The 57,671-nt window shown below is 47.2% G+C and carries 51 protein-coding genes and 1 other annotated feature (2 of these 52 running past the window's edge); of the genes, 13 read left to right on the top strand and 38 right to left on the bottom strand.

Annotation, left to right across the window (positions count from 1 at the left end):
- The 7 genes from pyk to dnaE form a co-directional block, all read right to left on the bottom strand.
- A protein-coding gene (gene pyk, locus Q9R36_RS15015; protein WP_009791352.1) for a pyruvate kinase crosses the window boundary here: on the bottom strand, positions 1-360 show its beginning. Its footprint begins 1,401 nt before the window's first position; only the first 360 of its 1,761 coding nucleotides appear in the window; its start codon is at positions 358-360; the stop codon falls past the left edge of the window.
- A 172-nt stretch (positions 361-532) separates the two neighbouring features.
- A complete protein-coding gene (gene pfkA, locus Q9R36_RS15010; RefSeq protein WP_009791350.1) occupies positions 533-1,492 on the bottom strand; it encodes a 6-phosphofructokinase in 960 nt (319 codons plus the stop codon).
- Positions 1,493-1,762: 270 nt separating this feature from the next.
- On the bottom strand, positions 1,763-2,740 hold the full coding sequence (accA, locus tag Q9R36_RS15005) for an acetyl-CoA carboxylase carboxyl transferase subunit alpha (protein ID WP_009791349.1): 978 nt from the start codon (positions 2,738-2,740) through the stop codon (positions 1,763-1,765).
- The gene (accD, locus tag Q9R36_RS15000; protein WP_009791348.1) at positions 2,734-3,600 is read right to left on the bottom strand and encodes an acetyl-CoA carboxylase, carboxyltransferase subunit beta; all 867 of its coding nucleotides are present in this window, start codon (positions 3,598-3,600) and stop codon (positions 2,734-2,736) included. The genes accA and accD overlap by 7 nt, the downstream gene beginning before the upstream one ends.
- Before the next feature lie 198 nt (positions 3,601-3,798).
- The gene (locus tag Q9R36_RS14995) at positions 3,799-4,365 is read right to left on the bottom strand and encodes a FadR/GntR family transcriptional regulator (protein ID WP_311225529.1); all 567 of its coding nucleotides are present in this window, start codon (positions 4,363-4,365) and stop codon (positions 3,799-3,801) included.
- A gap of 66 nt (positions 4,366-4,431) precedes the next feature.
- Complete coding sequence (gene ystJ, locus Q9R36_RS14990) at positions 4,432-5,670, bottom strand: NADP-dependent malic enzyme (protein WP_022544269.1); 1,239 nt, start codon at positions 5,668-5,670, stop codon at positions 4,432-4,434.
- A gap of 243 nt (positions 5,671-5,913) precedes the next feature.
- On the bottom strand, positions 5,914-9,273 hold the full coding sequence (gene dnaE / locus Q9R36_RS14985) for a DNA polymerase III subunit alpha (protein WP_311225454.1): 3,360 nt from the start codon (positions 9,271-9,273) through the stop codon (positions 5,914-5,916).
- 411 nt (positions 9,274-9,684) lie between these two features.
- On the opposite strand from dnaE, the gene ytrH reads away from it, so the two are divergent.
- Both ytrH and ytrI read left to right on the top strand, forming a co-directional pair.
- Positions 9,685-10,020, top strand: coding sequence for a sporulation membrane protein YtrH (ytrH, locus tag Q9R36_RS14980; RefSeq protein ID WP_009791343.1), 336 nt, complete (start codon positions 9,685-9,687; stop codon positions 10,018-10,020).
- Positions 10,017-10,520: a sporulation membrane protein YtrI gene (gene ytrI / locus Q9R36_RS14975; RefSeq protein ID WP_009791342.1), complete on the top strand. Its 504-nt coding sequence runs from the start codon at positions 10,017-10,019 to the stop codon at positions 10,518-10,520. Before ytrH ends, ytrI begins: the two co-directional genes overlap by 4 nt.
- A gap of 38 nt (positions 10,521-10,558) precedes the next feature.
- Here the strand turns inward: ytrI and Q9R36_RS14970 are convergent, their stop codons facing one another.
- On the bottom strand, positions 10,559-11,491 hold the full coding sequence (locus Q9R36_RS14970; protein WP_311225453.1) for a DHH family phosphoesterase: 933 nt from the start codon (positions 11,489-11,491) through the stop codon (positions 10,559-10,561).
- A 180-nt stretch (positions 11,492-11,671) separates the two neighbouring features.
- Between Q9R36_RS14970 and Q9R36_RS14965 the strand changes: the two genes are divergently transcribed.
- Positions 11,672-11,983: a YtpI family protein gene (locus tag Q9R36_RS14965; RefSeq protein WP_022544270.1), complete on the top strand. Its 312-nt coding sequence runs from the start codon at positions 11,672-11,674 to the stop codon at positions 11,981-11,983.
- Positions 11,984-12,298: 315 nt separating this feature from the next.
- Here the strand turns inward: Q9R36_RS14965 and Q9R36_RS14960 are convergent, their stop codons facing one another.
- From Q9R36_RS14960 to Q9R36_RS14950, 3 genes are all read right to left on the bottom strand, one after another.
- Entirely contained in the window at positions 12,299-13,618 is a 1,320-nt protein-coding gene (locus Q9R36_RS14960; RefSeq protein WP_094766908.1) for a CBS domain-containing protein, read from the bottom strand.
- Between the two features lie 131 nt (positions 13,619-13,749).
- A complete protein-coding gene (locus Q9R36_RS14955; RefSeq protein WP_094766907.1) occupies positions 13,750-14,001 on the bottom strand; it encodes a hypothetical protein in 252 nt (83 codons plus the stop codon).
- A gap of 108 nt (positions 14,002-14,109) precedes the next feature.
- Positions 14,110-14,790 carry a metal-dependent hydrolase gene (locus Q9R36_RS14950; RefSeq protein WP_094766906.1) on the bottom strand — a complete coding sequence of 227 codons (681 nt, stop codon included), beginning with the start codon at positions 14,788-14,790 and terminating at the stop codon, positions 14,110-14,112.
- Between the two features lie 158 nt (positions 14,791-14,948).
- Here Q9R36_RS14950 and Q9R36_RS14945 point away from each other — a divergent pair, with 158 nt between their 5' ends.
- Positions 14,949-16,043, top strand: coding sequence for a M24 family metallopeptidase (locus tag Q9R36_RS14945; RefSeq protein WP_094766905.1), 1,095 nt, complete (start codon positions 14,949-14,951; stop codon positions 16,041-16,043).
- Between the two features lie 44 nt (positions 16,044-16,087).
- On the opposite strand, the gene ald is transcribed toward Q9R36_RS14945, so the two are convergent.
- The gene (ald, locus tag Q9R36_RS14940; protein WP_094766904.1) at positions 16,088-17,209 is read right to left on the bottom strand and encodes an alanine dehydrogenase; all 1,122 of its coding nucleotides are present in this window, start codon (positions 17,207-17,209) and stop codon (positions 16,088-16,090) included.
- Between the two features lie 248 nt (positions 17,210-17,457).
- Here ald and Q9R36_RS14935 point away from each other — a divergent pair, with 248 nt between their 5' ends.
- Positions 17,458-18,783 carry a purine-cytosine permease family protein gene (locus tag Q9R36_RS14935; RefSeq protein WP_248137465.1) on the top strand — a complete coding sequence of 442 codons (1,326 nt, stop codon included), beginning with the start codon at positions 17,458-17,460 and terminating at the stop codon, positions 18,781-18,783.
- Between the two features lie 41 nt (positions 18,784-18,824).
- Here Q9R36_RS14935 and Q9R36_RS14930 read toward each other — a convergent pair whose 3' ends face one another.
- Positions 18,825-18,980 (bottom strand): hypothetical protein, encoded by a 156-nt coding sequence (locus Q9R36_RS14930; RefSeq protein WP_022544273.1) that lies wholly within the window; start codon positions 18,978-18,980, stop codon positions 18,825-18,827.
- Between the two features lie 108 nt (positions 18,981-19,088).
- Between Q9R36_RS14930 and Q9R36_RS14925 the strand changes: the two genes are divergently transcribed.
- The gene (locus Q9R36_RS14925; RefSeq protein WP_009791719.1) at positions 19,089-19,541 is read left to right on the top strand and encodes a universal stress protein; all 453 of its coding nucleotides are present in this window, start codon (positions 19,089-19,091) and stop codon (positions 19,539-19,541) included.
- 40 nt (positions 19,542-19,581) lie between these two features.
- Here the strand turns inward: Q9R36_RS14925 and argH are convergent, their stop codons facing one another.
- Positions 19,582-20,970: an argininosuccinate lyase gene (gene argH / locus Q9R36_RS14920; RefSeq protein WP_311225452.1), complete on the bottom strand. Its 1,389-nt coding sequence runs from the start codon at positions 20,968-20,970 to the stop codon at positions 19,582-19,584.
- The gene (locus Q9R36_RS14915; RefSeq protein ID WP_129613947.1) at positions 20,967-22,172 is read right to left on the bottom strand and encodes an argininosuccinate synthase; all 1,206 of its coding nucleotides are present in this window, start codon (positions 22,170-22,172) and stop codon (positions 20,967-20,969) included. Before Q9R36_RS14915 ends, argH begins: the two co-directional genes overlap by 4 nt.
- A 225-nt stretch (positions 22,173-22,397) precedes the next feature.
- Here Q9R36_RS14915 and Q9R36_RS14910 point away from each other — a divergent pair, with 225 nt between their 5' ends.
- Positions 22,398-22,712: a hypothetical protein gene (locus Q9R36_RS14910; RefSeq protein WP_094766899.1), complete on the top strand. Its 315-nt coding sequence runs from the start codon at positions 22,398-22,400 to the stop codon at positions 22,710-22,712.
- 72 nt (positions 22,713-22,784) lie between these two features.
- Here Q9R36_RS14910 and Q9R36_RS14905 read toward each other — a convergent pair whose 3' ends face one another.
- From Q9R36_RS14905 to sppA, 9 genes are all read right to left on the bottom strand, one after another.
- Positions 22,785-23,300: a MogA/MoaB family molybdenum cofactor biosynthesis protein gene (locus Q9R36_RS14905; protein WP_094766898.1), complete on the bottom strand. Its 516-nt coding sequence runs from the start codon at positions 23,298-23,300 to the stop codon at positions 22,785-22,787.
- Positions 23,300-24,139 (bottom strand): EcsC family protein, encoded by an 840-nt coding sequence (locus Q9R36_RS14900; protein WP_094766897.1) that lies wholly within the window; start codon positions 24,137-24,139, stop codon positions 23,300-23,302. The genes Q9R36_RS14905 and Q9R36_RS14900 overlap by 1 nt, the downstream gene beginning before the upstream one ends.
- Positions 24,140-24,277: 138 nt before the next feature.
- Positions 24,278-25,465: an acetate kinase gene (locus Q9R36_RS14895; protein WP_009795330.1), complete on the bottom strand. Its 1,188-nt coding sequence runs from the start codon at positions 25,463-25,465 to the stop codon at positions 24,278-24,280.
- A gap of 495 nt (positions 25,466-25,960) precedes the next feature.
- Positions 25,961-26,947, bottom strand: a complete 987-nt coding sequence (locus Q9R36_RS14890; RefSeq protein WP_022544275.1) for a class I SAM-dependent methyltransferase — start codon at positions 26,945-26,947, stop codon at positions 25,961-25,963.
- Between the two features lie 154 nt (positions 26,948-27,101).
- Positions 27,102-27,602: a thiol peroxidase gene (tpx, locus tag Q9R36_RS14885; protein ID WP_009795332.1), complete on the bottom strand. Its 501-nt coding sequence runs from the start codon at positions 27,600-27,602 to the stop codon at positions 27,102-27,104.
- A gap of 141 nt (positions 27,603-27,743) precedes the next feature.
- The gene (ytfJ, locus tag Q9R36_RS14880) at positions 27,744-28,232 is read right to left on the bottom strand and encodes a GerW family sporulation protein (protein WP_022544276.1); all 489 of its coding nucleotides are present in this window, start codon (positions 28,230-28,232) and stop codon (positions 27,744-27,746) included.
- 18 nt (positions 28,233-28,250) lie between these two features.
- Complete coding sequence (locus Q9R36_RS14875; RefSeq protein WP_009795334.1) at positions 28,251-28,952, bottom strand: DUF2953 domain-containing protein; 702 nt, start codon at positions 28,950-28,952, stop codon at positions 28,251-28,253.
- A gap of 146 nt (positions 28,953-29,098) precedes the next feature.
- The gene (locus Q9R36_RS14870; protein WP_311225451.1) at positions 29,099-29,602 is read right to left on the bottom strand and encodes an RDD family protein; all 504 of its coding nucleotides are present in this window, start codon (positions 29,600-29,602) and stop codon (positions 29,099-29,101) included.
- 13 nt (positions 29,603-29,615) lie between these two features.
- Positions 29,616-30,623, bottom strand: a complete 1,008-nt coding sequence (gene sppA / locus Q9R36_RS14865) for a signal peptide peptidase SppA (protein WP_022544277.1) — start codon at positions 30,621-30,623, stop codon at positions 29,616-29,618.
- Between the two features lie 143 nt (positions 30,624-30,766).
- On the opposite strand from sppA, the gene Q9R36_RS14860 reads away from it, so the two are divergent.
- Positions 30,767-31,570 (top strand): NAD kinase, encoded by an 804-nt coding sequence (locus Q9R36_RS14860; RefSeq protein WP_035403221.1) that lies wholly within the window; start codon positions 30,767-30,769, stop codon positions 31,568-31,570.
- A 283-nt stretch (positions 31,571-31,853) separates the two neighbouring features.
- Here Q9R36_RS14860 and rarD read toward each other — a convergent pair whose 3' ends face one another.
- The 6 genes from rarD to Q9R36_RS14830 all read right to left on the bottom strand — a co-directional run bounded on the left by rarD (position 31,854) and on the right by Q9R36_RS14830 (position 39,008).
- Entirely contained in the window at positions 31,854-32,780 is a 927-nt protein-coding gene (rarD, locus tag Q9R36_RS14855) for an EamA family transporter RarD (protein WP_009795338.1), read from the bottom strand.
- Positions 32,781-32,874: 94 nt separating this feature from the next.
- Positions 32,875-34,479 carry an amidohydrolase gene (locus tag Q9R36_RS14850; RefSeq protein ID WP_311225450.1) on the bottom strand — a complete coding sequence of 535 codons (1,605 nt, stop codon included), beginning with the start codon at positions 34,477-34,479 and terminating at the stop codon, positions 32,875-32,877.
- 147 nt (positions 34,480-34,626) lie between these two features.
- A complete protein-coding gene (mbcS, locus tag Q9R36_RS14845; protein WP_311225449.1) occupies positions 34,627-36,213 on the bottom strand; it encodes an acyl-CoA synthetase MbcS in 1,587 nt (528 codons plus the stop codon).
- Between the two features lie 139 nt (positions 36,214-36,352).
- Complete coding sequence (locus Q9R36_RS14840; RefSeq protein WP_009795341.1) at positions 36,353-36,556, bottom strand: alpha/beta-type small acid-soluble spore protein; 204 nt, start codon at positions 36,554-36,556, stop codon at positions 36,353-36,355.
- Between the two features lie 103 nt (positions 36,557-36,659).
- On the bottom strand, positions 36,660-37,865 hold the full coding sequence (thiI, locus tag Q9R36_RS14835; protein WP_311225448.1) for a tRNA uracil 4-sulfurtransferase ThiI: 1,206 nt from the start codon (positions 37,863-37,865) through the stop codon (positions 36,660-36,662).
- Positions 37,866-39,008: a cysteine desulfurase family protein gene (locus tag Q9R36_RS14830; RefSeq protein WP_094766892.1), complete on the bottom strand. Its 1,143-nt coding sequence runs from the start codon at positions 39,006-39,008 to the stop codon at positions 37,866-37,868. It abuts the gene before it with no gap.
- Positions 39,009-39,239: 231 nt separating this feature from the next.
- On the opposite strand from Q9R36_RS14830, the gene brnQ reads away from it, so the two are divergent.
- Positions 39,240-40,565, top strand: a complete 1,326-nt coding sequence (brnQ, locus tag Q9R36_RS14825) for a branched-chain amino acid transport system II carrier protein (RefSeq protein WP_009795344.1) — start codon at positions 39,240-39,242, stop codon at positions 40,563-40,565.
- 58 nt (positions 40,566-40,623) lie between these two features.
- On the opposite strand, the gene ezrA is transcribed toward brnQ, so the two are convergent.
- Positions 40,624-42,321, bottom strand: coding sequence for a septation ring formation regulator EzrA (ezrA, locus tag Q9R36_RS14820; protein WP_009795345.1), 1,698 nt, complete (start codon positions 42,319-42,321; stop codon positions 40,624-40,626).
- Between the two features lie 350 nt (positions 42,322-42,671).
- On the opposite strand from ezrA, the gene hisJ reads away from it, so the two are divergent.
- Positions 42,672-43,469 (top strand): histidinol-phosphatase HisJ, encoded by a 798-nt coding sequence (gene hisJ / locus Q9R36_RS14815; protein ID WP_094766890.1) that lies wholly within the window; start codon positions 42,672-42,674, stop codon positions 43,467-43,469.
- On the opposite strand, the gene refZ is transcribed toward hisJ, so the two are convergent.
- Positions 43,466-44,095, bottom strand: a complete 630-nt coding sequence (gene refZ / locus Q9R36_RS14810) for a forespore capture DNA-binding protein RefZ (RefSeq protein ID WP_035403253.1) — start codon at positions 44,093-44,095, stop codon at positions 43,466-43,468. The two genes, hisJ and refZ, sit on opposite strands and share 4 nt — an antisense overlap.
- A 231-nt stretch (positions 44,096-44,326) precedes the next feature.
- Here refZ and Q9R36_RS14805 point away from each other — a divergent pair, with 231 nt between their 5' ends.
- Positions 44,327-44,806, top strand: coding sequence for a GAF domain-containing protein (locus Q9R36_RS14805; RefSeq protein ID WP_009795348.1), 480 nt, complete (start codon positions 44,327-44,329; stop codon positions 44,804-44,806).
- Between the two features lie 56 nt (positions 44,807-44,862).
- On the opposite strand, the gene Q9R36_RS14800 is transcribed toward Q9R36_RS14805, so the two are convergent.
- The 4 genes from Q9R36_RS14800 to Q9R36_RS14785 all read right to left on the bottom strand — a co-directional run bounded on the left by Q9R36_RS14800 (position 44,863) and on the right by Q9R36_RS14785 (position 49,155).
- A complete protein-coding gene (locus Q9R36_RS14800) occupies positions 44,863-45,288 on the bottom strand; it encodes an OsmC family protein (RefSeq protein WP_101550529.1) in 426 nt (141 codons plus the stop codon).
- 102 nt (positions 45,289-45,390) lie between these two features.
- The gene (gene megL / locus Q9R36_RS14795) at positions 45,391-46,578 is read right to left on the bottom strand and encodes a methionine gamma-lyase (protein ID WP_311225447.1); all 1,188 of its coding nucleotides are present in this window, start codon (positions 46,576-46,578) and stop codon (positions 45,391-45,393) included.
- A gap of 130 nt (positions 46,579-46,708) precedes the next feature.
- Positions 46,709-48,511, bottom strand: coding sequence for a sensor domain-containing diguanylate cyclase (locus Q9R36_RS14790; RefSeq protein WP_311225446.1), 1,803 nt, complete (start codon positions 48,509-48,511; stop codon positions 46,709-46,711).
- A 53-nt stretch (positions 48,512-48,564) separates the two neighbouring features.
- Entirely contained in the window at positions 48,565-49,155 is a 591-nt protein-coding gene (locus tag Q9R36_RS14785; RefSeq protein WP_311225445.1) for a hypothetical protein, read from the bottom strand.
- Positions 49,156-49,626: 471 nt separating this feature from the next.
- On the opposite strand from Q9R36_RS14785, the gene rpsD reads away from it, so the two are divergent.
- Complete coding sequence (gene rpsD / locus Q9R36_RS14780; protein WP_009795353.1) at positions 49,627-50,229, top strand: 30S ribosomal protein S4; 603 nt, start codon at positions 49,627-49,629, stop codon at positions 50,227-50,229.
- A 102-nt stretch (positions 50,230-50,331) separates the two neighbouring features.
- On the opposite strand, the gene tyrS is transcribed toward rpsD, so the two are convergent.
- Positions 50,332-51,588, bottom strand: coding sequence for a tyrosine--tRNA ligase (gene tyrS / locus Q9R36_RS14775; protein ID WP_009795354.1), 1,257 nt, complete (start codon positions 51,586-51,588; stop codon positions 50,332-50,334).
- A 75-nt stretch (positions 51,589-51,663) separates the two neighbouring features.
- Positions 51,664-51,886: a binding site (T-box leader), on the bottom strand.
- A 1,250-nt stretch (positions 51,887-53,136) separates the two neighbouring features.
- Here tyrS and Q9R36_RS14770 point away from each other — a divergent pair.
- Entirely contained in the window at positions 53,137-56,016 is a 2,880-nt protein-coding gene (locus Q9R36_RS14770; protein WP_101550539.1) for a transglycosylase domain-containing protein, read from the top strand.
- Positions 56,017-56,056: 40 nt separating this feature from the next.
- On the opposite strand, the gene acsA is transcribed toward Q9R36_RS14770, so the two are convergent.
- A protein-coding gene (acsA, locus tag Q9R36_RS14765) for an acetate--CoA ligase (protein WP_009795357.1) crosses the window boundary here: on the bottom strand, positions 56,057-57,671 show its 3' portion. Its footprint extends 104 nt past the window's final position; the window shows 1,615 of its 1,719 coding nt (coding positions 105-1,719); the start codon falls outside the window, past its right edge — the gene reads right to left on this strand; it ends in the stop codon at positions 56,057-56,059.

Raw genomic sequence — 57,671 nt, 5'->3', positions numbered from 1 at the left:
TTTTGAACCAGTATGGACATCGTCAATCAGTCCGGCGTATGTAACTGAAAATTTATCGGCATTCCCCAAAACTTCATTCATTGAAACAATGATATTGTTTCCGGCTTCCAGCTCGACTGCCCCGTTTTCCATATTGTTTGTACGGATTTCAGGTCCTTTTGTATCAAGCAGGATTGCGACCGTCTTGCCAGTGCTTTTTGAAGCCTCGCGGATGTTTTTGATCCTTGCTCCATGTTCTTCAAAATCTCCATGGGAAAAATTCAGACGGGAAACGTTCATTCCAGCTTCAATCAGCTGTGTCAATTTCTCAATACTTTCACTGGCAGGGCCAATCGTACAAACGATTTTCGTTTTGCGCATATTTCACAAACCTCCTGATATATTTGCACAGTCAGATTCCTCCTACTGTACCTGTGCTTGCTTCTGCAAGCCATTGCGTTCATAATCCAGGGCGTTCCGGCTCCTTAATCCGATCATGAGCCGGCCCTGATGAAAAGGCGGGAGGCTTCCTCGCAAGCCTCCGCCATTTTCTTTAAATGGAAAGCTCCTGTGACAGTTTGTACAAGTCAAGGTCAACAGTGTGCTTTCTGCCCAATGCTTCAATAATATCATAATCAACCAATTTATTCTGCTCCATGCCTACTGCACGGCCGCCTTTGCCATCCAGCAGCAATTCCACAGCACGGGCGCCGAGCCTGCTTGCCAGCACACGGTCAAAAGCAGTCGGAGATCCGCCGCGCTGGATATGGCCCAGTGTTGAAATCCGGTTATCAGTGCCGGTGGCTTCTTTCAGCTGCTTTCCGAACTCATGGCCGCTGCATACACCTTCAGCAACCACGATGATACTGTGCTTCTTGCCGCGTTCATTCCCTTTTTGCAGACGATCTGCGATATCATTCATATCGTAATTTTCTTCTGGGATCAGAATGGTTTCTGCTCCGCCTGCAAGGCCAGCCCAAAGGGCGATATCTCCTGCATTCCGGCCCATAACCTCAATGATGAAGGTTCTTTCATGAGATGTAGCTGTATCGCGGATTTTGTCGATCGCATCAATAACTGTATTCAAAGCCGTGTCAAAGCCGATTGTAAATTCTGTACCAGGGATATCATTGTCGATTGTGCCCGGCACCCCTACACAAGGATATCCTTGCTCAGTCAGGGCTTTGGCGCCCATGTAGGAGCCATCCCCGCCGATTACGACAAGGCCGTCAATGCCATGCTTTTTGAGCTGATCGATCCCCTTTTGCTGTCCTTCTTTTGTCTTGAACTCTTCGCATCTTGCTGAATAAAGCATTGTGCCGCCGCGGTGAATAATATCGCCGACTGAACCAAGCTCCAGTTTCTTGATATTTCCGCTGATCAAGCCTGCATATCCGCCGAAAACGCCATATACTTCAATTTCATGGAAGATCGCCTTTCGGACTACGGCACGCACAGCTGCATTCATTCCGGGAGCGTCCCCTCCGCTTGTTAATACGCCAATTCGTTTCAACATAATCACCTCATTAATTGTCAATAGCAATAAACTATGTAAATGGATAAAATAGGAAAGATCTATATTTGAGAGGATAGTTCATACCCTCTTATTATAAACATAATAGCAGGGAATATTTCTAAAATACCATGAAGAATGGTCTATCTCAACTTAATCCTGCACGAAACAGCAAAAGACGGAATTATCGCTAAAATGAAAGCGTTTAACCTTTAGCTGGACGACTTTTCCCATGTGGAGTAAAAGAAAAACGTGCTGGAAGCACGTTTTTTAATTTACCCCAATATAGTCATTCAAAAACGAGTATTCACCGATCGACTTATATTTTTCATATCTTTGGCTGACAAGCTGCTCCACCGGCAAGCCTTTCAACTCCTTCAGTGCAGAGTACAAGATGCTTTCGATTTCGAAGGCCTGTCCTCTCGCATCTTTATGAGCTCCCCCTTTGATTTCCGGGATCACTTCGTCTACAACTCCAAGCTCTTTCAGATCCGGAGCGGTGATTTTCATTGACTCTGCCGCCCTTTTCGCCTGGGCTGCATCTTTCCAGAGAATTGCTGCTGCCCCTTCTGGTGAGATGACGGAGTAGGTGGAGTTTTCAAGCATCATAATGCGGTCCCCGACTCCCAATGCCAGGGCGCCTCCGCTGCCGCCTTCACCGATGACGACACAAAGGACGGGCACCGTGAGGCCAGCCATTTCAAATAGATTTCGGGCAATGGCTTCGCTCTGTCCCCGCTCTTCTGCTGCCTTCCCGGGATAAGCGCCTTTCGTGTCAATGAAGCAAATGATCGGACGGCCAAACTTCTCCGCCTGCTTCATCAAACGGAGTGCCTTGCGGTATCCTTCAGGATGAGGCATCCCGAAATTCCTGCGTATATTTTCCTTGGTATCCTTGCCGCGCTGCTGGCCGATTACCGTGACAGGAAGTCCCCTGAACTTTGCAATACCTCCAACAATGGCTTCATCATCCCCAAAGGCCCTGTCTCCATGGCACTCAAAAAAGTCAGTAAAGATGTGGGATATATAATCAAGCGTCGTTGGCCGGGAAGGATGGCGTGCAATCTGCACCCTGTCCCAAGGCTTCAGATTCTCATAAATATCCTTCTCCAGCTTCTCAAGGCGGTTCTCAAGCTTGGTTATTTCGGCAGAAAGGTCGACTTCTGCATCTTTTGTAAAATCCTTCAGCTCGGCAATTTTCTTTTTCAGTTCGACGACCGGCTTTTCAAATTCAAGTTCTCCTACCATTCGAAGTCACCTCCTTGATGAATGCTGAGTATGTTGGCTACTTTCTCCTTCAGCTCCGTCCTTGAAACCACTGCATCAAGCTGGCCATGCTTAAGCAGGAATTCAGACGTCTGAAAATCTTCAGGCAGTTCTTCCCTTATCGTCTGTTCAATGATCCTCCTGCCCGCAAAGCCGATCAGTGCTCCAGGCTCTGCCAAATTGTAATCCCCCAGTGAGGCGAAGCTTGCTGAAACTCCTCCTGTAGTAGGATGGGTCATGATCGAGATAATCAGGCCGCCATTATCGCTGAAGCGTTTCAGCGCAACGCTGGTCTTGGCCATCTGCATAAGGCTGAGTACCCCTTCCTGCATCCTTGCCCCGCCGGAAGCAGTGAAAATGATGAACGGAACAGCCAGTTCATCCGCTTTTTCAATTGCCCGGGTGATCTTCTCCCCGACTACAGATCCCATGCTTCCCATCCGGAAAGTCGAATCCATTACAGCCACAGAAACTTTCATGCCTTCTACTTCACCAGTCCCCGTTACGACAGCCTCATTGATGCCTGTCTTTTTGCGGTCTTTCTCCAGCTTCTCTACATAATCCGGAAAGCCAAGCGGATTTTCAGAAATCATATTAGCATTAAGCTCTTCAAAAGTATGCGGATCGAGGAAGCTGTTAAGCCGCTCACGGGAATTCATGGAATGATGGTGCTGGCAATGGAAGCACACTTTTAAATTTTTGGACAGCTCTTTCGTATACATGATCTTTTTGCAATTAGGACATTTCGTCATAATTCCCTCTGGAACATCATGCTTTGCGGTTTCCGAAGGTATGGTTGCATATTTCTTCTTTTTTGGTTTACTGAATATATCTTTAAGCAAGGTGAACCTCCCCCATTCGTTACATAAGCAATTAATATCAGGCAAATGCCTCAGGAACTATCAGCCCCAATATACTTAAATACTGCTTAAGATCCAGTGGTCAGACCACCGATCTAAAAAACGAAGCCTTTTCAGGCGCTTCGTATGTTTGTCCCTATCAATATAGAACAATCGCTTTGCAGAATCTGCAAAAAACTGTCATCGCTGAATCGACAATTTCCTCAAATCCCGGTACACTCTTCTGACTTCTGATTCTTTCCGGGTTGAAAGAGCGTCGATAAGATTTGTATACTCTTCGAGTGTGGCATCGGCTCCTTGCAGATGCAGTGAATTGTAATAATCCTTCAGGATCAGCCACATTCTGATGAACAGATGGTTATCCGCCAGGCTGACAATTTTGTAAAAAAAATCATCATCTGCAAAAGCAAATGAATCCACCCACTTCCGCAGCTCCAGAAGCTGGGCATCTTCTGCCTTGCGCATGACCAGCCACAGGCAGTCCATCTCAATCAGGTACTTGGTTTCCCTGACATCATGCTTTGATCTTTCATCCTGCAGGATGAATGTACTCAATAATTGTACAAGCTGGTGCCCCCTGAAGTCACGGATGAATGTCCCTTCCCCGCGCCTTGTCTCAATAAGGCCAAGCAGTTCAAGCGCCCGCAGCGCTTCCCGGACGGAAGAGCGCCCGACATTCAGGCGCTCTGTCAGTTCCCGTTCAGAAGGCAATTTGTCCCCAGGCTTCAAGCCATCCTCCTGGATCATCGATCTTAATTCTTTCACGATTTCAACATATACTTTGGAGCCTTCCGACAAATTCACGCTCTCTGATCACTCACTTTTTCCAATGACTGCAAGTCTGCTTGTTTTTGCCTTTACTTCTTCAGGATCCACTTTGATCCTGGCTACGCCCGTCTCCATGGCTGCCCTCGCTACCGCTGCAGCCACCGCCGGCGCAACCCTCGGATCAAACGGTCCCGGAATGACGTAGTCTGCAGTCAGCTCTTCTGTGCTGACCAGGCTTGCAATTGCTTCGACCGCAGCCACTTTCATTTTCTCATTTATATGTGTTGCCCTCACATCCAGGGCTCCGCGGAAGATTCCGGGAAAAGCAAGGACATTATTCACCTGGTTAGGGAAATCCGACCTTCCGGTGCCCACAACCATTGCGCCTGCCTCTTTTGCTTCTTCAGGCATGATCTCCGGATTAGGATTGGCCATCGCAAAAATAATAGGATCCTGCTTCATCGACCTGACCATGTCTGCTGTCAGAGCTCCTTCTGCAGAAACTCCAATAAATACGTCTGCATCGACAATGACATCTGCCAGGCTTCCTTGCTTATTGTCGCGGTTCGTATATTTCGCCACTTCATTTTTAATATCATTCATGCCCTGCGGACGGCCTTCAAAAATGGCGCCTTTTGTATCGCACATGATAATGTCCCTGACGCCATAGCTGTACAGCAGCTTAATGATGGCAATTCCGGCAGCGCCTGCACCATTAGCTACAACTTTGACCTCATTCATCTTCTTACCTGCAAGCTTAAGGGCATTGACCATCCCTGCAACTGTCACAATAGCTGTGCCATGCTGATCATCGTGGAAGATTGGTATATTGGTTTCTTTTTTCAGCCTTTCTTCAATCACGAAGCAATTAGGAGCCGCAATATCCTCCAAATTGACGCCCCCGAAGGTTGGCTCAAGAAGCTTAACAGTTTCAACGATTTTATCAATATCGGTTGTATTCAGGCAGATGGGAAAAGCATCAACGCCTGCAAAGCTTTTAAAAAGGACCGCTTTCCCTTCCATTACAGGAAGCGCAGCCTCCGGGCCGATGTTGCCGAGTCCAAGCACGGCTGTACCGTCTGATACTACAGCAACCATATTGCCCTTCATTGTATACTCGTATACTGTTTCCGGTTTATCATATATCGCCTTGCACGGCTCAGCCACTCCCGGCGAATAAGCAAGGCTCAGATCCTTGGCATTACGTACCTGGACCTTGGATTTCGACTCCAGCTTTCCCTGGTTTTCGCGGTGCATATGCAAAGCTTCTTCTCTTAGTGTCAAAACGGCTCACTCCTTCGTTTATGCAGAAAGGTTTCATTTGCTATATTATTAAATGACTTATTTTAGTGGTCAGACCAGTCAATCTATTTACCAATATAACATATCCTGATTTGATGTAAAGACAAAACAACCGGTCCAAATGACGTATTTTCGTCCGTTTCTGCCTAATTTCAGGACGACTTGCTGCTGTAACCTTTCTGCCGGAAGAAGCAAAATTCCTGCCTGAAACAGGCAAGAATCCCACTATTTTATAATTACATTTTCAGTGCCGAGCACGCTGCCCAGATCTTTGAGCAGCTTTTCTGTGGCATCTGCTCCGTTTCCTTCTGCCAGGCGGATCGTCTTTTGAGATCCTGCATAATGAAGGACGACCGGAACTGATCCAGGATTCCTCCCCAGGATAGCTTTGAGCTCTTTCAGGCCTTCAGGTGTTTCTATATCTTCAGGGACCTTCAAATATAAGGTCCTCTCATGCTTGCCTGCTTCTGCTGCTGCCTGTCCCATATCTGCGGCACGGTTCACAATAAACTGCCTCTTTCCATCCCGCTCCTCGGCTTTGCCTTCCAAGAGAAGGATAGCTCCCTGCTTCAGAAGTGCAGAATCCCTTTTATATACCGCAGGGAATACAACTGCCTCCATTTCTCCGCTCTGGTCATTCAGGGACAGGAAAGCCATGGCCTCTCCCTTCTTCGTCCTGATTTTTTTTACTTCTGAAAGATAAGCGGCAGTTCTTATATTCCGGCTGCCAGGTTCCATATCTGCCAGCTGTGTGACACCGAGGGAGGCAAAACTGGCAGCATAAACGGAAACAGGATGGTCTGACAGATAAAGTCCGAGATACTCTTTTTCATACTGAAGCTTATCTTCAATGCGGATGGGGTCATTTTCCGCGTACTTCGGCTTGATGGAAAATTCATCTTCAGAGAAGAAATCCTCCTGGCCGGACTCATCCGGCTTAACCAGTTCTGCATGCTCAATCGCTATATCCAGAGTGGCAAGCAAAACAGCGCGGTCCTCCCCGAATTCGTCGAAGCTGCCGGAATGCACAAATGCCTCCAGAATTTTTCGTGTGGCTGATTTTGCAGGTACCCTGATGCAAAAATCAAACAAATCCTCAAAACGCTTCTGCCTTCGGGCGTGAAAGACATCCTTCAGGACAGAGGCGCCTATCCCTTTCACTGCTGCAAGGCTGTAGCGGATGCCGCCGCTTTCTGCCTGGAAGGAATAGCCGCTCGAATTGATTGATGGCGGAAGAAGCGTGAGCCCCAGATGCTTCAGCTCACGGATATACTGGGCAAGCTTATCTTCATTGCCTGAAGCCTGTGAAAGGAGTGCAGCCATAAAGTTCAAAGGATAATTAGCTTTTAAATAGGCAAGCTGGTAAGCGATAAAGCTGTAGGCGACAGCGTGGCTTCTGTTAAAGCCGTAATTTGCAAAGCGCACAATCAGGTCGTAAACTTCCTGAGCTGTTTTCTCGTCATAGCCGCTGCTCACAGCACCTGATGCAAAATGGGCCCTCTCCCGGTCCAGCACATCCTTCTGCTTTTTGCTCACAGCCCTTCTCAGCAAATCTGCTTCTCCCAAAGAGAAGCCGGCCATCTTGGAAGCAATCTGCATGATTTGCTCCTGGTAGACAATGACTCCGTAAGTTTTTTCTAAATACGGCTTCAAATCCGGATGCGGGTAAGAAATCGGCTCTTTCCCATGCTTCCTGTTAATGAAGGATGGGATATTCTCCATCGGTCCCGGCCTGTATAGTGCATTGACCGCCACAATATCTTCAAAGCGGGTCGGCTTCAGCTTCTTGAGTACATTCCGCATCCCATCAGATTCAAGCTGGAAGACACCTGTCGTCTCCCCGGAGCTAAGAAGCCGGTATGTCTTTTCATCATCCAGGGGGATCTTTTTTATATCAGGTTTCTTTCCTGTTTTCCGCTGAATGGAGGATAAAATCGTTTCAATAAGGGAAAGATTGCGCAGCCCCAGGAAGTCCATTTTTAAAAGGCCGGCAGCCTCCAGATGCTCCATTGAGTATTGCGTCAAATAGACTCCTTCATGGCCCTGCTGGATTGGAACCACATTAACAAGGGGAAATTCGCTGATAACCACACCTGCAGCGTGTGTGGATGTATGCCTTGGAAGCCCTTCGATTTTCAGCGCTGTTTCAAATAACCTCTTATTCAGGCTGGATTCAGCCGTAAACGCCCGCAGCTGTTCTGATTCTTTGTAGGCTGTTTTCAGGTTTGTGCCTGGTCGGGACGGGATCAGGCGAGAAACCTGCTCAAGCTCTTTTGCATTCAGGCCGAATACCCTTCCGGTATCCCGCATTGCCGCTTTGGCTGCCAGCGTGCCGAAAGTGATAATCTGGGCCACATGGAGCTCTCCGTATTTTTTTGCGACGTATCTGATGACCTCATCCCTTCTATGGTCCGGAAAGTCTATATCAATATCTGGCATGGATATCCGCTCCGGATTAAGAAAGCGCTCAAACAGGAGCTCATGCTCAATTGGGTCAGCATCGGTTATATAAAGGACGTAAGACACCATGGATCCGGCCGCAGATCCCCGGCCGGGGCCAGTTAGGATGCCGTTTTCTCTGGAGAATTTGATGAAATCCCAGACAATCAGAAAATAATCGCTGAACTTCATTTTTTTAATGATGCCTAACTCATATAGAAGGCGTTGGCGATGGACTTCCGAAGCCTCGGGATAGCGCTCCGCAAATCCCTTCCAGCACAGCTCTTTCAGCAGTGTATCCGCATCCCCCTCCGGGACAGGGTATTTTGGCAGATGCTTCTTATCAAGCTCCAGCATGACATTGCACTGCTCCATAATTTTAATGGTGTTCTCCAGTGCTTCAGTGCTTTCTGTAAAAACCTCTGACATTTCTTCTGCTGTCTTAAGATAATATTCATCGCTTTGAAGACGGAAGCGGTTTTCGTCCTGGAGTTTATCGCCATTTTTAATGGCCAGAAGGCATTCCTGGGCAAAAGCATCTTCTTTTTCGGCATAAAACACCTGGTTTGCCGCAGCGGTCTGAAAGCCATGGTTTACAGACAATTCCTTCAGCTTTCTGTTTATCTTCTTTTCTTCCGGAAGGCCATGATCCTGATAGGCCAGATAAAACCGGTCTTTTCCGAAAATCTCTGTATAGAGGCGAATGGCTTCAAGCGCCTTCTCTTCTTCACCGCCGGCAATATACTGTTCGATTTCTCCTTCCAGGCCCGGTGTAAGGGCAATAAGCCCTGAGGAATAATGCTTCAGCCATTTTACCGGGATCCCCCCGTCCGCTTTCGTTTGAAGAGTGCTCGATATTTTCAGGAGGTTCTGGAAGCCGTCCTGGTTTTGGGCCAGGAGCACTAAAGGGCTCGGCCCCTTTTCCCCTCCCGCGGATTCAATATCTGCACAAAGGCCGATGATCGGTTTAATAGAATGCTTGAGACATTCCTTGTAAAACTGAACCGTACCATACATTACATTCCGGTCTGTCAAGGCAATGGCGCTGAAGCCTTTCTGCTTTGCCCGCGCAACAAGCTGTTCAACCGAAACCGTACTTGTCAGCAGGCTGTATGCACTATATACATGAAGGTGAATAAATGACATTAACTCACACCCTTAATCCGTCGTTCCGGGCACAAAGCCTGGCAGGGGTCTTCAACCTCTCCCGCCGGCCCCGCACTAGAAAGAAACTTTTATAATATCAATTATAGAACGTCCGTTTCCAAAAAGAAAATAAGAAATGCGGAAGCGGCTTGCCCAGAGACGACAAGCATAAGACGAGCAGGACGGAAGGTTGTTCTTTAACCTTCTGGCCTGATTGGCTTATGACTCGAGTCTCTAGCCGCTGGAGCTGGACAATACGAAATGCGGAAAAGCCTTGCTCATCTGCCTTAAAAATCCCTCCAAACTTTCCTGATCCTGAACATAATAGCTGAAGTTTGTCCATAAGATGGAATAGGGGAAATTTATGAATCTTTTAAACGAGCGACTATCTCGATAAGGAAGGATTACACTATGAAACACCAGCCATTTTTTGCTTCAATGATGGAAAGCTATTTTATTGCACTGGGTGTTTTGATTGGCGGATCGATTATCGGGGGGCTTGCAGCTTTCCTGACCGGCAAGCCGCCTCTGACTGAGGTGTTCCGCCTCTCCAATATGATCAGGATCTGGGCGATCGTCGCCGCGATCGGGGGCACTTTCGATGCTGTATACAGCTTTGAAAGAGGGCTGTTCCAGGGAGAGACAAAAGATATTTTCAAACAGTTCATGCTCATTCTTTCCGCGCTGGGCGGAGCACAAACGGGGGCACTGATCATCAGCTGGCTCACACAGGAGCATATATCATGAGGATCCCTCCTTATTACAGGAAGCCGGCATGGCAGCAGCTGTTTGCCGGCATGGCCATTGGCGGCGCCGTCAGCTGGTTCATCTTTTTGTTCATTTTTGGCGTATGGCAGGAGGACTACAGTTTTAAGATAGAAAAACAGGAAGAAACAATTGCAGGGCTAAGAAATGATATCAAGCTCTGGCAGGAGAGCTTCAAGGAACAGAATAAGAAAAGCCTTAAACAGATGACTGTACAGGACATAAAAGTAAAAATAACCAACGCCGATAAATATAAGCTTGATACATTGAGTGTGCTTCAGGTCGAGGACAGCGTCAAGGAGGATATAAGAATTCTGGTGGCAAAGGATATGGAAAGCGTATCGAAAAGCACAGGACTGATCAGGAAGGTCATTGAAAACCGGACATTCCGCATCAATGATAAAAGATACCGCCTGGAAGTAAGTGAAATGGTCATTTTTACAACATTGACGATTTCCTTGAAGATATCTTTTGAAGACTAAGGAAAGGGCGCCCATTATACCGGCGCCCTTTCAGCCTGTTACAGGCAGATTTCCTCCAAATCTTTGATAACATCCTTCTTTTCTTCCCATGAATGGATGGAAGCTCCTGCTGCCAGGGGATGTCCCCCGCCTTTATACTTCTTGGCCAGGCCATTGATGACCGGCCCCTTTGAACGGAGGCGGACCCTGATCTGATCTTCTTCCTCGATAAAGAATACCCATGCTTTGATTCCCTGGACATTGCCAAGTACCCCTACAAGAAGGGATGCATCTGAAGCCTTAAGTCCATATTGCTCCTGAAGCTCCCTGCTGATTGTCACAGATGCTGCGCCGTTGGCAAGAACCTCGAAATTCTGCAGAACATATCCGTTCAGTTTGACGACATTCGGCTTCAGCTCATACATTTTGTCGTAAAGATCTGTCCGTGAAAAATTATAGCGGATCAATTCACCAGCAATTTCAAAGGTTTTTTCCGTTGTGCTCGGAAACAGGAATCGTCCCGTATCCCCGACAATTCCCCCGTATATCAGCCTGGCTGCCTCATCAGACATCTTTAATCCTGCATCCTTCCCCTCCAGGTAGAACTCATAGATCATTTCACTGACAGAGCTGGCATCGGTTTCAACCCACATAATGTCGCCATAAGGATCTTCGTTCGGGTGATGGTCGATTTTAATGAGCTTATCGCCCATCGTATATCGCTGGTCACAGACCCGCTCCTGATTGGCTGTGTCGCACACAATGACCAAAGCCCCTTTATAGGCTTCATCCGAGATGCTGTCAAGCCGCCTCATAAAGTTCAGCGACTCTTCCTCCTTCCCGACCGTATATACCGTTTTTTCCGGGAAAGATGTTTTAATGATTTCCGCCAGCCCGCCCTGGGAGCCGTATGCATCAGGATCAGGCCTTACATGGCGGTGGATGATGATGGTATCATATTTTTTTATTTCATCAAGAATTTTTGATTTCATTGTGGTCTCCTTTTAGAAAGAATATCTAATTATTAGCATAAAAGAATCAAAAGAAAAAGAAACGGCCTGCTCTTTTTATGGCTTTTCCTCCTGATTATCGTTAAAATAATATAGGTGCCGGCTCATAATCAGGCTGACACTTATATTAATCCCAAGAGAATGATGCCCGGAGGAATTCAAATGCCTGTTTTAGTCATACTGATTGTTATTTCCATTGCATTCTATGTATTCTATAAAATAAAGACTGTGAGAAGCCGGAGGCCTGCGGAAAAAAAGTGGCTGTCTGCCAAGTCAAGCATCGCGCTGGGACTGTTTGTCGCCTTATTCGGCATCAACCAGCTTTTCCTTTACAGCACAACTGTCACCTATATTGTCGCTGCCGTCTTTATTATTCTCGGCGGAATCAATGTCTGGGCAGGTTTTAAAGCCTACCAGCATTATCTTCCTTATGCCGCTAAGGAAGCAGAAGATCTCCGCAAACAGCAAAATTAAAGCCTTTTTCAAAAAGCCGTTCCTTATGGAAGCGGCTTTTATTTATGGCTTGGTTCAAGATGCGGAAGCTGCCTAATGGGCAAGCCGCCTCCGCTTTTATCATTTATAGTTATTCCTCTTCGGTCTTGGAAAACAGTCCAGTTCCGGGCGCTAGCCCCTCGAGTCATAAGCTGATCAGGCCAGAAGGTTAAAGAACAACCTTCCACCCTTCTTGTCTTATGCTGGGCCCACAGGATGTGGGTCATGCAGGCGTTGCCACAGGACGTGGCGTTCTTAGCCTGCGTTCTTTAATATAGCACAGCTTTTCTGCATTTCTTAATGCCGGTCAATGAGCTGGCACATCATCATGGCTTTTCCTACGAGAATGCCTTCACTGAAGACTTCGACGTCTACTTTGCCGAATTTGCGACCGGCTTCAAGTATTTTTGGAACGATTTCGAGTACGCTGTCGATCTGGACAGGCTTCAGGAAGTAGATAGTCATATTCTCAACAACAAGATCCCCTTTTTTATAGCTTCTCAGGACTCTGTTGGCTGCTTCGGTGACAATGGTTGTGAACACGCCGTAAGAGATTGTGCCGAGCGGATTGGTCATCTGGGGGCTGACCTCGCAGCGGTATACATCTTCTCCCCTCGCCTTTCCGCGCGACAGGACCAGCTGGCTTGTTACAGTATCATCAATTGTCTCTCCCACCTGCGGCTGCCTCTGAATCATCTGCAGCGCCTTGAGTACATCCTGCCTGCTGATGATCCCCTGGAGCCGATTGGCTTCATCGGCAACTGGAAGAACCTCGATGCCTTCCCAGACCATCATATGGGCGGCTGATGCTACACTTGTCTTCCCGTTTACAGTCATCGGGCTTTTGGTCATCAGCTTTTCGATAGCTGATTCCGGAGCATGTCCCATTATATCCTTTGAAGTGATCATGCCCTGTATTTTCATATTCTGATCCACGACAGGGAAGCGGCTGTGAAGGGTTTCCCTGTTGCGGCCATGCCATTCTGAAACAGTTTCAGAGGAATAAAGGAACACCGTTTCCTGCAGTGGGGTCAAAATATCCTCTACCATGACAATCTCTTTTTTGATCAGCTGATCATAGATGGCCCTGTTGATCATCGTGGCAACAGTAAACGTATCATAGCTAGTAGAGATGATCGGCAGCTGAAGGTCATCTGCCAGCTTTTTGACCTCATCATCCGTATCGAATCCGCCTGTAATCAGGACCGCCGCCTCTGCTTTAAGTGCCAGCTCATGGGCGCGTGTCCTGTTTCCTATGATCAGCAGGTTCCCGGCGCCTGTATAGCGCATCATGGCTTCCAGCTTCATGGCGCCGATCACGAATTTATTAAGGGTTTTATGGAGGCCGTCGCGCCCTCCAAGGACAGTCCCGTCTACAATGTTGACCACTTCAGCGAATGTCAGCTTTTCAATATTCTCTTTTTTCTTCCTTTCGATCCTGATGGTGCCGACTCTTTCAATCGTGCTAACATATCCTTTATTTTCAGCATCCTTGATTGCACGGTAAGCCGTTCCCTCACTGACCGACAAGGCCTTTGCTATCTGCCTGACAGATATTTTCTCGCCGATCGGAAGCTCATCTATATATTGCAGAATTTGTTCATGCTTAGTAGCCAAAACCTTCACCCTTTATTTAAAATTGCTGTTCGTCTTGTAAATTTTTCTTATTTTATTATAAGGTGAATTCCCGGCCGATTCAATTTACGATTGATGTTATAACACATATCCGCAGGACAGGAGCCCTCAGGTTATTTGCTGAAGCTCCTGGCCGGCCTCTTTTTCCTTCTGGCTGCTGCTCCCGCAGAAAGCCTTGCCTTCGCTTTGGCCTGCGAAAACAGCAGGCCGGATAGATTGCCGGCCACCACAAACAGGGCCAGCAGCAGCCAGGCCCCGGCAAAGATGCCTTCCGCCCCCGCGCTTTCAATCGACAGCTTGGGGACCGCATAGTACAGCATCATCCCGCACAGCAGGATACACAGTAAATACCGATTGTTTTTCATTGCAACTCCTCCTTTTTCTATTTTATATCTATGCGGACATGCCTGAAAAAGACCTTTAGATAAGGAGGGGGCGGCTGCAGAAAAAAAGAAGTGCAGCCGCAGCTGCACTTATAGTTCGATGGACTCCCCTGCTTCAAGCACCTTGCCTTTGCCTGAAGGAAGCATTTCAATAAATTTCTGCGGATCCTGTTTGATCGGGGGGAAAGTATTAAAATGGATCGGTACTGTCACCCCTGCCTTCAGCAGCTCAGCTGCATATGCGGCATCTTCAGGCCCCATTGTGAAGTTATCGCCAATCGGCAGGAATGCAACATCAATCGGATGGCGCTCGCCGATCAGCTTCATATCTGAAAATAATGCAGTATCTCCTGCATGATAAACCGTTTTTCCCTCAGACGTGAAAAGGACGCCGGCCGGCATGCCAAGATAGATAATCTCTTTATTCTCTGTCATCAGCCCGGTGCCATGAATGGCAGGTGTGAGCTTTACCTTTCCAAAGTCGAACTCATAAGCTCCTCCGATGCTCATCGCATGCGTCCTGATGCCCTGCCAGCCAAGATAAGCAGCAAGCTCGGCATTTGCAATAACAAGAGAATCATTCTTCCTTGCCAATTCCACTGTATCCCCAAGATGGTCGCTGTGGCCGTGTGTCAGGATGATGACATCCGGTTTGACGTCCTCTGCCTTCAGGTCTGTCAGTTCATTCCCTGTGATGAATGGATCGAATAAAATTACTTTGCCTTTTGTTTCAATTTTTACGACAGCATGCCCATGGTATGAAACCTTCATCGCTATCTTCTCCCTTCAAACTCTTATGTAATTCAATGTTCAACAAAAATACAGGATTTCCTCCCTGATATAGTCCTATACCCTTTCTAATTCACAATTAAAAGTTTACAATTAACATGAAGCAAACTGCACTTACATACGATTTAGGAGGTTTTTGCATGGACAGCAGAATCAGCAAGTTATCACAATGGATGAAGGAAGAGGATATTGACTTCAGCTTTATCACTTCTCCCGATAATGTCTTTTACTTAAGCGGGTTCCTAAGCGATCCGCATGAACGCCTCCTTGGCCTTGGCGTTTTCCAGGATGAAGAGCCTTTCCTTGTCTGCCCCGGGATGGAAAAAAATGATGCTAAGAATGCCGGATGGAATTATGAAATCATCGGCTACAGCGATACGGATAATCCATGGGAATTCATCTCTTCGGCCATCCAGAAAAGAAATCAAAAAGTCAGCAGGGCTGCAGTTGAAAAAGAACATATGAATGTAGAGCGTTATGAAGCAATTTCTGCTTTATTCTCCAGCGCGGCATTCGTTCCTGCAGAAGAAAAGCTGAGAAAGCTCAGGATGGTGAAGGATGACAAGGAGCTGAAAATCATCCGTGAAGCATGCGCCCTGGCCGACTTTGCCATCCAGACAGGCTGTGAAGAAATTAAGGAAGGAAAGACCGAGATGGATGTCCTCGCTGCGGTCGAGTATGCCTTGAAGAAAAAGGGCATCAATGAAATGTCCTTCTCCACGATGGTCCTGACCGGCGCAAACGGCGCTTCCCCCCACGGGACACCGGGAATGACCAAAATCAAGAAAGGCGATCTTGTCCTTTTTGATTTAGGTGTCGTAGTCGACGGCTACTGCTCAGACATCACCCGCACTGTCGCATACGGTGAGATCAGCGAGAAGCAGAGAGAAATATATGAAACAGTCCTTAAAGCGCAGCTGGCCGCCGTGGACGCATCAAAGCCGGGAGCTGCCTGCTCTGAAATAGATATGACGGCAAGGAATATCATTGCAGAGGCCGGCTACGGGGAATACTTCCCTCACCGCCTCGGCCATGGTCTCGGAGTAAGTGTACATGAGTATCCTTCGTTGACTTCAGCCAACTCCCTTCAGCTTGAGAAAGGCATGGTATTTACCATTGAGCCTGGCATTTATGTTCCTGGTGTGGCAGGCGTCCGGATAGAGGATGATCTGGCCGTAACAGAAAACGGTGTTGAGATTTTAACGAAATTCCCGAAGGAACTTCAATTTGTCTGATTGAAGCAAAAAGATCCGGAGCAGCGGCTCCGGATCTTTTCTATTTACTGCTGCTCAAGCAGCGTCGCTGTATCAGAATAGTCAAGGCCATGTGCCTCGGCTACAGCTTTATACGTAACATAGCCGTTAAGAGTATTGATTCCCTTCAGCAGAGCTTCATTATCTGCGCATGCCTGCTTATACCCTTTATTGGCGATCTGGACTGCATACGGCACAGTCACGTTCGTCAGGGCAATCGTTGAAGTGCGCGGCACGGCGCCAGGCATATTGGCAACCGCGTAATGGACTACACCGTGTTTTTCGTAAGTCGGGTTGTCATGGGTAGTGATTCTGTCAGTTGTCTCAAAAATCCCTCCCTGGTCAATCGCAATATCAACCACGACAGAGCCTGGGTTCATGCTCATGATCATTTCTTCTGTCACAAGCTTTGGCGCTTTTGCTCCCGGAATGAGAACGGCACCGATCACTAGATCAGAATCTTTGACCGCTTCTGCAATATTATAAGGATTGGACATCAATGTTGTCACATCATTGCCGAAGATATCATCAAGCTGGCGCAGGCGTTCCGGGCTCAGGTCGATGATTGTCACCTTTGCACCAAGTCCTACTGCCATTTTAGCTGCATTCGTACCGGCTACACCGCCGCCGATGATTGTTACTTTTCCGCGCTGCACGCCAGGCACACCGGATAACAGGATCCCTTTGCCGCCATGGACCTTCTCCAGGAACTGCGCCCCGATCTGGGAAGCCATCCTTCCGGCAACCTCGCTCATTGGGGTCAAGAGAGGCAATGCATGATTGGCAAGCTGGACCGTTTCATAAGCGATCCCCACCACTTTATGATCAATCAGAGCCTTCGTCAGCTCCGGCTCTGGAGCTAAATGCAAGTATGTAAATAAAATCAGGCCTTCACGGAAATAAGCATATTCACTAGGCAGGGGCTCTTTTACCTTCATGACCATTTCCATGGACCATGCTTCCTCTGCACTGTTTACAATTTTCGCGCCAGCAGCTGTATAATCTTCATCAGTGAAACCGGATCCCATGCCAGCCTGGGTTTCAATAAATACTTCATGACCAAAGTTCAGCAAATTGACAACGCCAGCCGGTGTCATTGCGACACGATTTTCATTGTTTTTTATCTCTCTGGGTATTCCGATACGCATGCTGCATACCTCCTGCAAAATATAGTAAATAGGATAGAACCGATACTACTATAACACCTTTATAGGAAAAGAAGAAAGTAAAATTTTTTTATCGCCTGCAAACCCTTACATTGCCGTGATGATACGCTCTTGTTAAAAATGCTGAGTTATTCGGTTAAGATGACTTCTTTCCATGCCCGGGACAAAAAAATATCCTTCAGTTCCACCGATTATTGTAAAATGTATTTAGAAAGAGAGCTGATGCAAGTATGGCGTCAACTGCCAACATACAAAAAGACAGCCGGGGTAAAATTGAGCAGCTTGGGCTGGAGGCCGTTCCCTCCCATCTTAAACAGACACCCTGGTATGATTTCATGATTCTGCAGATGGCCTTTTCGGTAAATTCGGGGAATTTCCTTGTCCCTGCACTCGCCGTGATTTCAGGGGGCCTTTCTTTTTATGCTGCCGCAGCATCCACCATGATCGGGGCGGCTTTCGCCTTTCTGTTTGTGTCCTTCTTGACGCTGCCCGGATCCCGCTACGGGCTGCCTGCCCAATATGCGATCAGAAGCATGCTTGGCACAGGGGCGGCAAGATATATTTCGTCTCCGATCCGTACTTTGACCTCATTATACTGGTTTGCTGTCCAGACGATCGGCGGAACTGCTGTACTGACCGAGCTGGGCAGCAGGCTTTTTTCTGTCAGGCTGCCTTTTCTGGCAGTGTCGGTCTGCCTGGCCCTGATCATGGCCATATTAGCGCTTGTCGGCTTTGATGCGGTGAAAAAAGCAACCCGCTATTTTATGCCATTTCTGCTGATCGGCCAGGCTGCACTGTTTGTCCTGCTGATCCAAAAAGCGGGCCAGACTGATCACAGCACAATCTTAACCCATGGCAGCTGGGAGTTTTCTTCATTCCTGTTCTATTCAAGCCTGGCTTTTGTCCAATACGTTTCAGGATTAAGTGCTTCTTCTGATATGGCAAGGTACGCGAAGTCTGAACGCGGCGCTTTCTGGGGGCTTTTTTCCGGGAACACAGCCGGCTTTGCCATCACAGCCGTTTTAGGGGCATTGTCTGCAAGCCTCCTGGGAGAGCTGAATCCATTTGTGTCGGCAAGCACCCTCACATCTTCTGTTTCCGTACTGGTGCTGATTTTCGCCTGTGCCATGATGTCGATGATTTCCATCAACCTGAACAACGCCTATACAGGCGGATTCAGTCTGCTGAATACATTCCAGGGGCTCGGCAGGATAAAGAGTGCATGCCTGTTCGGGCTCGCTGCGGTCATTCTGAGCTGCTTTCCTGATATCGTTGAATCAGCTCAGAAATACATCTCTCTGCTCGGCACCTTTGTCATTCCCATTTCTGCGGTTATTGCAGCAGATTTTCTTTTCATAAAAAGGCGGAAGCTGACTGAGGCAGATCTGCTGGTCCTGCGGGAGCCTGGTTTTGTCAATAAGCAGGCAATCATCAGCATGGCTTTCGGGATCATCTCTTACAGCCTCCTGCCTGAAAATGCTTCTCCAGGTTTTGTTTCATTTATAGCCACCGCTTCCCTTTACATTTGTCTTCAGCTGCGAAAAGGAAGGCAATAACGAGAAAGTGCAGGACAGCGCCCTGCACTTTTTTCAATGTTTTATTTTGTTTCCTCTTCGCTGCTGTAAGTGTCGACTCTTCCATTTTCCTGATCGATGACACCGCTGTTGTACGAATCCATGATTTGTGCACTTACCTGGCTGTGTCCCTGGTCGTCATAGATATAATGAGACTGCCCTTTCGGCTCTTTTGGCATCTTCATTTCCCCCTTATCGATTTTTTTTTATCTATACTATCTTTCGAATTTCTGTAACAGTTATGCATTTTGGGGTAATGTATAATAAAGGTAAAGGAGGAGATTCAAATGACGCTCACGTACAAAAACATTTTAGTAGCAGTAGACGGTTCCAAGGAAGCGGAATGGGCCTTCAAGAAGGCGGTCGGGATCGCAGTCAGGAACAAAGCCAGGCTGACCCTTGCCCACATTATCGATACGCGCACCTTCGCAACTGTCGAAGCCTATGACAGGACGATTGCTGAAAGGGCTGACATGTTTGCAGCCGAGCTGCTTAAAAAATATCAGCAGGAAGCAGTGGAGGCTGGAGTAGAAAATGTGGAATATGTGACAGATTATGGTTCTCCGAAAGTAAAGATACCCAAGGAAATTGCCAAGGTCCAGCATGCAGATCTGATTGTCTGCGGGGCAACTGGTTTGAATGCAGTTGAACGCTTCCTGATCGGCAGCGTTTCCGAACATATCACCCGCTATGCCCCATGTGATGTGCTTGTAGTCAGGACCGAAAAGGACCCGGAATAATAGTTAAAAGGCCGCTGCTTCCCTGCAGCGGCCTTTATTGTTATGAGTAGGCTTTATCCTTCAGGCGCCCTTTTGCTTTTTCCAGCGCCTTCTTTATTTGGGCAAACCCTGTTCCGCCCTGGCTGTTCCTTCTTGCAACAGCCGCCCGCGGGTCAAGGACCTCGTAAATATCCTCCTCAAAAAGGGTGCTTGCCTCCTTATACACTTCCATCGGCAGGCCGGAAAGGAAGCAGCCTCTGTTCACACAATCAAGGACAAGCTTCCCGACAATTTCGTGGGCTTCCCTGAATGGCAAGCCTTTACCGGAAAGATAGTCAGCCAGTTCTGTCGCATTGGAAAAATCGCTTTTCGTGGCCTTTTCCATTACTTCACTGTTAACCGTCATGGACCCAACCATGCCGGAAAAAATTTTAAGTGAGCCAATAACCGTTTTAACTGTATCAAACATTCCCTCTTTATCTTCCTGCATATCTTTGTTATAAGCAAGAGGCAGCCCCTTCAGCACTGTGAGCAGGCCGACAAGGTTGCCGTAGACGCGGCCGGTTTTTCCGCGTATCAGTTCTGCCATGTCTGGGTTTTTCTTTTGCGGCATGATGCTGCTTCCTGTCGCAAAACTGTCATCGAGCTCAATGAACCGGAATTCCTGGCTCGACCAGAGAATGATTTCCTCGCTGAAACGGGACAGATGCATCATCAGAATGCTGCTTGCTGAAAGGAATTCAAGGATAAAGTCCCTGTCGCTTACAGCATCCATGCTGTTTTCATAGATGTCATCAAACCCGAGCAGACTGGCTGTCAGCTCGCGGTCGATTGGAAAGGTTGTACCGGCAAGGGCGCCTGCACCAAGAGGAGAAACATTGATCCTTTTCAGATTCTCGCTGTATCTCTCCTTATCCCTTTCCAGCATCCAGAAATAAGCCATCAAGTGATGCGCAAACGAAATGGGCTGTGCTCTCTGAAGATGAGTATAGCCCGGCATGAGGGTTTCCACATTCTCCTCTGCCTGGGAAAGCAGGGCTGCCTGGAGCTCTTCAATCAGCTTGATAACATGTGCTGCCTGTTTCTTTAAATACAAGTGCATATCTGTTGCTACCTGATCATTCCTGCTTCTGCCTGTATGAAGCTTGCCGCCGACAGGCCCGATTTCGTCCGTAAGCAGGCTTTCCAGGTTCAGATGTATATCCTCCAGCTTTACAGAGAAAGGAAGCCCTTCCTCCTGGGACTTTTCCTTTAACAGCTTGAGTCCCTTCTGGATCTGAGCTGCTTCCTCCTCTTCAATAATCCCGCAGCGGGACAGCATTTCCACGTGTGCAAGGCTTCCCTCTATATCTTCCTCAACAAGCTCCTGGTCAAAGGAGATGGAGGCTCCGAATTCATCGACCCATTCTTCTGCCGATTTCGTGAATCTTCCTCCCCAAAGCTTTTTCACACTGTCACCTTCTTATTCTGGACAATGCTTTGAACCTTTGTCGGCAGGCCCCATAACTGGATAAAACCAACCGCGGCATTATGGTCGAATTCATCTTCAGATGTATATGTGGCCAATTTTTCATCATAAAGAGAAAAAGGAGATTTTCTGCCTTCGACGATGCTGTGCCCCTTGAACAATTTCACCCTTACAGTTCCTGTCACATGCTTTTGCGTTTCCTCAAGGAAAGCCGTTAAAGCCTTTTTCAATGGCGAGAACCAAAGCCCTTCATAGATAAGCTCAGTCAGTTTTTTCTCAATGACAGGCTTGAAATGGGCAAGCTCTTTAACAAGTGTGAGGTCTTCAAGCTCTTTATGCGCTTTGATCAGCGTCATGGCTCCCGGACACTCATAGACTTCCCTTGATTTAATGCCGACAAGTCTGTTCTCAACATGGTCAATGCGCCCGACTCCATGCTTGCCTGCCATCAGATTCAGCTCCAGAATCAACTCGGATAACGGATAAGCTTTGCCGTTCAGGCTTACCGGCACCCCTTTGCTGAATTCGATTTCTACGATATCAGGTGTGTCAGGCGTAAACTCAAGGCTTGTTGTCAGGTCGTAGGCCTCTTCAGGCGGAGCCGCCCACGGATCTTCCAGAATCCCGCACTCATTGCTGCGGCCCCAAAGGTTCTGGTCTATTGAGAACGGAGAATCCAGATTGATCGGAATCGGGATATTATTATCCTTTGCATATTGGATTTCTTCTTCTCTGGACCATTTCCATTCCCTTACAGGCGCGAGCACCTTGAGGTCTGGATTAAGTGCCTGGATCGATACCTCGAATCTTACCTGGTCATTTCCTTTTCCTGTACAGCCATGCGCAACCGCAGCGGCGCCTTCCTTTTCAGCCACTTCAACAAGCTTTTTAGCAATAAGAGGCCTGGAAAGAGCAGAAACAAGCGGGTATTTGCCTTCATAAAGAGCATGCGCCTGAAGGGCAGCAAGTGCATATTCATTCGCAAACTCTTCTTTCACATCCAGTACATATGACTGGACTGCTCCCACTTTAAGCGCCTTTTCCTGGATGAACTTCAGATCCTTGCCTTCCCCAACGTCAAGGCAGCACGCAACCACTGAGTATCCCTGGTCGCCAAGCCATTTGATCGCCACAGAAGTATCCAGTCCGCCTGAGTATGCTAAAACAACTTTTTGATTTGACATGAAAATTTCCTCCTCTATAGATGAACGAATAAATATTCATTTAAATTATGTTTTTATACAATTAACTAGTTAATACTCTAACAATATTCCAGGATTAATTCAATAGTTATTCGTTAAAATGTATAAATTTTTATGGTGACAGGCACCTGTACCAGTCCGGCCGACTGGTATAGGTGCCTGTCACCATGTACAATAAAAGCAGCCTATTTTTGGGGGACGGATGAGATGGAGGATGTTTTCATTTTGGATAAGCGCCTGGGGATTGCTGTTCCTGTGCTGGATGGCGAGTGGGAAGAGTACCCGCAGGAAGAGCGCCAGGAAATTCTGTATACATGGGAGAAGATACGCGGGGGGATCCCGGACAGGATATCAGAGCTTGAGACGCAGATAAACCGCAGACAGGACCAGCTCGCAGATGAAGAGAATTTTGAGCTTTCATGCAAATTGAACAGTGAGATCGCGGATCTTGCTTCCATCATCAACGATCTTTGGCTGTGGTACAGGGCCAATCAGGAAATCGGGGGAAAGCTGCATCGCTGATTTAAGCTCTGTAGAGAATATTATTCTGCAAAGCAAAAAGGCGGGGCGCCATGATGGCGCCCCGCCCCCTTTTTATACAAGATCTTTCTTTACTTCCCTTATAACATGCCCCAGCTCCGGGATGATCAATTTATTCATGGCCAGCCTTACTGCACCTGAAGATCCCGGTGTGGAAAAGACAGCTGTATTCTCGATGATGCCCGCAGAAGCGCGGGAGAGAATTGCAGCAGAGCCGATGTCCTCCTGGTAGCTCAGCATACGGAATAATTCCCCGAAGCCGCTAATTTCCTTTTGATAAAGTGCACTCACCGTTTCAATGGTTACATCCCTTAAAGCGATTCCTGTCCCGCCATTGGTAAGGACTGCATCGATATCCGGATCTGAACATCCCTCCAGGACCGCCTGACGGATCTTTTCTTTTTCATCGGCGACAATCTGGTAGGAACTTACCCTGTGGCCCTCTGCTTCAAGAAGCTCCTTCATCAGCCTTCCGCTTTTATCGGTCTCCGAATTTCTTGTATCACTGATGGTAATGATTTTGCATCTGACTGTTTTGGGGGCTTCTTTTTTGTGTTCCTCGCTGCTCATCAAACTTCCCCCTGTTTCTTCAGCAGATACCTGTACTGATAATATTTATGGGCAAAATCAGTGACCTTCCTTGTAAACTGATAGTTTGCACCTGCTCCTATGGCCATGCTGACAAGCGGGATGCCCTGGATGGATTTCCTTTTGAAAGCTGCTATAGCCAGGCCTTTGAAAAGCTGTTTGATCGGCTGGCCCATCCAGGCAATGTCCGTCAGTTCCTCCTGGCCCTCATAAAAATAAGCTTCTTCCGCATTCTCCAGTTCGGCCAGAAGCTGTTCCCAGGCCTGCCCCTGAAGCCGCGGCGGCAGGATCGATGCGCAAAACACCTTTAAAGAAGCCATCATCTCATAAGGTGTGTTCACTTCAATCCCATATGTCATCGCGATGAGCTGGACTGCACGCAAATTGATGACAGCCATGGCAGGAAGATCGGATCCAAGCAGCAGCACACCGCCGGTCCCCGATGCCCCTCCCTGTGCAAATGAGTAAAGGCGGTGGCGGGCAATCTGCTGATTGGCTATGTATTGCAGCTGATTGATGTCCAATGAAGCCAGATCTTCCACTGTTTCAATGCCGGCATCAAAGATGCGGCCTGCAGATAGGATTCGTTCCTTTGCATCCAGCTGGAGCTGTGAGCTTTGGATCAAGGCATGGAGATGGAACAGCCAGTTATCCAGGGAAGCAAAAAATTGCTGCTGAGTTTTCTCAGGAAGCAGCAGGAACGCCTTTTCTAAATATTTGTCATAGGTCAGCTCCAAATCATTGGATTCATACTGTGCCAGCTTGTCTTCCCATTGTGCGATCTCAGATAAAGCCTGTTCTTCCCGTCCGTTTAGTGCCATATCTTCATCCTCCTTGCCGGTGTTTTTGTTCAGTATAGCATATTGATTCAGGCAAATCCTGTTTCATTGGATGGAGAAGGCAGAAAAACAAAAGGACAAAAAAGCCTTGGCTTCTTTGTCCTTTCAATCATTCAAATATTATTTCGCAAGCCTTACAACATCCCTGGCAATCATAACTTCTTCATTTGTCGGAATAATGATAACCTTGACCGGTGAGTGAGGATAGTTGACAAACGTTTCCTCACCGCGGACCTTGTTCAATGCAGGGTCCCAATATACGCCCATGAATTCCAGTCCCTGAAGGACACGCTCGCGGATTTCAGCACTGTTTTCGCCGATGCCTGCTGTAAAGATAATGGCATCAACTCCGTACATGCGTGAAGCATAAGAGCCGATATATTTGTGGATCCGGTTTGCAAACACTTCGAGAGCAAGCTCTGCTCTTTCGTTTCCTTCAGACGCTTGTACCTCGATGTCGCGAAGGTCGCTTGAGAAGCCAGAAACTCCAAGCATTCCGCTCTCTTTATTCAGTACATTAAGCACTTCGTCAGCTGACTTGCCTGTTTTCTCCATGATGAATGGAATCAAAGCAGGGTCAATATTCCCTGAACGGGTACCCATTGTCACACCGGCAAGCGGTGTAAAGCCCATGGATGTATCAATTGATTTTCCGCCTTCAATGGCCGCGATGCTTGCACCGTTCCCCAGGTGGCAGGAAAGCAGGCGAAGCTGCTCAAGCGGACGGCCAAGAAGCTCTGCTGCACGCTCTGATACATATTTATGTGAAGTTCCGTGGAAGCCGTATTTACGGATGCCGAACTTCTCATAATACTCATAAGGAAGGCTGTACAGGAATGAGCTTTCAGGCATAGTCTGATGGAACGCAGTATCAAAGACAGCTACTGCCGGTACATTTGGAAGCACCTGCTGGAATGCCTTGATTCCTGTAATATTTGCAGGGTTGTGAAGAGGTGCCAGCTCGGAAAGTGCATCGATTTTGCTCAGTACCTCTTCCGTGATAACCGCAGAATCTGCAAACTCTTCTCCACCGTGTACTACACGGTGGCCGATTCCTTCAATTTCATCCAGTGATTCGATGATCTTCAGATCAGTCAGCTTATTGAGCAGAAGCTTGACTGCAACCTCATGGTCAGGTATTTCCGTTACTTCCGTCTGCTTCTCGCCGTTAACAGAAATACTGAAAACTGCATCGTTTAGACCGATTCGTTCAATAAGACCTTTTGTGATTACTTCTTCGCTTGGCATTTCAAATAATTGAAATTTCAATGAAGAACTTCCAGCATTAATTGCAATAATTTTCGCCACGATATGTCGCTCCTTTTAAATGCGGACTCGCATACGTCCTGTATGTTTAACCAGTGCAATGGGGACCATGGGGAAATATGTATCTCTTTTCCCTCCAGGATGCCAGCCTTTATATAACACCGATGCTAATCTAATGCCTGATGTGGTACACATTTATTGTGTGCAACTGGCATCATTTTATCTCTCAATTCCCCATTTAATCACTGTGCTTGCATGATTTCAAGGAACATTCAAAATTGGTATCGTTTACAGTTAAAATTAAATGTATTCCGACATTTCGGTGATTTCCGTTTCTTATTTTCCATTACCCCTGCGGCTCTTCAGCTAAAACAGAACTTCCAATTAAAGACTGCAGACTAAAATGCGGCAGCATCCTCTTAACACTCTCCGGAAGACTTATGCCAGCAGGTTTTGAGTCTGGACAGCTCCATTAATATTTTCTTCTCATTCAAATAGAAAAAGCATGATCCAGTTTGGGACCATGCTTTTTGCACTCTATATCTTATTTTCCCTGAACCAGGCATCCACCTGCTTAAGGATTCTCTCGACCTGTTCCGTTTTTGAAAGGCTCGGCATGTTTACAAGCAGGGCTTGCTTTGGAGCTGTGACCCCTTCACCCTTTTTCTGGAGGATAAAGACGCTTTTTGCGGCATTTTTATTTTTAAACAATGTTTCCGGGAGCTGGAGCAGGCCCTGGATGATGCTTGTCTTGCTTATATACGCCTTCAGCTTGTCCGCCTGTTCGCTTTCAAACAGGCCATTTGGCACAATCAGGAACAGATAGCCGCCTTCCTTAACATGGCGCATGCTCTGTTCCAGGAAAAGGTGATGGGCATAAGAATGGCCCTCGTCTGCCTTCAGCTCATAGTCCTGCGCCCTTATGTCGTTTGGATAATACCCCACTGGAAGGTCGCTGATGACTGCATCCACGCTTTCAATGAACAGCGGCTCAAGGCTGTCCTGGTTATAGAATTGGATGGGGTGCTTCTGGAGGTTGGCATTGATGTAGGCAAGCTTAATGAGGAGGTCGTCCACATCTGACCCGACTGCTTCAATGCTTTTTCCTTCCTGCTGATTGATGACAGTCGTAAGGAGATTGCCTGTCCCGACCGCTGGATCCAGAAGGCGGAAAGATTTCGCCCCGACAAATTTATTCACCAGATAACCTGTCAGCATTCCGACAGCATCCGGTGTCATCTGGTGGTTTGGCTGCACATTTTCCTTCATGCCCTTTAAAATGGCCAGCTGAAACGACTTTCTGATATTCTCGCTTGTATATAGGTCAAGATTCAGCGACTCATAGCTTTTTTTCAGCCTTTTTACATTAAGCTCACTGAGTCCGTCCTGGAGAATGGACTCTTGAAAAATATTATCGCCTGTTTCTGCAAGCGCCTCTAAATATGTACATTGCAGCTCTTCCTGCAAGATCATAGCTGTTTCATTAAAGACTGAGAACAGTTCTTCTACGGGAGTGATACTCACTAATTCATTCCTCCTGCTAAAATATTATTGTCTTATTGTAACGGGGTTCCGGCAGGATCACAAGCCCGCCGCCTGCCATTCAGGAGATTAAGGAATACAGCCTGGGCATTCTTAAGGCATACAAAAACCCCGATTGCCCGGGGTTCTTCGAAGTTTATTCAGCTTGCCTTGCAGCTTCCACTGCAGCTTCGTAGTCAGGATGGTCAGTTGCTTCGCTCACATATTGGGCATAAACCACTTTGTCATTGGAATCAACAACAAATACTGCCCGTGCAAGAAGGCGGAGCTCCTTTATTGCTACTCCGTAAGCTTCACCGAAAGAAAGGTCGCGGTGGTCTGAAACTGTCTGCACATTTTCAATGCCGGCAGCTGCGCACCAGCGCTTCTGTGCGAAAGGAAGATCTACGCTGACTGTAAGAACTTTTACATTATCAAGCTTTGATGCTTCTTCATTGAATCGGCGCGTCTGAGCGTCGCAAACGCCTGTATCAATAGAGGGAACAACACTAATCAGTCTTACCTGGCCCTTGGAATCCGCAAGCGTTACCTCAGATAAGTCATTGGCAAGCACTTTGAATTCCGGAGCCTGGTCTCCTGCTTTCACTTCGTTCCCCAGCAAAGTAACCGGATTTCCTTTAAAAGTAATTGATGCCATTGGTTTCTTCCTCCTTATTTTTCATATATGTACAGTGCAATCATACTTCCTGGAAAATCATTTTGCAATGAAAAGCCATTTAGTCCGGCAATAGAAAAGGCTGTCTCCGGGGAAGAAGACCAGCCTTTTCAAACATCCATTTTAGAAGTCCAGGTCATGCTTTGGTCCATTGTATTCGTTCGAGCGGTTCTGGCTGCTTTGGCCTTCGCTCTTTCCATCCTGGCTGCTGTTCCCTGATCCGTTATTTTTTGACATCATCTGCTGGATCTTATCAACAGCCTGAGGGGCCAAATCAAGGATTTTTTCATATAGATGTGTGCTCTCGTCCAGATGGACCATTTTAACTCCGTGGGAACTTACGATTAAAAAAGCAATCGGCGTTATGGAAACTCCGCCGCCGCTTCCTCCGCCAAACGGATGCTTCGGTTTGCCTTCTCCCTCGCGGCCTGAACCTTCAAGCATGAACTCACTGCCGCCTGCTGCAAAGCCGAAACCGACCTTTGATACGGTAAGGATCACACTTCCATCAGGAGTTTCAACCGGGTCCCCGATGATTGTATTCACATCAATCATTTCTTTCAAATTTTCCATTGCGGTCGTCATCAAGCCTTGTATCGGATGATCAGACATAATAAACTTCCTCCTCATCTAAACGGATTTTGTTTTATTATCAGATAGCACGGATAACGGCTTTGTCCTAAAGTCCGGCATTCCGCCTTTCCAATATTTAATCAGTTTAATTCCTGCCAACATAGCTTGCCCGATGCGGAATTGAAACATACATGAAAAACGGGTTTGGGAAACTGCAGCCTGAAAATGGGGGGTCACCGACAAAACGGGCATGTCCCTCATCCTCATATAGTGGCTGAGAATGCCGACCAGGCTTCCTTTTGCAGACCAGATTATCCCTGCAAGGACAGCAGTATGCGCCGCATCACCGATTCCGGCCAATGTATGCCATTCGATATCCCTGATTGCCACCTTTTTCAGAAATCGCCGGATGATCGTGTGGAGGCCAAATACATGGCGTATCAGCTCCTCGGCATCCTTGATACTGTTCAGGAAGTCCTCCGGCGTGAATTTTTTCCGGTCTTCCTGCTTCTTCTCCTCCTCCCGGCCGGCTTCCACTTTCTCTTCAACCACAATGGAAGGGGAGTCATCATCGATTTTTATCAGCGGAACCTGTATGTTATAGCGGATAAGGCCCAACCAGGCCCGGAACTTTATTGATATATGGTCATTGTCCTGGCCATGATAAAAGTTAAAGTAAACTGTTAGCTTTGAGAAAAGAAGAATAATGAGCAAAAGCAGAATGACTGCCGCTGCTGCTCCAAGGATCAGCCACCACATCCGATCACCCCCTATTAACAGGCTGGTGTATTTTTTCGCATTAGTCTCCTGCTAAAGATATCCAGACGCTAAATCTAGGCTTTCCTTTTGGGAAAAAAAATAAACCTGCCGGCAGCAGGCCGGCAGGCGATTCTTTCAATTATTCCTTATTTTCTTTCGTGAATGACGCTTGTATCGGCAAACAGGTCATGAAGCCCCTGTTTTTTCGGCAGAAAAGCGACAATGACATAGCCAATATAAATAGTGGCTGAAATGAAACGACCGATCCACTCCCTGAACAATATGGTGCTCCAGGACATTTCTTCATCTTTAAGACTGACTACTTTCAGCCCAAATATCATTTTCCCGAGCGTCTGCCTGAAATACTTTGTCATCAGGACAAAATAGGCATAAAAAATGATGCTTGTGACGATATTTGCGGGAGTGAAAATCCCGGAATCGCCAAGGGGAAGATCCGCCGCCCGAAAAATCGGATGCACGATAATGCGGTTAATGCTGCCTATGACAATGAGATCGGCCAGATACGCCCAGAACCTCATCCAGAAACCGGCAAAACGGACTGATGCCGCATGATCTGCATATGACGGGCTGGCTGGTGAATGATTGTCAGCAGGCAAATCCTTGTCCAAATGGCTGTCTAATGTGGTCATTTGCCATCCCTCCTCATTCTGAATACATGTACATCAGCCGCGGGGCATTCGGCTGTGACAACAGCTTCATCATGCCGGCCATTTCAATATCATCGCCCATCACTTTCCGCGCACCCATGCTGAACAAGGAGCCAAAGCCCATATTTTCCGAATAGCTGACTACCTGTGCACCCTTAAGCTTATGGTCTTTCTCCAGTTCATCTACAACATCTTCAAAGAAGCCGAAACCATCAATCAGATTGAGCTCTTTTGCCTGGCGGCCGTCATAGATCCGTCCGTCGGCGATTTTCCTCACCTGATCTGCCGGGATGCCCCTTCCTTCTGAAATGACTTTAACAAAGCCTTCATAAGAATTGTCGATCATAGACTGGAGGATCTCCCGTTCTTCTTCCGTCATCTCCCTTGAAGGGCTCATAATATCTTTGTAAGGTCCGCTCTTAATCGTGACAAATTCTACGCCATACTTTTCGGCAAGCCCTGCATAATTATATCCCTGCATGATGACACCCAGGGAGCCTGTCAGGGTTTCAGGACTGGCATAGATTTTTTCAGCAGGTGCTGAAATATAATAGCCGCCGGAAGCAGCCATGGATCCCATTGATATGTACACAGGCTTTTTCGCTTCCTTCTGGATTTCCACGATCTTATCATGGATCTCAGAGCTTTCCACTACACCGCCACCCGGGGAATTCACGCGAAGAATGACCGCTTTCACACTATCATCCTCTTTAACATGGTCCAGCTTTTTCATGAAAGATTTGTGGTTATAGCCGGGACTGGCAAACAGTGAGCTGGCATCTCCTGCATCCTGGATGGTCCCATCTACATTCAGGACGGCAATTTTCTTTGAACTGCTGCCCGGTTCAATGATTTCTTCAGAAAATGCTTCATCAACTGGAAACATATCCGCAAATGTGCTTTCGGCATTTCTAAATGCGAAAGTCGACAGCACACTAGTAATAATGGAGAAAAACAGCAGTGCAGCGGCTATTCCAAGAGCCGCCCATCTTTTCCCATTCATATCTTCTCCTCCTTTTTTCCTTTTCCAAGTATTAATACGCAATAACTTTTAAAATGTTTCAAAAACATGTACACTGATGACAATAAACGTTATTGCCGCAAAATACCAATCATACGCAAATATTATCATTTTGAATGGGAGGAATGAAAGTGACGCGCCGAAACTTATATTTTTACCATAAGAAAGATTCTGAAATGATGGAAAAAGCAGGCCATCTTTATGAGCTTGCCGAAAAATACGGCTTTACCATAGTCAATGACTTTAAACAGGCTAATATCATTGTGAGCATTGGCGGTGACGGGACATTTCTTCAGGCGGTCCGCAAGACCGGCTTCCGCGAGGACTGCCTGTACGCGGGCATCTCTACGACCGGCACATTAAGCATGTACTGCGATTTCCATATTGATGACACATCCAAGATGGTTGAAGCGATGGCCAATGAGCAGATTGAAGTCAGAAGATACCCGACGATGGAGATAAAGGTGGATGATGAATCCTCCTTCTATTGCCTGAATGAATTCAGCATACGGTCTGCGATCATCAAAACATTTGTTATGGATGTATTTATCGATAATCTCCATTTCGAAACCTTCAGGGGCGACGGGATGATTGTCGCAACTCCGACAGGCAGTACAGCCTATAATAAATCGGTCAATGGCGCCATCGTTGACCCTATGCTCCCTTGCCTCCAGGTCAGCGAACTGGCATCCCTGAACAATAACCGATACAGGACACTGGGTTCTTCATTCATCCTGAGCAGCGGCCGCAGCCTGACCCTCAGAGTCATCCAGGACGGCAATGACCATCCGACAATGGGAATGGACAACGAAGCACTAAGCATCCAGCATGTCGAAAAAATTGAAGCCAAACTGAGCGGCAAACAAATCAAGACTGTCAAACTTAAGGACAACTCCTTCTGGGAAAAGGTAAAGAGGAGTTTTCTATAAAAAGGCCAAGATTGTATGAACAAGTCATGTATCCCGATACCAGATGGGATACATGACTTCCTTTTTCTTCACAATCATGTATCCCAGGAGCCGGTTGGAATACATGACTTCCTTTTTTTTCACACTTATGTATCCCAGGTGCCTGATGGAATACATGACTTTCTTTTTTTCTCCAGCCCATAACATCAAAATACAGTTCGTCCCACAGCCAAAAAGGCTCTTTGGCGGCCCTGCAGAGGGACGTTCAAATCAGAAAAAGGAAGAGGCCGCGGCCTCTTCCTTTTTACATCCCCAGCCCTTTTCCATGCTTCCATTTCATATTGGCAAATAATTTCGTTCTGGACAGCGAGTAGACGGTCAAAGCAAGCCAAATGAACAAGAATGCAACCAGATGGGTCTTTGTGAATTCTTCACCATATACGAAAATGCCGAGCAGCAGTGTCAATGTCGGGGCGATATACTGCAGATAACCCAGCATGGAAAGCGGTATTTTCTGTGCCCCTTTGGCAAAATACAGAAGCGGGATCGCAGTGGCTGCCCCTGCACCGATCAGCAGGAGATCCGTTCCTGTGGAAATGGCCAGGAAGGACTGCTTTCCGGCTGCAAATAAATAAATCAGATATCCAAGTGCCAATGGCATGACAACCATCGTTTCGAGCGTCAGTCCAATGGCAGATTCCACCTTGATCAGTTTCTTTGCCAAACCGTAAAGGCCGAAAGATAAAGCAAGCACAACCGCAATCCATGGAAATCGTCCATAAGAGAGGGTCATGATAAGCACACCCGCTGCAGCCAGCAGGAAAGATACTGCCTGCACAGAGGAAAGCTTTTCTTTTAAAACAACTATTCCCAGAAGGACACTGACCAGCGGGTTGATATAGTAGCCAAGGCTTGCTTCAATCATTTGGCCGGAATTGACTGCCCAAATGTATATGAACCAGTTGCAGCTTATGAGCAAGGAAGCAATTGTCAGAGCGAGCATTTGCTTCTTGTTGTTCCGTATTCCTCTCAATGTCCGGACAAAATCCGGCCATTTCCTGGTCAGGACAAGTACAGCCAGCATAAAGATGAAGGACCAGAAAACCCGGCTGGCCAGGATTTCATCAGCACTCACATGATTGAGAAGCTTCCAGTAGATCGGCAGGATGCCCCATATCAAATAAGACAGCCCTGCGTACAGGGCCCCTTGTTTTACTTCAGTATCTGTCATTGTTGGTTAGCCTCGATTCTTTCTAATATCGAAATAATTATAAAGCCAAAAGAAAAAAACTGGCAACCTATTCGTTTTAGCAGGATTCGCTCGTTTAAATCTGTCCGCGCTTATAAACGGTTTTTCCTCCTATTACTGTCTCATTGACTCGTGTACGGAGGAGTGCCTCCGGATCTTCTTCGAATATATTCCGGTCAAGGATTGTGAAATCAGCAAGATATCCTTCCTTGATCATTCCCCTGTCAACTTCATGGCAGATTGCATATGCGCTGCCTTTTGTATATAAGGAAACAGCTTCGTAAATGGATAATGCCTCCTCTTTGATATAGGCAATCCTCCCGGGGTCATCGCTGCTGGTTCTTGTAACCGCCGAATGGATGCCGAGGAGCGGGTCAGCCTGCTCGATTGGCGCATCAGATCCGCCTGCACATGGGATGCCTTCATCAAGCAATGTTTTCCAGGCATAACAGTAATCCATATGCTCTTCACCGATCCTGCTGATGACCCACGGAAAGTCAGAAGCCAGGAATCTTGGCTGTATATCCAGTATAAGAGGAAGCTTTTTTGCCCTTGGAATGAGTTCTTTCCGCAGTATCTGTGCATGAATGAGCCGGTCCCTGCCTTTTCCTTTCAGCGGGTATTTTTCAATGCTGTTCAGTGACATTTCAAAAGCCCTGTCACCGATGGCATGTATGGCCACCGGCATATCCAGCTCCCTGGCTTTTTTCAATAGCCCGTCAAGCTGATCCTGTGTAAAAATAGCCACTCCTGAGGTTGAAGGATCATCCGCATACGGATGGCTCAGCAAAGCAGTCCGGCCTCCCAATGCCCCGTCTGAAAAAATCTTCATTGCACCGAATTCTATCCACTCATCTCCGCCAAGATAATTTCCGCCCTCAAGCTTCATGTCATTGATTACCTCGTGATGGACGAGCAGGTGGGCCCGGAAAGGCAGTTTATCTTCACCGATGACCTCCTTGAAAGTCCTATAGGTCCCATGGAAACCGCCATAATAATTAAGATCCTCAGTATGTGCCCCTGTCAGGCCCAGTGCGTAGGCATCCTGGATGGCTGCACGCATTGCCGTCTCCAGATACTCCTTTGAAGCACCAGGGAGAATAGAGAAGATCAGCTCCTGTGCCTGGTCCTTCAGCAGGCCTGATGGAAGGCCTTCTTCATCTTTTTCAATGACTCCCCCTGGAGGGCAAATGGTTTCAGGGGTAATTCCGCCTGCTTCCAATGCTTTCGAATTGACTGCAATTGCGTGCCGGCAGATCCTTTTCAGGCAGACTGGATGTCCAGGGACTGCTTCATCAAGCTCCTTTGCCAGAATGGGGGCAGGGATATCCCATAAATTTTCGTTCCAGCCCTCGCCGATGACCCAGCTGCCTTTTGAAAACTTCCCTGCATACTCTTTAACTGCCTCCAGCACTTGCGATTTTGAGGTATAACCAGACAGATCAAGCCTTATCAGCCTCTCCCCATGCCCAATCAAATGCATATGGCTGTCCACAAAACCGGGCAGCATCAGCCTTCCCTCAAGGTCCCTCATTTCAGAGGGTTTTACCGAGAAGTTTCTTTTCAATTCTTCCAGCGGCCCTGCCCTCAGGATCTTTCCATTCTCCGTCATAACCGCTTCGGCTTTATGCCCTTCTTCCTGAAGGGTATATATATGTCCTCCATGCCATAGTGTCCGCATCTTCTTATTGCTCCTTTTCTTCCTAATTCTGCACATAAAAATCCTCTGTGCCTGCTGATCTGATTATATCTTCTTTCGGGACACAAAAAAACTGAGCTTTAAAAAAGCTCAGCGAAATCTTTTTATAGAGGATCTCCCAGCTGGATACTAGCTGCGGGCAGCCTCCTCCATTTCTTTTTTCCTCAGCTCTACCCTGCGGATCTTTCCTGAGGTGGTTTTTGGAAGCTCTGAAAGAAACTCAACCCTGCGGGGATATTTATAAGGGGCAGTCAGCTCCTTTACATGCTGCTGCAAGGTATTAATGAGATCCGGCTTATCTTCCGCGATGCCATCCTGCAGGACGATAAATGCTTTGACGACTGCTCCGCGGATTTCGTCCGGGCTGGCCACGACGGCACATTCCTTGACGTACGGATGTTTGACAAGAGCATCCTCCACCTCAAACGGCCCGATTGTATATCCGGAGCTGATGATAATATCATCTCCCCTGCCTTCAAACCAGAAATACCCGTCTTCATCCTTTTTCGCTTTGTCTCCGGTCACATAATATTCACCCCTGAATTGCATGGCGGTCCGTTCAGGATCCTTATAATAATTTTTAAATAACGCAGGGGTTTCAATATGGACGGCGATATCCCCCACTTCCCCAGGTCCGCATGCCTTTCCATCTTCATTGATGATCTCAACAGAATTGCCGGGAATCGGCTTTCCCATCGAACCAGGCCTAAGCTCCATCCCTTTTGTTATGCCGACCAGCAGGGTGTTTTCCGTCTGGCCGTATCCGTCCCGCACTTCAATATCAAAATGCTTTTTGAAAGCATCAATCACTTCGCGGTTAAGCGGCTCTCCGGCTGAGACTGCACTATGAAGATCCGGGAGGCTGTATTCAGCAAGATTGTCGACCTTTGCCATCAGCCTGTATTCTGTCGGGGTGCAGCAAAGAACATTGACTTTATAATCCTGAAGGAGTGCAAGATATTTTTTCGGCTCGAATTTTCCTGAATACACCAGTCCTGTTCCCCCAGAACCCAGCACAGAGAGGAAAGGGCTCCATATCCATTTCTGCCAGCCGGGGCCGGCAGTGGCCCAGACATTATCCCCCTCCTTGATGCAAAGCCAGTTGGGCCCGGCGGCACGGAGATGTGCATATGCCCAGCCATGTGTATGTACAACTCCCTTAGGATTGCCCGTGGTACCGGAAGTATAGGACAGGAAAGCCATGTCGTCCCTGCTTGTTCCAGCAGTCTCCATGATATCAGAGGCTGCCTCCATCTTTTCATCCAGCGGAATCCAGCCCGGCACAGGCTCTCCAATCACAAATTTAGGCAGCGAAGCAGCTTCCGTAACACCTGCAAATTGCTCTGTAAACGGCGAAAAGCATACAATGGCTTTCACATCGCCATGATTGATCCTGTATTGGATATCTTTAGAGCGGAGCATCTCTGAGCAGGGAATGACTACCAGGCCCATTTTAAGTGCCGCTATGTAGGTCTGGTAAGCTTCTATAAGGCGCGGGACCATGATCAGGACTACATCCCCCTGCCTTAGGCCGTTTTCGGAGAAAACGTTTCCAATTTTATTGGCATTGGACAGGAGTCTGGAATATGTAATTTCCTTTCTTTCTCCTTCCCCGCTTTCCCACAGGATGGCAGTTCTTTCAGGAGCTTCTGCAAACTTTTCCATTTCAGAGACCAGATTATATTTTTCTGGCGCCAGCAGATCTTCACGCTTCATGTTATATGTCCTCCTAATCTGAAATTGTATCCTTATGGTTTATTATACATAATTTTTTAAAAATTTAAAAATATATAACAAAAAGTAAAGGAGCAGGCTGTCAGCCTGCTCCCTTGTAGCCATATTATTTATTTTTCGATTAGCGTTGGAAACCTCCAAGCTGTTGTTCAGCCATTTGAACTAAACGCTTAGTGATTTCTCCTCCTACTGAACCGTTAGCACGTGAAGTTGTTTCAGCGCCAAGGTTAACACCAAATTCAGTAGCGATTTCGTATTTCATTGAGTCAAGAGCTTGCTGTACGCCAGGTACTAGAAGCTGGTTAGAGTTGTTGCTGCTTGCCATGTGATCTCACCTCCTTGTGAGTTTAGAATGTGTAGAATCACATGGCTTCATACAAATTTAAATTGGTAATGTTTTCATCATCCCGTTCGAATTTTCATTCTCCCTAGAAAAGATCGTCCTCACTTCCGCTGCCTGCTTCATACGGCTTGATGTGAATAGTTTCAATATGCTCCACAGCTTTTGCAATAAGCGCATCAAAATCAACAAAACTTTCATAATATGCTGCTTTATCAAGCTTGGGCTTCGTTTTTGGAGAAGCCGGGACAAATACGGTGCAGCAGTCATCATATGGCAGGATGGATATGTCATGGGTGTCAATTTCCTGTGCAATCTCAATAATATCGGTCTTGTCCATTGTTATCAGCGGGCGCAGTACCGGCGTGCTTGTCACTTCATTAATAGCGTACATGCTGTCCAGTGTCTGGCTTGCAACCTGCCCGAGGCTTTCACCGGTAATGACTGCGAGCCCGCCATGCTTTTCCCGGACGAGATCCGTAATTTTAAGCATCAGCCTTCTGGTGGTTGTCATCGTATAATTTTCAGGCACCTGCTTTTGGATGAGCTGCTGGATTTCCGTAAAAGGAACAATGTGAAGGACCATCTGCCCTGTATATCCCGCCAGCTTTTCTGCCAGGTCAATCACCTTTTGCTTCGACCTTTCGCTGGTGAAAGGAGGGCTGTAGAAATGGACGGCTTCTACATCAAGCCCTCTCTTCATGGATAAATAGCCTGCGACGGGGCTGTCTATGCCGCCTGACAGCATGAGCATCGCCTTGCCGCCTGAGCCTGCCGGCATCCCTCCGGCTCCCTGGATATTTTCGCATGAGAGATATGCGGCTTCCGGCCTTATCTCAGCCTGGAGATTGATATCAGGCTGTTTCACATCCACTTTCAAGCCTTCCATATTCTTCAGGATATGTGAGCCAAGTGCATGGTTCAGTTCTCCGGTGTCAAGGTGAAAGCTTTTATCCGCTCTCCGCGCCGATACCTTGAAGGTATCTCCATCCTTGTATACCCGTTTTAAAAGTGCCAGGGCAGCTCCCTTGATTTTTTCTATATCCTTTTCCGTTTTTACAGCAGGACTGAAGGATTGGATGCCAAAAACCCCTTTGAGCTTCTCGATGATCTCGTCCCCATCTTCACCGTTAAGCTGGATGAACATCCTGTCCCTCTGGCCTTCGATCCTGACGGCTGGGTAGCTGTGCAGAACTTTTTTAATGCTTCTTTTCAGCTTCTCGACAAACTTCCCCCTGTTTCGGCCTTTTGTTGAAATTTCTCCATAGCGGATTAATATGCGGTCATAATTCATTTATTTCATTACCTTCCTTAACTTTTTCGCTGTTTCTTCAATTGCCTGCAGCACAGCTTCTGCTTCCTCTGCTGTATTATCATAAGAAAGGCTGATCCTGATGCTGCTTGCCGCAGCCTCCTCAGGAATGCCCATTGCCAGCAGTGTCTTGCTGACTGATTTCTTCTTCGAGGAACAGGCGCTGGTGGTGGAGACATATATATTTTTTTCCTCAAGGCTATGCACAAATACTTCTGCCTTCAAGCCTGGTGCAGAAAAATTAAGAATGTGCGGGGCCGAGCCTTCAAGCGGTGTATGGACAGAGATCCCTTCAATGGATTCCAGTCCTTCCCTCAGCAAACATTTAACCCTATTAAGCTGCTCCAGTCCGGTCCTGTGCCTCTCAAGGCTGATTCTGAGCGCCTTGGCCATACTGACAATTCCAGGTACATTCTCTGTACCGCTCCGCTGGTTCCATTCCTGGCTTCCGCCTGAAAACAGCGGTGAAAGCTTGACGCCTTCCCTGATGTAAAGGACACCCGTGCCCTTTAAACCGTGGAATTTATGGGCAGAAATGGTGCAAAGGTCTATTTCATTTTCTTGAAAATCAAGCGGCACCTTTGCAATTCCCTGTACATGATCCACATGGAAAAGCACTTTCGAATAAGACTTGAGCATTTTGCCGATTTCAGCAATCGGCTGAATGGTGCCAACCTCATTATTAACATGGATAACACTCACAAGAATTGTATCATGGCATAGGGCAGCCTCTATGTCCTCCGGCCTGATTCTCCCATCCTCGTCTACAGGGATATACGTAACGCGGAAACCGAGCTCTTTCAGCTGTTCAAAGGCTTCTGCCACTGACGAATGCTCTGATTCAGTCGTAATAAGATGGCGCCCCCTGCTTTTATGCATCATGGCAGTCCCTTTTACAGCCAGATTATTGCCTTCGGTTCCGCCCGAAGTAAAGAAGATTTCCTTCTGGCCGGCTCCCAGGAGCTCGGCAATCTGCAGCCTGGCTTGTGACAGGAGCTTTTCTGCCCTGCCGCCGATTCCATGCAAAGACGAGGGATTGCCAAAGTAATCTAAGGCCACCTTATTAAATGAATCCAGCACTTCTTTATATGGTTTAGTTGTTGCACTATTATCAAAGTAAATCATGGGTCTTCCCCTTCCTTGAAAAACCGTTTAGCCAATAGTAAATCTTATCATACTGGGACAATGTTTTCATCTGCATAATCTTTTAGTTTTCTCTTGGAAGCCAAAAGCAGAACAGAGGCAACAATAAAAATCTGAATGTTTTGACTGTAATTCCATTCGACAAATTTCTCACTTCCTGTGTTAGTATGTTAAATGTTCTAAACATTTTGATAGACAGTCATGGAGGTTTGTATGAATAATAAGAGCCTATCCAGCAGGGAAATAATCGCAATAGGACTGATGCTTTTCGCTCTTTTCTTTGGCGCAGGGAATATGATTTTCCCTCCATATCTCGGACAGGAATCTGGTGTCAACATGGGAAAAGCCATCATTGGATTTCTCATAACCGGTGTCGGCCTCCCGCTTTTGGGAGTCATCAGCATAGCCAAAGCTGGGGATCTCCGAACGCTGGCTGGAAGAGTCCACCCTTTATTCGGGGCTGCCTTTACATTGCTTTTGTATCTGGCCATCGGCCCGCTATTCGGGATTCCGCGGACCGGAACCGTTGCCTACGAAATTGGCATCACTCCGTTTTTGCCTGATACCGTTCCTAAATATGGGATGGCGCTGCTTTTTTATACCATTATCTTTTTTACCGTCACAGCCTGGCTTTCAATGAACCCTTCTAAGCTTGTAGACCGGATCGGAAAATTATTTACTCCGATTCTCCTTGCTATATTGGCCATTCTGGCTGTAAAAAGTATAATCACCCCTTTAGGTGAGCCAATGGCTCCAAAAGGCGCATATGCCGAGACCCCTTTCTTTAAAGGATTTATCGAAGGCTATTTGACCATGGACGCTATCGCCGCCCTTGTTTTTGGCATAGTTGTGATTGGTTCAATAAAAGAAAGAGGGATCAGCAGTTCAAAACAGATTGCAAAAATATGCATCTATTCCGGACTTATTGCTGCCGCTGCCCTTATGCTCGTTTACCTTTCGCTCGCATACATCGGGGCATCCGGTGAAGAATCTATTGGATTCCAGGATAACGGGGGAGCGCTTCTTTCCGCCGCCGCTTCCCGTCTTTTCGGATCTTTTGGCGCTGTCATCCTTGGGCTGGCCATTACTTTTGCCTGTCTTACCACTTCTATTGGACTCGTCTCATCCTGTGCGCAATATTTTTCAAAAGTTGTGCCAAGCATATCTTACAGGTCATTTGTGCTGATTTTATCCTTATTCAGCATGATGATCGCCAATATCGGCTTGACACAGCTCATTTCTGTATCTTTGCCAATGCTCACGATGATATATCCGCCCGCAATCGTACTGGTATTGCTTTCTTTTCTGCATCATGCCTTTGGAGGCTCCAGAGCTGTATATGCAGGAGCCCTGATACCGGCGGGGCTGATCAGTACCATTGATGCAATAAAGGCAGCGGGGGCAGATACCCGGATTTTTTCAGACATGCTGGGATTTCTTCCTCTCTATTCAGAAGGACTCGGCTGGGTCATTCCGGCCGTTGCCGGGGGACTGCTCGGCCTGCTCATTGCCGGAAGGGGCAAAAAGACAGCAAAATAGCCTGGCCAATTATTTTCCTAAAATAAAAAACCAGATCTGCCAAAGCAGATCTGGTTTTTTATGCATTTTCTTTTTCGCCGATCATATCTTCTATTCTTTTCAAAGCTCCTGGCTCAATCTCTTCAATAGATGAAGCGGCCTGCTCCAATGCCTCTTTATAATTGTAGTTCCTGAATGAATCCTCCGCTTCCCTCAGTGCTTTAGCGATGGAAGGATATTTGCTGCGGTACCTGTTTCCATACTGGATCACCTTTTCAGCCAGCTGGACGGTTTCAATCATTTCAGCCGTGCTGTCTGCAGCTTTATCAACTGTCATGACCGCTATTTCCAGATACTGCTGGACAGCAGGTATATCAAGGGGCTTCTCATCAAGCTTCTCAATGACATTTTGAATGCTTTCCTTCGTATCTTCCATTAAATACCGGTAGTTTTGGGACAGTCCCGGTATATTGCTCTTTGATACGAGCCTGATGGTTTCAGACAGCTTTTTGCTGATTTCCTTTACCTTCTCCCGTGCCGCAAGCTCGTCCTTCCTCAAGGCCTGCAGTTTTTCGGCAAAATGCACCTGCTCTTCTGACAGTGCTTCCAGTTCATTTTTAATATATTCCAATTCTTCACCAAGTACCGAATGGGCTGAGCTTTGATTGCTGATTTTATGCTCAAGTATTTCGAAGCGTTTGAAGAGCTTGGTCAGCTTCGTTTCCAGCAGGCTGTGTGTTTCCTCGTCCTTTTCCTGGAGATGGTAGCTTTGCTGTACGATGCCGAGCTCTTTCTTCAGCATAAAGTTTGCATCTTTGGCATTGTACAATTCAGTACGGACCTTTTCATCATGCGATTGGATGAACTTCCTCGCATACACTTCTTTTTCAAGCAGATCATAGAGCGCATCGATTCTCTGCTTGATATCCTCAAGGCCCTCATGCGCTTCACCGGTCTCTCCCCGCTCAATCATGGCGAGATATCCTGCAGCCTCTTTTTCTAATGACTCAGTTTCCTTGTCCACTTCTACATGTTCAAGCATATATCCCTGCTGCTCCATTTCACGGAAGCCTTCTCTCACCTCGAGAAGCTGGGATGGGATATTGGACCCGGCATCCACCAGCAAATCGGGGATAGCTTCCATTTTCTTTTGGATGCTGTCCAGCTGGGTCTGGATGGTCAGGACGATTTCCCTGGCCTGAAGATAGTCGCCGTTTGCTGTCCGGTCCTCAAAGTCCTGGAACTTCGCAAAAGCTTCATCAAGCTGGATGCCCAGGATGGTTTCAGCCTTTCCATAAGTATGCCGGTGGGCAAGCAGCGCCTTTTTGCATTCCCTGTACAGATCTTTGAGTCCGTCGATCTCGGTGCGGTTTTTTTCTTCGCTTCCGACCAGCTCATTGATTTCAGCAAGAAGGGATTTGATTTTATCCTCTATGCCTGCAAGGCTTTCCTCGATTGCCTGCTGAACTTCCTTTGCCTTCTTAAAGCGGTAGCGGTCGATATATTCCTCAGCATCAAACAGCAGCTCCTCCACTCCAGGAAGCTGCCCGGTAACGATATCGTCCCACTCATTCCTCCAGCGTTCGAACAGCTCCTCTGTCTGGCCAGTCATATTCAGCTGCTTCACTTTGGACATTTCGTCGAGGACCGGCCTGTCCGTTATGTCCATTTTCCAGCCTTCCAGCCGGTCTATTTCTTTATAATATTTCTTTTTCATTAGATAACCCGTCAGAAATAGTGCAATCACGATCACTATTCCTCCAATTATGTATTCCATTGAAAGCCCCCTGTTCTGCTGCCGAGCTGATAACTGATAGATATATGTAAAAAAAACTTGAAATATGCAATTCAATGTTTTTATGATACCATGTAAACGACAATTTTTGACTATTAATTTAATTTTTTTTGAGAGAAACTTGCTATTATAACCCGCTTGCCGTTTTTGTGCAAAACCCGGGATTCAGAATTGACTGATCCAGTGCTCCCCAATTGAAGCATGAACTTGCTTTCCCTCCAGAAAACTGGAACCTGACGTCTTTTAGCCCGGCACCTATAATTGAACAATACGTTTTGCCGCATTACAAATAATTCGCATTTTTAAATTTCGACAGAATGGAGCGATGCCCTATGCTAAGGGATGGACATATACATACACCTTTTTGCCCCCATGGTTCGAAGGATGCTTTTGAAGAGTATATCGACAGGGCCCTTTCGCTCGGTTTTGCAGAACTGACCTTCACTGAGCATGCCCCGCTCCCCGATGGGTTCACAGACACAGCCCCTGCACGGGACAGCGCCATGCAGGCAGATGATCTGGAAGCCTACTTCGAGGAAATCAGCCGTGTAAAAGCTCTCTACAAAAATAAAATCAAGATCAACGCAGGGCTTGAAGTGGATTTTATAGAGGGTTTTGAAAAAGAAACAGGCAGCTTCCTCTCGAAGGTCGGGCATCTTCTGGATGACAGCATTCTTTCGGTCCACTTTTTGTATTATGATGGGCAATATGACTGTGCAGATTACAGCCCGGACGTCTTCTGTTCCATGATCAGCCGATACGGCTCCACAGAGGCTGTTTATAGAAAATATTACGAAACGGTCAGAAAGTCGATAGCAGCTGACCTGGGTCCATATAAGCCAAAGAGGATCGGCCATATTTCACTGATCCATAAATTCCAAAAAAAATATCCTGCCGGCTTTGAAGACAAACAGGAGATTTCAGATATCCTTCAGTTGATGAAACTCCACGGATACGCACTGGACTGCAATGGGGCCGGCACCGCAAAACCGCTCTGCCGGGAGCCTTATCCTCCGGAATGGGCAGCTTCGATGGCCAAGTCCCTTGGCATTCAGCTCGTCTATGGTTCGGATGCACACCAGGCGAAAGAACTGGGTCAGGGCTTCAGCAGTTTCCCCTTTGAAGGCTAATTGGCCATGACGACTTCCCTTGCAGCATGTTCCAGGACGGCTCCGTCAATCCAATTATAGATTTCAATTAAGTATTTATCTGCGAAATATCTTTCGTTTGGAAAAACGTGAAGCACCTCTGACACATACTGCATATTTAAAAATGGCATCGACAACAGCCCTTTAAACTGGATGATTAAATAACTGGGGTGCTGAGAGCGGAATTCCTTCGCTCTCATCCCGATTTCAAATACTTTATTCAGATAATATTTTTCCTTCATCAAATATGTCGACATGATTTCCCTCACCACCTGGGAATCAAGCGAAACTTCCCTCAGGATAAACCTGGTCAGATGAATATTCCGGCTATGATACATCAGGATATTTTCTGAAATGATCTTCAGGGCAGCCGCTGCCCCCAGGTGCAAGCAGGAAAAACCCTTCTCTATTTCGGCAATATATCCCTCAAAAAATTCCGTGAAACAGTGTTCCAGCAGACCATGTTTATTGTGAAAATAATAGGCGATATTGGCGGCATTCACCTTAGCTTTCGCGGCTATATCACGTATGGATGTACCGGTGAATCCGTTTGTATTAAAAAGGGAAATCGCTGCAGCAACAATGGCATCTTTCGAATTTTTTTTCATCATCCTACCTCGCTTCTTAAATTCCCATTGGCACAACGCAATATGAATGGATATACAGGGACTGGACAGCAGAAAGTGATCAACCTCGCATATCTGTGCAATTGCCTTTCTTAATTAAACATTCTTTTTATTTTCCGGTTGTCCTTTTAAAAAATATCGACAAAGTCTCCTCTTTTTCACCCGGATTTGATAGAATGAATAATAATTCTCGGAATAGTGGAGGGAAACACGTTGTTTAAAGTCGAAACATACAGCGAAGACCGCAAAAAAAATTACGCATTATTAAATAAACAGCTCCATGCTCTTTTGGAGGGCGAACCAAACCGCATTGCAAATCTGAGCAATGCAGCGGCACTTCTGAACCAATTTCTTGATCGCATTAACTGGGCCGGCTTCTATACCATGGAGGGCGGGGAACTGGTACTCGGTCCTTTCCAGGGACTCCCGGCCTGTGTAAGGATCCCGCTTGGAAAAGGCGTCTGCGGCACTTCTGCCCAGAAGCGCGAGACATTGCGCATTGAGGATGTTCATGCATTCCCTGGGCATATCGCCTGTGATGCAGCATCCCAATCAGAAATTGTAGTTCCCATCATAAAGGATGGAGAAGTATTCGGTGTCCTTGATATTGATTCTCCTGAAAAGAACCGCTTTGACGAAATCGACCAGCAGGGCCTCGAAGACTTTGTTGATACACTTGTCAAACATCTATAAAACAGCAGCAAAAAAGCCTGTTCCTTTTGGAATCAGGCTTTTTTGCTGCTATTTTCTTACAGCTTCTGTCCGCCGGCAGATCCGTTAATAGAGTAGCTTACCGTGATACCTGCATTTAAAGACTTTGAGACAGAGCAGTATTTATCCTTTGAAAGCTTGATGGCCCTGACCACTTTTTCTTCCGGAAGCTCCCCTTCTAACGCATAGTGGATGTGGATATCGGTGAACCTTTTCGGATGCTCTTCAGCCCTTGTCCCTTTAATGTCCATATGGAAGGAAACTGGCTCAAGCCGCATCTTTTTCAGGATGGACACAATATCAATTCCCGTGCAGCCTGCCGCCGCGCCCAACAGCAGCTCTGTCGGCCTTGCCCCGGCATTCTCTCCCCCGGCTTCCCCGGATGCATCCATCACAATTTTATGGCCTGAAGGTGCAGCCCCCGCAAACGCCATGTTTCCAGTCCATGTTACCGTCATATCCATGATATATCCTCCTTTTTGGTCACAATCTTTCTTTTTATATTCTTCCGGCAGGAGGTCGGGGGCATTCAATTATTTTTGCCGCTGCTCTGTAAAGCTCCATTCTTATTCTATTGAAGAAAAGGCCTGCTCCAAGTCATCCCGTATATCTTCCCATGCTTCAAGGCCGGCAGACAGCCTGAGCATAGTGTCCGTTATCCCCATTTCCTCCCTCGTTTTCGGCGGGATCACCGAGTGTGTCATGGTGGCAGGATACTGGATAAGGGTTTCTGCATCTCCCAGGCTTACAGCAATTTTTATGAATTGAAGCTGGTTCATGAACTTTTGGGCCGTCTCCTTCGTGCCAGTAATTGAAAAAGAAAGGATCCCGCCTCCGCTCCTCATTTGCTTTTGCATGACAGGATAATCTTTATGCTGCGGATCGCCAGGATAATAAACGTCCGTTACTTTTGGATGTCCCTTTAAATATGCGGCCAGCTTTTCCGCGTTGCTGGTATGGCGATCCATCCTGACCGGCAAAGTCTTCAGCCCCCTCAAAAGAAGCCAGGCATCAAATGGGGAAATAACACCACCGATATCCTTTTGGGTTGTAAAGGAGATTTCATCCATCAGCTCTTTCCTGCCCGCAGCAATGCCGGCAATCACATCTCCATGCCCGCATATATATTTAGTTGCACTGTGGATAACAATGTCGCAGCCCAATGACAGCGGATTTTGCAGATACGGCGAGCAGAAGGTATTATCCACTATAACCGGGATTCCCTTTTCCCTGGCAGCCTCCACGGCCATTTCCAGATCAACGAGTTTCATAGTCGGATTGATTGGCGTTTCAATATAAAGACAGGCAGTCTCCGGCCTGATTGCCCCCAGCAGCTGCTCCTTTGATTCCATCAAAGAAAAATCATGATTGATATTGTATTTCTTTTTCATCAGCTGAAGAAGGCCAAAGGTACACCCATACACTCCCTGTGAGCATAATATATGATCCCCTGCCTTTGTCAGGGCAACCAGCACCGCTGAGACGGCAGCCATCCCCGAACTGAAGGCCAATGCAGCCTCAGCCTGCTCGAGGGCAGCCATCCTTTCTTCAAGAACAGCAACAGTCGGATTGCCGAGCCGTGAATAGATATATCCCTCTTCCTCTCCAGAAAACCTCCGTTCTCCCTGTTCTGCATGATCGAACACGAACGTGGAGGTTTGAAAAATCGGCGGTGCCAGACTCCCTTTAAACTCCCGGGCATCATACCCTTCATGGATCACTTTTGTCTCGAACTGCATATTCTTTTTCTCCATTGTATATCCCCCTTGAGATGAAAACGTTTACAATATTCTATGTTTACAGGATATGTTATTTTTCAGTTTTTGCAAAGCAATTTGAGTGCTGAAAGGAAAAGGAAAAAAGACAGGCTTGGCTGGCCTGTCTTTAAAGAATGCTGAATCCCTGGACCACAACCTGGTTTTTTCCGGATTCTTTTGCTGTATACAAAGCTTTATCAGCCCGCTTGAACAGGCGCGAATATGAATCCTCCCTTTCCACATTCCAGTGGGACACCCCGCAGGAAATGGTAACAACGGGATTCGTACTCTCAGAGACCTTCCTGACAATCCGTTCTGCAATTGCAACGCCCGTTTCCAGGGAAATAGAAGGCAGATAAACGGCAAGCTCTTCCCCTCCCCATCTGGCGGCAACATCGGTTCTGCGGATGCTGTTCACAATAATCCCGGCCACCTGGACAATGACTTCATCACCGACCTGATGGCCGTATGTATCATTGACAGATTTAAAATTATCTATATCAACCAGGATAAAAGCACCCTCAGCATCCTCGCTTAAGGACTGATGTATCCTTTCATCCAGATAATTCCGGGAATAAAGCCTGGTCAGGTGGTCTGTGACGACCATCTTTTCAAGCTCCTCTCTCAGCATTGAATTTGTAAGCGCCAAAGTGGAATGGTGGATCAGGGACTGAAGAAGCTTAAATGTCTCAAATGAAAAATGATAGGGATCCCGGTGCAGGATAAGGGCAAATCCTTTCAGGACACCAGACTGGGACATTGGGACCGCCATGACAGATTTGAACTGCTCGGCCAGGGCATCATTCTGGAGGTCAAGCTCGCCAATGAACAGGCTGTCCTTATCCTGCCTGATCTTTTCTTTAATATATTTTATATAGATGCCGGATTCCCTTGTCCGGAAGAAAGAAGTGCTTCCTTTTAGAATGCTGACCTGTTCGGATTCTTCAGATAAAAGGACAAAGCCTGCCTCTTCCGCATCAAATGACTTGATGATCTGTTCAGCCATATAGGTCATTGTTTCCGTCAGCCTAAGATTGGAATTAAGCTGGTGCGAAGTCTCATTTATTAGCTGGAGGTCGGCAATCAGCCTCTTCGACTGGTGATACAGCTGGGCGTTCTCAAGTGCACCGCCTGCCGTGTTGGCGAGGATGGAAATGAATTCGACTTCGCTTTCAGGAAAGACCAGTGCATTCGGCGCAATGACCTGGAGCACGCCATATACACCCTGCTTTCCTTTTAGAGGGGCATAAAGGACAGACCTCTTCTCCGAAATCGAATCCTCAAACTGAATGGCACCTGTGACATATGCCTGCATGGCCGCAATATTCTGACTGTCATATTTAAGATCTTTTAAAGGGAGATCCCCATGGCTGTTATTGTCATGGGACAGCATTAGATAATAGGTAAAGTCAGGATATACTTCCTGAAGGGTTTTAATGATCTCTCCGAGAACAGCATCCATATCCATTGAGGAATGAAACTGCTCTGTAACGCGAAAAAGCTGCTTGTAGCGCTTTTCCCTGGCTGAGATCCCCCCGAGTTCCCTGGCCTTCATAATGAAGGCGGCACAGGCAGCGCCGAGCTCCCTAAGGCTTTCTTCATTCAAGGGTTCCGGCAGCCCGTTCAGCTCAAGGATTCCCAGATCCATTGACCTGGCAGAAAGCGGAACCTGGCAGCACGCGGAACCCCTGAGGCCCGCTTTCCCTGACGGCTGTCCATCCTGCCCATATCTCACAGCTGAGGAATCTGTACTCCTGACGGTGCCTCCGGGATCCCGATAGCAGGCTTCGGAGGCTTCAGCAGACTCTTTGACCGCTTCAAGCATTTGCACAATTAAAGAATCAGACTGAATAAATCCGTCATCTGTATCAATCAGGTCAAAAAAGCGGCTTTTCAGGCATAATATTTTCTGGCTTTTGAGCATTTCCATATTCATCACCCTATTTACCCAGTTCATATAGGCATTCTCATATAAATGCCGTTTTACAGCGTCCTGCCGGAGGCAATCCTCAATCCTCCATCAAGCAGGATAAGCCATGAAGAATGATCGGCTGTGAGGGCATGGATGCTCTCCGGCCTGCCTGCTTCATTGAAGGCTACTTCATATTGGCCCTCCGTTTCAAGAACGGTATGATTTGAAGTCTTCCTTACTTCAAAAGGCTCGCCATCCGAAGTGATGGTGCCCCGAAGGCCCGGTTCACGGTCCCGCACTTCCAGGTCCCGATCCAGATAAACCCAGTCTCCATCCAACTCAGCCCAGAAGCCGGCACCGTCACGATCAACCGCCAATTGCTCAGGGGCATTCTCCAGGGGTGCAGATTTGATCAGGCGAAACTTAAAATCATTGTCTTTTTCTACCTCATAAAGGGCCAGCACATGGTCCTCTTTTTTTTCATCATATAAAACAACGAGGGGGTCGCCTTCGGCAGTGCCCTCCTTTATGACCATGGCAAGCGGGCTCCCTGTCCCGCTCACTGGCTTAAAATACTGGAAGTACATGGCAGCAAGGGCCACGACAGCAAATGCCAAAGCCAGAAAAAGGCGGACGTTTTTTTCCTTCTTCGTTTCTCTCAATTTCATCAACACTTTTACTAGAATTAATTAAGACTATTATACCACAGGAAAATTCTCCCCGTTATGATATGATAAAAATATTTTCCAGTAAATTGCCCTCTATGCCTGCATAATGAGATAATAAAAAGGATGAGGCAGGAGCACTTATTCCAGGAAAAGCAAAACATGCCTTGACATAAACTTTATAAAAATTATATAATATCCTTTGTGTAAAATATCGCAGCAAATGTGACACTTTAGGTGATCATTTTGTTCCTCAAATAAGGCACCGCTTCCCATCTCTTTTGAGGCGGAAAGCACGGGTTTGAGCCCAAGATGCCGGTAAGCATGGCGTTTTAGCCTTTTATTCGAAGGGGTACTGTGTAACCCGCTGCTGCTAGGGCGAAGGTACATGAAAACAAAATGAGCTTAATGATCGTACGCATCTGTTTTTATTTTACAACAAAATAAAAACACAAGGAGGAGTCATTCATGGCTCGTTATACAGGTCCAAGCTGGAAACTATCCCGCCGTCTTGGAATTTCTCTAAGCGGAACTGGTAAAGAATTAGAAAAGCGTCCTTACGCTCCAGGACAACATGGTCCAAACCAGCGCAGAAAAATTTCTGAGTACGGTTTACAATTACAGGAAAAACAGAAACTTCGCCACATGTACGGAGTTACTGAGCGTCAATTCCGCAACCTATTCGACAAGGCCGGCAAAATGGCTGGTAAGCACGGTGAAAACTTCATGGTTCTTCTAGAATCACGTCTTGACAACGTTGTTTACCGTTTAGGTTTAGCTCGTACTCGCCGTCAAGCTCGTCAGCTTGTAAACCACGGCCACATCATCGTTGACGGAGGACGCGTTGATATTCCTTCATACCGCGTTCAGCCTGGTCAAACGATCACATTGCGTGAAAAGTCACGCGGTCTTGACATCGTTAAAGAAGCAATCGAAGTAAACAACTTCGTTCCTGACTTCTTGACTTTCGATGCTGACAAACTGGAAGGTTCATTCACTCGTCTTCCTGAGCGTTCTGAACTTCCTGCTGAAATCAACGAAGCTCTTATCGTTGAATTCTACTCTCGTTAATCGGGAAAAGCACAAGAAAGCACCTGCCTTTTGGCTGGTGTTTTCTTTTTGCTATCTAAACAGAAAGGTCCGCCTCCTGCTGGAAGCGGACCTTTCTGCGGTTTAATATCTGATAAGGAAATATTTCTTTTTGCCTCGGCGGATGATTGTGAACTGGCCTTCAATGCGGTCTTTTTCTGTAAGTTCATAATCTGTTGCTGTAATTCTTTCCCCATTTACATAGACGGCGCCGTTTGATACATCTTCCCGGGCCTGGCGCTTGGATGGAGAAATCTTGGCAGCCGTCAGCAAATCGACGATGCCATTCTCTTCGCCTGTCGGCTCATAGGATGGCACATCCTTGAAACCTTGGGTGATTTCTGATGCTGTAAGGTTTTTGACATCGCCGCTGAACAGTGCGGCAGAGATTTTGATTGCCTGTTCAAGCGCTGCTTCACCATGGATCAGCTTTGTCATCTCTTCAGCAAGCGCCTTTTGCGCTTTGCGGAGATGAGCTTCCTCAGCAAGCGAATTCTCAAGCGCCTCTATTTCTTCCTTTGGAAGGAAAGTGAAGTACTTCAGGTATTTGATGACATCGGCATCAGCGGTATTGATCCAGAACTGATAGAACTCATATGGAGAAGTCTTTTCAGGATCGAGCCAGATTGCCCCGCTTTCCGTTTTGCCGAATTTAGTGCCATCTGCCTTTGTTACAAGCGGAATCGTAACACCATAGCCTTTGGCACCTTCAGGCATCATCTTGCGGATGAGCTCAAGCCCTGTCGTGATATTGCCCCACTGGTCACTTCCGCCGATCTGCATTTTGCAGTTATGCTTCTCATAAAGATGAAGGAAATCCATTGCCTGCAGGATGGTATAAGTAAACTCCGTAAAAGAAATACCCGTATCAAGACGTGAAGCGATAGTATCCTTTGCGAGCATATAATTGACACCGACATGCTTTCCATAATCCCTCAGGAATGTAACAATGTCCATGGAGCCTGCCCAGTCATAGTTATTGACCATAAGGGCACCGTTCTCACCCTCAAAGCTGAAGATTTTCTTCAGCTGCTTCTGGATGCTGCTGACATTATGCTGGATGGCTTCCAGCGTCTGCAGTTTGCGCTCCTCGCTCTTTCCGCTTGGATCTCCGATAAGTCCTGTGGCACCGCCAACAAGCACAATCGGCCTGTGGCCTTCATTCTGAAAACGGCGCAATGTTAAAAACGGCAGCAGATGGCCGATATGCATGCTGTCAGCCGTCGGGTCAATCCCGCAGTATAGCGAAATCTTCTCTTTTTTCAGCAGCTCCTCTGTTCCCTCTTCATCTGTCTGCTGGTAAACAATGCCTCTCCATTTTAAATCCTCAAGCAAACTCATCATTCTTCCTCCATTCATTTCTTTAAACGCCGGCAGCCTCCGTCGGAAAAAAACAAAAAAGCGCCCCTGCAAATATGCAGGGACGCTTGACAGCGCGGTACCACCCAAATTGAGGACACAGCTGTCCTCCGCTCTTTTCCTGATAACGGTTCAACCGTCCATTGCTACTACTGCATACGCAGATTCACAACAGAAGCTCCGGGAGGTAATTCATCCTTCTGCATGCACCGGCTCACAGCACCCGCCGGCTTTCTGAAACAGAGACAGAAGCACTACTCATTCCCATCAAAGCAGCTATTCAAATACATAAGATAATACAAAAGTTTTACCATAAAGAAAGGGGGTGTGTCAAATCGAAATGCGGAAAAGCCTTGTTCAGCCCCGACAAGCATAAGACGATCAGGACGGAAGGTTGTTCTTTAACCTTCTGGCCTGATTGGCTTATGACTCGAGGGGCTAGGCTTTGGAGCTGGACAAATCGAAATGCGAAGGCGACTGTTTAGGTGCGACAAGCATAAGGCGCTTTGGAATTGAAGGCGTTCTTTGCCTTCGGTTCCAAAGTGACTTATGACTCGAGCACCTAGGAGCCGGAGCTGGACAATCGAAATGCGGAAAAGCCTTGTTCAATTAAGGAACGCAGACTAAAAACGCCACGTCCTGTGGCAACGTCTGCATGACCCGCTTCCTGCGGGCCCCAAGCATAAGACGATCAGGACGGAAGGTTGTTCTTTAACCTTCTGGCCTGATTGGCTTATGACTCGAGGGGCTAGGCTTTGGAGCTGGACAAATCGAAATGCGGAGGCGACTGTTTAGAATTAAGGAACGCAGGCTAAAAACGCCACGTCCTGTGGAACGCCTGCATGACCCGCGTCCTGCGGGCCCAGCATAAGGCGCTTTGGAATTGAAGGCGTTCTTTGCCTTCGGTTCCAAGGTGACTTATGACTCGAGCACCTAGGAGCCGGAGCTGGACAATCGAAATGCGGAGGCGGCTTGCCCAGAGCCGACAAGCATAAGACGCGCAAGAATAAAAGGCGCTCTTTGCCTTTAATTCTTGCGTGGCTTATGACTCGAGGCTCTAGCCGCTGGAGCTGGACAATCGAAATGCGGAAAAGCCTTGTTCAATTAAGGAACGCAGACTAAAAACGCCACGTCCTGTGGCAACGTCTGCATGACCCGCTTCCTGCGGGCCCCAAGCATAAGACGATCAGGCCAGAAGGTTGTTCTTTAACCTTCTGGCCTGATTGGCTTATGACTCGAGGGGCTAACCCCCTAACCAGGGCACCCTGAACTGCAGATATTTGCGAGTTTTCAACTATATTTGCGGGTTTTTCAATATATTTGCGACATTTCTGATATATTTGCGAGTCTCACCATATATTTGCGAGTTTCCCCATATATTTGCGACCTCCTTTTAAGCAGCCACCCTCCATATTAAAAAACTTACAAATCTGCCGCCTGATAAAAAAGGAAATTTCAGAAAAATGTCAGTGCTTGTCAAATGGCGCCTGGGTTTGTGCTATAATGTATGTGGTTTTGGGGGTTTATAAAATGAAGGGGGAAAAACATAATTTGAACAATAAATTCAGGTCCTGGCTAAGCCTTTTTACAAATAAAAAGACAGTAAAAGGCGCTTCTATTACCTATCAAGTCGTGTGGAATTTAACTCTTCTGTTCATTATACTCGTTGTTCTCGGAGGAGCTTTTGCAGGAGGAGTGGGTGCCGGGTATTTTGCCTCCCTGGTGAAAGATGAGCCGATCCGTTCCTATGAGAGCATGAAGAAAGATATATACAATTATGAAGAAACATCAGAGCTTTATTTTGCCGATAATGTCTACCTCGGAAAGCTCCGCACAGACCTTGAGCGGGAGGAAGTAAAGCTTGAGGATGTATCAGAATATCTGAAGGACGCAGTCATTGCGACAGAGGATGAATATTTTTATGAGCATGATGGTGTTGTGCCAAAAGCAATTCTGCGCGCACTCTACCAGGAAGTATCAAACAGCGCTGTACAAAGCGGCGGAAGCACCCTGACACAGCAGCTGATCAAGAATCAGATTCTGACAAATGAAGTGTCATTCGAGAGGAAGGCAAAAGAAATCCTGCTCGCGCTCCGGCTCGAAAAATTCTTTGATAAAAAAGAAATCCTTGAAGCCTACCTGAATGTGTCAACATTCGGGCGCAATTCATCCGGCCGGAATATCGGCGGCGTACAGGCAGCAGCAAAGGGAATCTTCGGGGTTCCTGCCAAAGACCTGAATATTGCCCAGTCCGCTTTTATTGCCGGTCTTCCGCAGAGCCCTTTCGGATATACCCCTTTTACAAACAAAGGGACCGTCAAAGAGGATCTGGAACCTGGATTGTCAAGAATGAAGACCGTTCTGAAACGGATGTATGACGACGGAAAGATTTCCGATAAAGAATATCAGGAAGCTCTTGCTTATGATATTACCAAAGATTTCGTTCCTGCAGGCTCAAGTGCGGTAGAAAAATATCCTTGGGTCACATTTGAAATTGAGGAGCGTGCAGCCGAAGTCATGTCCAAGGTGCTGGCTGAAAAAGACGGCGCAATGGAGCAGTACAACAGTGACGAAGAAACCAAGCAGCGATACCTCGCTCTGGCTGATAAGAATCTGCGCCAAAACGGCTACAAGATCCATTCAACCATCAATAAGGAAATCTACGATAGAATGCAGCAGGTAAAAAATCAGTATCAGCATTACGGTCCTGATAAAGCCCAGAAGATGACTGATCCAGATACCGGAGAAGAGGTAAGCATCATGGAACCGGTCGAGGTCGGTGCTGTCCTCATCGAGAATTCTACCGGAAAGATCATCAGCTTTGTGGGCGGCCGTGACTATAAGAAAGAAAAGCTGAATCACGCCACACATGCTGTCAGGCAGAACGGCTCTACCATGAAGCCGCTTCTGGTTTACGCACCTGCCATTGAGCTTGGCAAGGCATCTCCGGGCACCATCCTGCCGGATGTTCCGCTGAGGCTTGATCCCAGCCTGAACAGGCCATGGCCAAGTAACTATGATAAGCGTTACTCTGGACTCGTAACAGCAAGGTATGCCCTCGAAAAATCTTATAATGTGCCAGCTGTCAAGCTATACAAGGATATTCTCGGCCAAAGGCCTGCAGAATATCTGAAAAAGATGGGCTTCACCTCATTGATTGAAACGGATTATACAAACCCTTCAACGGCTATCGGATCTCTTGGGAACGGCGTGACAGTTGAAGAGAACACCAATGCATTCGGGACCTTTGCCAACAGCGGCAAATTTGTCGATGCCTATATTATTGACAAAATCACTGACAGGGATGGAAATATCGTTTATCAGCATAAACCTGAGCCTGTTGAGGTCTTCAGTCCGCAAACGGCATATCTTACTTACGATATGATGCGGGATGTTATCAACAGCGGTACAGCTACCTCTTTAAAAAACAGGCTGAAATTCAGTTCAGACTGGGCCGGGAAGACCGGTACAGGAAACCAGTACCATGATGCCTGGTTTGTCGCCACAAACCCGAATGTTTCTTTCGGCATCTGGACAGGATATGACACGCCCAAGTCATTAAAAACAGGCGGCATGAGCTACAGCATGAGGAATATTTATCTTTGGGCAGATCTGATGAATGCAGCCTACGATGTAGCCCCGGATCTCGTTGATCCGAGCGAAAGCATCAAGATGCCAGGAGGGATTGTCAGAAGATCCTTCTGCGGTGTATCCGGCCTTCTCCCATCAGAAGCCTGCTCACAGGCCGGCCTGGTGGAGACAGACCTGTTTAACAGCAAGTATGTGCCAACCAAAACGGATGACAGCCTTGTGAATGGTAAATTCGTCCGCATTGGCGACAGAAAATATCTGGCGCTTGATTCAACGCCAGCCGAATTTGCTGAATCAGGGCTTATCCTTAACCCTGATTATATTGAAAAGCTATTTGGCGTGAATGTGGATCCTGGCCAGCTGATCCCGCAGAAGGACAGATGGTCTAAAGTTCTCGTTCCCCAGGATAAAATCGAGGATAACGGCAAAACACCTTCCGCTCCATCAATCAAAGCTTCAGGAAGCTCCATTGTATGGGGGCAGCATCCTGAATCAGATGTGATCGGCTACAGGGTCTACAGCGGCGGAGCCAAAGTCGGCAGCGTGAGAGCTGGCTCTGGCCTTTCATTCAGCGGCGGCAATGGTTCCTATTATGTCACGGCCGTCGATATTGCCGGCAGGGAATCAGGTGCATCAAACACGATTCAGATCGGCCAGGCCGCTCCGCCGGTGACGGATAAGCCGAAGGAAACGAAGCCGTCCGATCCTCCTGGAAATAAACCAGAGGAAAAGCCGGAAGACAAACCGGATGAAGAAAAGCCTGCTGAAAATGAACCAAACCCAGATGATGGAGGTCAGGATGAAAGCGGCAGTGAATAATATAACAAAGGGAGAAGCCAATATGGCTTCTCCCTTTGTGTTAATCTTCCATTGTCGATAAATCGCCTGTAGGCAGATCCAGTTCCCATGCTTTAAGGACCCGGCGCATGATTTTTCCGCTCCGTGTTTTTGGAAGCTTGTCGCGGAATTCGATTTCGCGCGGCGCTGCATGAGCGGCCAGGCCTTTTTTGACAAACTGGCGGATATCTTCAATCAATTCGTCAGACGCTTCATAGCCATCTCTCAGTGCAATGAAAGCCTTGATGATTTCCCCGCGGACAGGGTCCGGTTTGCCAATGACCCCAGCTTCAGCGACAGCCGGGTGTTCAACAAGCTTGCTCTCTACTTCGAATGGCCCTACCCGCTCTCCGGAGGTCATAATGACATCATCAATTCGCCCCTGGAACCAGAAATAGCCGTCTTCATCCATATAAGCTGAGTCACCGGAAACATACCAGTCTCCAGGCATGAAATAGGATTGATATTTCGGTTCGTTATTCCAGATCGTCTGCATCATGGACGGCCAGCCTTTTTTGATGGCCAGATTCCCCATCCTGTGAGGCGGAAGGATATTTCCCTGATCATCCACAATGGCGGCTTCTACGCCTGGTATCGGCTTGCCCATGGATCCCGGCTTGATCTCCATGCAAGGATAATTACAGATCAGCTGTGCACCGGTTTCAGTCATCCACCATGTATCATGGATCCTCAAATGGAAGACCTTCATTCCCCATCTGACGACTTCAGGATTCAGAGGCTCCCCGACACTTAAAATATGGCGCAGGCTGCCCAGGTCGAAGTTCTTCACCACTTCGTCTCCTGCACCCATCAGCATACGGAAGGCTGTTGGCGCACTGTACCAGACCGTCACTCCATATTCCTCGATCATTTTATACCATGTTTCAGGATTGAATCGCCCGCCGACAATAACATTCGACGCACCAGAAAGCCATGGAGCAAAGATTCCATAGGAAGTCCCTGTCACCCATCCAGGATCAGCCGTACACCAGTAGACATCCTCTTCCTGCAGATCCAGCACCCATTTGGCTGTCTGGTAATGCTGGATCATAGCGTTATGTACATGCAGGACTCCTTTTGGCTTCCCTGTGGAGCCGGAGGTATAATGAAGGATCAGCCCATCTGTGCGTTCCACCCACTCTATCCCCAGCTTTGTGCCGGCCTCGGCGAATCTTTTATTAAAGTCGATAAACGGGCCATCTTCTTCTATTCCATCCCCAACCAGGAATACAGTCTTCAAATCTGGAAGCTCATCCACCGGCACCCGGCCAAGCAGCTCTGGCGTTGTGACCAGAACTTTCGCCCCCGAGTCTTCAAGGCGGTCGCGGACAGCCCCCTCCATGAACGCTTCAAATAAAGGCCCTACAATCGCCCCCAGTTTAATAGCTCCAAGGACAGAGAAATACAATTCAGGCGAACGCGGCATAAAAATAAAGACGCGGTCCCCTTTTTCCACATCACCATAATTTTTTAAAACATTGCCGGCCTTGTTGGAAAGATCCTTCATTTCCTTGAAGGTATACTTCTCTTTTCTTTGGCCGTCCCGGTAATATAATGCCACTTTGTTTTTCCGGAAAGATTCTGCATGTCGGTCTATGGCTTCATAAGCCATATTGACTTTCCCGGTCTCGCTCCAC

Source organism: Bacillus sp. AG4(2022) (genome assembly GCF_031844465.1).
GTDB classification, from domain to species: domain Bacteria; phylum Bacillota; class Bacilli; order Bacillales; family Cytobacillaceae; genus Bacillus_AB; species Bacillus_AB infantis.
The sequence above is the reverse complement of the archived record's forward strand: the minus strand, read 5'-3'. Positions and strand labels throughout refer to the sequence as shown.

Coding starts and splice junctions, on each gene's coding strand:
- hisJ (WP_094766890.1), top strand. CDS start 42,672: ATGCTAAGGGATGGACATATACATACACCTTTTTGCCCCCATGGTTCG.
- ytrI (WP_009791342.1), top strand. CDS start 10,017: ATGAGGATCCCTCCTTATTACAGGAAGCCGGCATGGCAGCAGCTGTTT.
- dnaE (WP_311225454.1), bottom strand. CDS start 9,273: ATGTCATTTATTCACCTTCATGTATATAGTGCATACAGCCTGCTGACA.
- Q9R36_RS14925 (WP_009791719.1), top strand. CDS start 19,089: ATGACGCTCACGTACAAAAACATTTTAGTAGCAGTAGACGGTTCCAAG.
- Q9R36_RS14770 (WP_101550539.1), top strand. CDS start 53,137: ATGAAGGGGGAAAAACATAATTTGAACAATAAATTCAGGTCCTGGCTA.
- thiI (WP_311225448.1), bottom strand. CDS start 37,865: ATGAATTATGACCGCATATTAATCCGCTATGGAGAAATTTCAACAAAA.
- Q9R36_RS14950 (WP_094766906.1), bottom strand. CDS start 14,790: ATGAAGGTTTCATACCATGGGCATGCTGTCGTAAAAATTGAAACAAAA.
- Q9R36_RS14910 (WP_094766899.1), top strand. CDS start 22,398: ATGGAGGATGTTTTCATTTTGGATAAGCGCCTGGGGATTGCTGTTCCT.
- Q9R36_RS14875 (WP_009795334.1), bottom strand. CDS start 28,952: ATGTGGTGGCTGATCCTTGGAGCAGCAGCGGCAGTCATTCTGCTTTTG.
- ytfJ (WP_022544276.1), bottom strand. CDS start 28,232: ATGTCTGATCATCCGATACAAGGCTTGATGACGACCGCAATGGAAAAT.
- Q9R36_RS14905 (WP_094766898.1), bottom strand. CDS start 23,300: ATGAGCAGCGAGGAACACAAAAAAGAAGCCCCCAAAACAGTCAGATGC.
- Q9R36_RS14955 (WP_094766907.1), bottom strand. CDS start 14,001: ATGAAAAACAATCGGTATTTACTGTGTATCCTGCTGTGCGGGATGATG.
- tpx (WP_009795332.1), bottom strand. CDS start 27,602: ATGGCATCAATTACTTTTAAAGGAAATCCGGTTACTTTGCTGGGGAAC.
- Q9R36_RS14860 (WP_035403221.1), top strand. CDS start 30,767: ATGAAAGTGACGCGCCGAAACTTATATTTTTACCATAAGAAAGATTCT.
- Q9R36_RS14840 (WP_009795341.1), bottom strand. CDS start 36,556: ATGGCAAGCAGCAACAACTCTAACCAGCTTCTAGTACCTGGCGTACAG.
- megL (WP_311225447.1), bottom strand. CDS start 46,578: ATGGAGAAAAAGAATATGCAGTTCGAGACAAAAGTGATCCATGAAGGG.
- refZ (WP_035403253.1), bottom strand. CDS start 44,095: ATGAAAAAAAATTCGAAAGATGCCATTGTTGCTGCAGCGATTTCCCTT.
- Q9R36_RS14900 (WP_094766897.1), bottom strand. CDS start 24,139: ATGGCACTAAACGGACGGGAAGAACAGGCTTTATCTGAGATCGCACAA.
- Q9R36_RS14870 (WP_311225451.1), bottom strand. CDS start 29,602: ATGACCACATTAGACAGCCATTTGGACAAGGATTTGCCTGCTGACAAT.
- Q9R36_RS14850 (WP_311225450.1), bottom strand. CDS start 34,479: ATGCGGACACTATGGCATGGAGGACATATATATACCCTTCAGGAAGAA.
- ytrH (WP_009791343.1), top strand. CDS start 9,685: ATGAAACACCAGCCATTTTTTGCTTCAATGATGGAAAGCTATTTTATT.
- Q9R36_RS14995 (WP_311225529.1), bottom strand. CDS start 4,365: ATGATCCAGGAGGATGGCTTGAAGCCTGGGGACAAATTGCCTTCTGAA.
- rarD (WP_009795338.1), bottom strand. CDS start 32,780: ATGACAGATACTGAAGTAAAACAAGGGGCCCTGTACGCAGGGCTGTCT.
- sppA (WP_022544277.1), bottom strand. CDS start 30,623: ATGAATGGGAAAAGATGGGCGGCTCTTGGAATAGCCGCTGCACTGCTG.
- Q9R36_RS14915 (WP_129613947.1), bottom strand. CDS start 22,172: ATGTCAAATCAAAAAGTTGTTTTAGCATACTCAGGCGGACTGGATACT.
- Q9R36_RS14965 (WP_022544270.1), top strand. CDS start 11,672: ATGCCTGTTTTAGTCATACTGATTGTTATTTCCATTGCATTCTATGTA.
- rpsD (WP_009795353.1), top strand. CDS start 49,627: ATGGCTCGTTATACAGGTCCAAGCTGGAAACTATCCCGCCGTCTTGGA.
- Q9R36_RS14800 (WP_101550529.1), bottom strand. CDS start 45,288: ATGGATATGACGGTAACATGGACTGGAAACATGGCGTTTGCGGGGGCT.
- mbcS (WP_311225449.1), bottom strand. CDS start 36,213: ATGAAGCGTGAAGATCTGCTGGCGCCAGAAAAATATAATCTGGTCTCT.
- Q9R36_RS14945 (WP_094766905.1), top strand. CDS start 14,949: ATGGACAGCAGAATCAGCAAGTTATCACAATGGATGAAGGAAGAGGAT.
- Q9R36_RS14930 (WP_022544273.1), bottom strand. CDS start 18,980: ATGCCAAAAGAGCCGAAAGGGCAGTCTCATTATATCTATGACGACCAG.
- ezrA (WP_009795345.1), bottom strand. CDS start 42,321: ATGGAATACATAATTGGAGGAATAGTGATCGTGATTGCACTATTTCTG.
- accA (WP_009791349.1), bottom strand. CDS start 2,740: ATGGTAGGAGAACTTGAATTTGAAAAGCCGGTCGTCGAACTGAAAAAG.
- ald (WP_094766904.1), bottom strand. CDS start 17,209: ATGCGTATCGGAATACCCAGAGAGATAAAAAACAATGAAAATCGTGTC.
- tyrS (WP_009795354.1), bottom strand. CDS start 51,588: ATGAGTTTGCTTGAGGATTTAAAATGGAGAGGCATTGTTTACCAGCAG.
- Q9R36_RS14935 (WP_248137465.1), top strand. CDS start 17,458: ATGGCGTCAACTGCCAACATACAAAAAGACAGCCGGGGTAAAATTGAG.
- Q9R36_RS14790 (WP_311225446.1), bottom strand. CDS start 48,511: ATGGAAATGCTCAAAAGCCAGAAAATATTATGCCTGAAAAGCCGCTTT.
- Q9R36_RS14830 (WP_094766892.1), bottom strand. CDS start 39,008: ATGATTTACTTTGATAATAGTGCAACAACTAAACCATATAAAGAAGTG.
- Q9R36_RS14970 (WP_311225453.1), bottom strand. CDS start 11,491: ATGAAATCAAAAATTCTTGATGAAATAAAAAAATATGATACCATCATC.
- brnQ (WP_009795344.1), top strand. CDS start 39,240: ATGAATAATAAGAGCCTATCCAGCAGGGAAATAATCGCAATAGGACTG.